This window comes from Actinokineospora alba, assembly GCF_004362515.1.
Classification (GTDB): Bacteria; Actinomycetota; Actinomycetes; order Mycobacteriales; family Pseudonocardiaceae; genus Actinokineospora; species Actinokineospora alba.
In genome coordinates, this window is record NZ_SNXU01000001.1 from 3,713,255 (window position 1) to 3,770,925 (window position 57,671).

At 69.7% G+C, this 57,671-nt stretch carries 50 protein-coding genes and 3 tRNA genes (2 of these 53 running past the window's edge); 30 read left to right on the forward strand and 23 right to left on the reverse strand.

Translation table 11 applies throughout. The annotated features are described in order from the left end of the window. On the forward strand, positions 1-526 hold the final stretch of the coding sequence (locus tag C8E96_RS17000; RefSeq protein ID WP_166658030.1) for a response regulator transcription factor. Its footprint begins 593 nt before the window's first position; the window shows 526 of its 1,119 coding nt (coding positions 594-1,119); its start codon lies off the left edge, out of view; its stop codon occupies positions 524-526. Positions 527-540: 14 nt separating this feature from the next. Here the strand turns inward: C8E96_RS17000 and C8E96_RS17005 are convergent, their stop codons facing one another. Next, positions 541-1,278 (reverse strand): phosphotransferase, encoded by a 738-nt coding sequence (locus C8E96_RS17005; RefSeq protein ID WP_091373009.1) that lies wholly within the window; start codon positions 1,276-1,278, stop codon positions 541-543. Between the two features lie 222 nt (positions 1,279-1,500). Between C8E96_RS17005 and C8E96_RS34100 the strand changes: the two genes are divergently transcribed. Continuing rightward, complete coding sequence (locus C8E96_RS34100) at positions 1,501-1,893, forward strand: hypothetical protein (protein ID WP_228769773.1); 393 nt, start codon at positions 1,501-1,503, stop codon at positions 1,891-1,893. 355 nt (positions 1,894-2,248) lie between these two features. On the opposite strand, the gene C8E96_RS17015 is transcribed toward C8E96_RS34100, so the two are convergent. Both C8E96_RS17015 and C8E96_RS17020 read right to left on the reverse strand, forming a co-directional pair. Continuing rightward, positions 2,249-2,321 (reverse strand) — tRNA-Arg (locus C8E96_RS17015). Positions 2,322-2,434: 113 nt separating this feature from the next. Next, complete coding sequence (locus C8E96_RS17020; RefSeq protein WP_091372759.1) at positions 2,435-3,490, reverse strand: LacI family DNA-binding transcriptional regulator; 1,056 nt, start codon at positions 3,488-3,490, stop codon at positions 2,435-2,437. A 96-nt stretch (positions 3,491-3,586) separates the two neighbouring features. On the opposite strand from C8E96_RS17020, the gene C8E96_RS17025 reads away from it, so the two are divergent. The 10 genes from C8E96_RS17025 to C8E96_RS17070 all read left to right on the forward strand — a co-directional run bounded on the left by C8E96_RS17025 (position 3,587) and on the right by C8E96_RS17070 (position 22,149). Beyond that, complete coding sequence (locus C8E96_RS17025) at positions 3,587-4,777, forward strand: MFS transporter (RefSeq protein WP_091373006.1); 1,191 nt, start codon at positions 3,587-3,589, stop codon at positions 4,775-4,777. Positions 4,778-4,851: 74 nt separating this feature from the next. Continuing rightward, a complete protein-coding gene (locus C8E96_RS17030; protein WP_091372757.1) occupies positions 4,852-6,861 on the forward strand; it encodes a cytochrome c oxidase assembly protein in 2,010 nt (669 codons plus the stop codon). Positions 6,862-7,071: 210 nt separating this feature from the next. Further along, the gene (locus C8E96_RS17035) at positions 7,072-7,329 is read left to right on the forward strand and encodes a DUF7218 family protein (RefSeq protein WP_091372754.1); all 258 of its coding nucleotides are present in this window, start codon (positions 7,072-7,074) and stop codon (positions 7,327-7,329) included. Positions 7,330-7,423: 94 nt separating this feature from the next. Then, entirely contained in the window at positions 7,424-9,100 is a 1,677-nt protein-coding gene (gene ettA / locus C8E96_RS17040) for an energy-dependent translational throttle protein EttA (protein WP_091372752.1), read from the forward strand. Positions 9,101-9,140: 40 nt separating this feature from the next. Continuing rightward, positions 9,141-14,366, forward strand: coding sequence for a hypothetical protein (locus C8E96_RS17045; protein ID WP_091372750.1), 5,226 nt, complete (start codon positions 9,141-9,143; stop codon positions 14,364-14,366). Between the two features lie 574 nt (positions 14,367-14,940). Continuing rightward, the gene (locus C8E96_RS17050; protein WP_091372747.1) at positions 14,941-19,884 is read left to right on the forward strand and encodes an NAD-glutamate dehydrogenase; all 4,944 of its coding nucleotides are present in this window, start codon (positions 14,941-14,943) and stop codon (positions 19,882-19,884) included. Positions 19,885-19,984: 100 nt separating this feature from the next. Then, complete coding sequence (locus C8E96_RS17055) at positions 19,985-20,419, forward strand: acyl-CoA thioesterase (RefSeq protein ID WP_324187455.1); 435 nt, start codon at positions 19,985-19,987, stop codon at positions 20,417-20,419. Beyond that, a complete protein-coding gene (locus C8E96_RS17060) occupies positions 20,412-21,044 on the forward strand; it encodes a hypothetical protein (RefSeq protein ID WP_091372744.1) in 633 nt (210 codons plus the stop codon). The genes C8E96_RS17055 and C8E96_RS17060 overlap by 8 nt, the downstream gene beginning before the upstream one ends. Positions 21,045-21,120: 76 nt before the next feature. After that, the gene (locus C8E96_RS17065) at positions 21,121-21,966 is read left to right on the forward strand and encodes a helix-turn-helix domain-containing protein (protein WP_091372742.1); all 846 of its coding nucleotides are present in this window, start codon (positions 21,121-21,123) and stop codon (positions 21,964-21,966) included. 6 nt (positions 21,967-21,972) lie between these two features. Beyond that, positions 21,973-22,149 (forward strand): DUF397 domain-containing protein, encoded by a 177-nt coding sequence (locus C8E96_RS17070; protein ID WP_091372739.1) that lies wholly within the window; start codon positions 21,973-21,975, stop codon positions 22,147-22,149. Here the strand turns inward: C8E96_RS17070 and C8E96_RS17075 are convergent. The 4 genes from C8E96_RS17075 to C8E96_RS17090 all read right to left on the reverse strand — a co-directional run bounded on the left by C8E96_RS17075 (position 22,130) and on the right by C8E96_RS17090 (position 25,820). Further along, on the reverse strand, positions 22,130-22,699 hold the full coding sequence (locus C8E96_RS17075; protein ID WP_091372737.1) for a DUF3558 family protein: 570 nt from the start codon (positions 22,697-22,699) through the stop codon (positions 22,130-22,132). The two genes, C8E96_RS17070 and C8E96_RS17075, sit on opposite strands and share 20 nt — an antisense overlap. A 73-nt stretch (positions 22,700-22,772) precedes the next feature. Continuing rightward, entirely contained in the window at positions 22,773-24,371 is a 1,599-nt protein-coding gene (locus tag C8E96_RS17080) for a glycoside hydrolase family 13 protein (protein ID WP_091372735.1), read from the reverse strand. A gap of 78 nt (positions 24,372-24,449) precedes the next feature. Further along, complete coding sequence (locus tag C8E96_RS17085; protein ID WP_091372732.1) at positions 24,450-24,833, reverse strand: globin; 384 nt, start codon at positions 24,831-24,833, stop codon at positions 24,450-24,452. Positions 24,834-24,857: 24 nt separating this feature from the next. Beyond that, positions 24,858-25,820, reverse strand: coding sequence for a mechanosensitive ion channel family protein (locus tag C8E96_RS17090; protein WP_091372730.1), 963 nt, complete (start codon positions 25,818-25,820; stop codon positions 24,858-24,860). 158 nt (positions 25,821-25,978) lie between these two features. On the opposite strand from C8E96_RS17090, the gene C8E96_RS17095 reads away from it, so the two are divergent. Further along, complete coding sequence (locus C8E96_RS17095; RefSeq protein ID WP_376771705.1) at positions 25,979-26,617, forward strand: HNH endonuclease; 639 nt, start codon at positions 25,979-25,981, stop codon at positions 26,615-26,617. 29 nt (positions 26,618-26,646) lie between these two features. Here the strand turns inward: C8E96_RS17095 and C8E96_RS33740 are convergent, their stop codons facing one another. Next, the gene (locus C8E96_RS33740) at positions 26,647-27,183 is read right to left on the reverse strand and encodes a hypothetical protein (protein ID WP_228772080.1); all 537 of its coding nucleotides are present in this window, start codon (positions 27,181-27,183) and stop codon (positions 26,647-26,649) included. Positions 27,184-27,636: 453 nt separating this feature from the next. On the opposite strand from C8E96_RS33740, the gene ctaJ reads away from it, so the two are divergent. Continuing rightward, a complete protein-coding gene (ctaJ, locus tag C8E96_RS17105) occupies positions 27,637-27,894 on the forward strand; it encodes an aa3-type cytochrome oxidase subunit CtaJ (RefSeq protein ID WP_091372994.1) in 258 nt (85 codons plus the stop codon). Further along, the gene (locus tag C8E96_RS17110; protein WP_228769772.1) at positions 27,881-28,408 is read left to right on the forward strand and encodes a DUF5130 family protein; all 528 of its coding nucleotides are present in this window, start codon (positions 27,881-27,883) and stop codon (positions 28,406-28,408) included. The genes ctaJ and C8E96_RS17110 overlap by 14 nt, the downstream gene beginning before the upstream one ends. A gap of 47 nt (positions 28,409-28,455) precedes the next feature. Here C8E96_RS17110 and C8E96_RS17115 read toward each other — a convergent pair whose 3' ends face one another. The 3 genes from C8E96_RS17115 to pepN are packed head-to-tail and all read right to left on the reverse strand — an operon-like array spanning position 28,456 to position 32,818. Further along, positions 28,456-29,379, reverse strand: a complete 924-nt coding sequence (locus C8E96_RS17115) for a hypothetical protein (RefSeq protein ID WP_091372724.1) — start codon at positions 29,377-29,379, stop codon at positions 28,456-28,458. Positions 29,380-29,432: 53 nt separating this feature from the next. Next, the gene (locus tag C8E96_RS17120) at positions 29,433-30,209 is read right to left on the reverse strand and encodes a TSUP family transporter (protein ID WP_228769771.1); all 777 of its coding nucleotides are present in this window, start codon (positions 30,207-30,209) and stop codon (positions 29,433-29,435) included. Positions 30,210-30,265: 56 nt separating this feature from the next. After that, positions 30,266-32,818, reverse strand: a complete 2,553-nt coding sequence (gene pepN, locus C8E96_RS17125; RefSeq protein WP_091372721.1) for an aminopeptidase N — start codon at positions 32,816-32,818, stop codon at positions 30,266-30,268. A gap of 187 nt (positions 32,819-33,005) precedes the next feature. Between pepN and C8E96_RS17130 the strand changes: the two genes are divergently transcribed. The 3 genes from C8E96_RS17130 (at position 33,006) to C8E96_RS17140 (ending at position 36,126) form a co-directional block, all read left to right on the forward strand. After that, positions 33,006-33,611, forward strand: a complete 606-nt coding sequence (locus C8E96_RS17130) for a mycothiol-dependent nitroreductase Rv2466c family protein (protein ID WP_228769770.1) — start codon at positions 33,006-33,008, stop codon at positions 33,609-33,611. Between the two features lie 67 nt (positions 33,612-33,678). After that, positions 33,679-34,683, forward strand: a complete 1,005-nt coding sequence (locus tag C8E96_RS17135) for an ADP-ribosylglycohydrolase family protein (protein WP_228769769.1) — start codon at positions 33,679-33,681, stop codon at positions 34,681-34,683. A gap of 21 nt (positions 34,684-34,704) precedes the next feature. Further along, entirely contained in the window at positions 34,705-36,126 is a 1,422-nt protein-coding gene (locus C8E96_RS17140; protein ID WP_091372709.1) for an aldehyde dehydrogenase family protein, read from the forward strand. Here the strand turns inward: C8E96_RS17140 and C8E96_RS17145 are convergent. Both C8E96_RS17145 and C8E96_RS17150 read right to left on the reverse strand, forming a co-directional pair. Next, the gene (locus C8E96_RS17145) at positions 36,098-36,796 is read right to left on the reverse strand and encodes an MBL fold metallo-hydrolase (RefSeq protein WP_091372705.1); all 699 of its coding nucleotides are present in this window, start codon (positions 36,794-36,796) and stop codon (positions 36,098-36,100) included. The genes C8E96_RS17140 and C8E96_RS17145 overlap by 29 nt on opposite strands. Then, on the reverse strand, positions 36,793-37,503 hold the full coding sequence (locus tag C8E96_RS17150) for a 2-phosphosulfolactate phosphatase (protein ID WP_228769768.1): 711 nt from the start codon (positions 37,501-37,503) through the stop codon (positions 36,793-36,795). Before C8E96_RS17150 ends, C8E96_RS17145 begins: the two co-directional genes overlap by 4 nt. 64 nt (positions 37,504-37,567) lie before the next feature. Between C8E96_RS17150 and C8E96_RS17155 the strand changes: the two genes are divergently transcribed. Continuing rightward, on the forward strand, positions 37,568-38,035 hold the full coding sequence (locus tag C8E96_RS17155; protein WP_091372702.1) for a ribose-5-phosphate isomerase: 468 nt from the start codon (positions 37,568-37,570) through the stop codon (positions 38,033-38,035). After that, positions 38,035-38,844 carry an Fpg/Nei family DNA glycosylase gene (locus C8E96_RS17160; RefSeq protein ID WP_091372699.1) on the forward strand — a complete coding sequence of 270 codons (810 nt, stop codon included), beginning with the start codon at positions 38,035-38,037 and terminating at the stop codon, positions 38,842-38,844. Before C8E96_RS17155 ends, C8E96_RS17160 begins: the two co-directional genes overlap by 1 nt. Before the next feature lie 128 nt (positions 38,845-38,972). Here C8E96_RS17160 and C8E96_RS17165 read toward each other — a convergent pair whose 3' ends face one another. The 4 genes from C8E96_RS17165 to C8E96_RS17180 all read right to left on the reverse strand — a co-directional run bounded on the left by C8E96_RS17165 (position 38,973) and on the right by C8E96_RS17180 (position 41,795). Continuing rightward, positions 38,973-39,758 carry a hypothetical protein gene (locus tag C8E96_RS17165; protein ID WP_091372695.1) on the reverse strand — a complete coding sequence of 262 codons (786 nt, stop codon included), beginning with the start codon at positions 39,756-39,758 and terminating at the stop codon, positions 38,973-38,975. Positions 39,759-39,837: 79 nt separating this feature from the next. After that, complete coding sequence (locus C8E96_RS17170) at positions 39,838-41,061, reverse strand: GNAT family N-acetyltransferase (protein ID WP_091372691.1); 1,224 nt, start codon at positions 41,059-41,061, stop codon at positions 39,838-39,840. Between the two features lie 46 nt (positions 41,062-41,107). Beyond that, positions 41,108-41,542 carry an NUDIX hydrolase gene (locus C8E96_RS17175; RefSeq protein WP_091372688.1) on the reverse strand — a complete coding sequence of 145 codons (435 nt, stop codon included), beginning with the start codon at positions 41,540-41,542 and terminating at the stop codon, positions 41,108-41,110. A gap of 182 nt (positions 41,543-41,724) precedes the next feature. Further along, positions 41,725-41,795 (reverse strand) — tRNA-Gly (locus tag C8E96_RS17180). Between the two features lie 66 nt (positions 41,796-41,861). On the opposite strand from C8E96_RS17180, the gene C8E96_RS17185 reads away from it, so the two are divergent. Then, a tRNA-Pro gene (locus C8E96_RS17185) sits at positions 41,862-41,935 on the forward strand. A 115-nt stretch (positions 41,936-42,050) separates the two neighbouring features. On the opposite strand, the gene C8E96_RS17190 is transcribed toward C8E96_RS17185, so the two are convergent. Continuing rightward, positions 42,051-42,443 carry an SCO5389 family protein gene (locus C8E96_RS17190; RefSeq protein WP_091372685.1) on the reverse strand — a complete coding sequence of 131 codons (393 nt, stop codon included), beginning with the start codon at positions 42,441-42,443 and terminating at the stop codon, positions 42,051-42,053. 148 nt (positions 42,444-42,591) lie between these two features. On the opposite strand from C8E96_RS17190, the gene C8E96_RS17195 reads away from it, so the two are divergent. The 6 genes from C8E96_RS17195 (at position 42,592) to C8E96_RS17220 (ending at position 48,649) form a co-directional block, all read left to right on the forward strand. Then, complete coding sequence (locus C8E96_RS17195) at positions 42,592-43,614, forward strand: LLM class flavin-dependent oxidoreductase (protein WP_091372680.1); 1,023 nt, start codon at positions 42,592-42,594, stop codon at positions 43,612-43,614. 73 nt (positions 43,615-43,687) lie between these two features. Next, positions 43,688-45,046, forward strand: coding sequence for a trigger factor (tig, locus tag C8E96_RS17200; RefSeq protein ID WP_091372675.1), 1,359 nt, complete (start codon positions 43,688-43,690; stop codon positions 45,044-45,046). A gap of 125 nt (positions 45,047-45,171) precedes the next feature. Then, positions 45,172-45,780 carry an ATP-dependent Clp protease proteolytic subunit gene (locus C8E96_RS17205; RefSeq protein WP_091372671.1) on the forward strand — a complete coding sequence of 203 codons (609 nt, stop codon included), beginning with the start codon at positions 45,172-45,174 and terminating at the stop codon, positions 45,778-45,780. Positions 45,781-45,837: 57 nt separating this feature from the next. After that, positions 45,838-46,458 (forward strand): ATP-dependent Clp protease proteolytic subunit, encoded by a 621-nt coding sequence (locus tag C8E96_RS17210; RefSeq protein ID WP_091372667.1) that lies wholly within the window; start codon positions 45,838-45,840, stop codon positions 46,456-46,458. Between the two features lie 279 nt (positions 46,459-46,737). Beyond that, positions 46,738-48,039, forward strand: coding sequence for an ATP-dependent Clp protease ATP-binding subunit ClpX (gene clpX, locus C8E96_RS17215; RefSeq protein WP_091372663.1), 1,302 nt, complete (start codon positions 46,738-46,740; stop codon positions 48,037-48,039). A 1-nt stretch (position 48,040) separates the two neighbouring features. Then, entirely contained in the window at positions 48,041-48,649 is a 609-nt protein-coding gene (locus C8E96_RS17220) for an RBBP9/YdeN family alpha/beta hydrolase (RefSeq protein ID WP_091372659.1), read from the forward strand. 372 nt (positions 48,650-49,021) lie between these two features. Here C8E96_RS17220 and C8E96_RS17225 read toward each other — a convergent pair whose 3' ends face one another. The 4 genes from C8E96_RS17225 to C8E96_RS17240 all read right to left on the reverse strand — a co-directional run bounded on the left by C8E96_RS17225 (position 49,022) and on the right by C8E96_RS17240 (position 53,459). Next, on the reverse strand, positions 49,022-49,900 hold the full coding sequence (locus tag C8E96_RS17225; RefSeq protein WP_091372655.1) for an alpha/beta hydrolase: 879 nt from the start codon (positions 49,898-49,900) through the stop codon (positions 49,022-49,024). Positions 49,901-50,077: 177 nt separating this feature from the next. After that, positions 50,078-51,259 carry a CaiB/BaiF CoA transferase family protein gene (locus C8E96_RS17230; protein ID WP_228769767.1) on the reverse strand — a complete coding sequence of 394 codons (1,182 nt, stop codon included), beginning with the start codon at positions 51,257-51,259 and terminating at the stop codon, positions 50,078-50,080. Beyond that, positions 51,256-52,077 (reverse strand): formate dehydrogenase accessory sulfurtransferase FdhD, encoded by an 822-nt coding sequence (gene fdhD / locus C8E96_RS17235; RefSeq protein ID WP_091372650.1) that lies wholly within the window; start codon positions 52,075-52,077, stop codon positions 51,256-51,258. Before fdhD ends, C8E96_RS17230 begins: the two co-directional genes overlap by 4 nt. 74 nt (positions 52,078-52,151) lie before the next feature. Next, positions 52,152-53,459, reverse strand: coding sequence for an alpha-lytic protease prodomain-containing protein (locus tag C8E96_RS17240; protein ID WP_091372646.1), 1,308 nt, complete (start codon positions 53,457-53,459; stop codon positions 52,152-52,154). Between the two features lie 99 nt (positions 53,460-53,558). Between C8E96_RS17240 and C8E96_RS17245 the strand changes: the two genes are divergently transcribed. The 3 genes from C8E96_RS17245 (at position 53,559) to C8E96_RS17255 (ending at position 56,124) form a co-directional block, all read left to right on the forward strand. After that, on the forward strand, positions 53,559-55,082 hold the full coding sequence (locus tag C8E96_RS17245; RefSeq protein WP_091372642.1) for a phytoene desaturase family protein: 1,524 nt from the start codon (positions 53,559-53,561) through the stop codon (positions 55,080-55,082). Between the two features lie 397 nt (positions 55,083-55,479). Beyond that, entirely contained in the window at positions 55,480-55,746 is a 267-nt protein-coding gene (locus C8E96_RS17250; RefSeq protein WP_133794542.1) for an SCO4225 family membrane protein, read from the forward strand. A gap of 129 nt (positions 55,747-55,875) precedes the next feature. Further along, complete coding sequence (locus tag C8E96_RS17255) at positions 55,876-56,124, forward strand: mycoredoxin (protein ID WP_091372633.1); 249 nt, start codon at positions 55,876-55,878, stop codon at positions 56,122-56,124. Here C8E96_RS17255 and C8E96_RS17260 read toward each other — a convergent pair. Next, positions 56,102-57,671, reverse strand: the 3' portion of a protein-coding gene (locus C8E96_RS17260; RefSeq protein ID WP_091372629.1) for an FdhF/YdeP family oxidoreductase. 737 nt of this gene lie beyond the right edge of the window; only the last 1,570 of its 2,307 coding nucleotides appear in the window; its start codon lies off the right edge, out of view — the gene reads right to left on this strand; its stop codon occupies positions 56,102-56,104. The two genes, C8E96_RS17255 and C8E96_RS17260, sit on opposite strands and share 23 nt — an antisense overlap.

Sequence of the window (57,671 nt, forward strand, 5' to 3'; positions counted from 1 at the left end):
ACGCGGCGAAACCGTCGACCGAGTCCTCGGCTTCGACAACGGCGCGCACGACTACCTCGTCAAGCCCTACCACCTCGATGAACTCGTCGCCCGGATACGCAACATCATCCGACAGCGAGCCAAGCCCTCAGCGCAGATATACGACGACGGCGTCTTGCGGTTGGCGTTCGCCGCCCGGGACGTACTCGTGGCGGGCAACGTCGTGGACCTGTCCGAACGCGAGTTCCAGTTGCTGGCGGTACTTGTCCGCTCGGCGGGCGCTCCGGTGACGGTCGCGACGATCGCGGCGCAGGTATGGGGCGAGATCGGGCCGGAAGCCGCTCGGAAGCGAACCATCACCGTCTTCATCGCCACGCTGCGCGGCAAGCTCGCCGCGCACGGCATAGGCCCCGACGCGATCGTGACGGCTCGCGGGATCGGCTACTACTACCAGCCACCCCGGCCGGCCACCGCGGGCCCGCGGATCGGCTACAGCCACGCTGACCGGCTCCTCAACTCCGCGGACCCGCACCGCGGTTCGCCGTGACCGGCGCGGTGGCCTTACAGCTGTGATCTCAACACGTCGACCTCGCCGCCTGGTGCGGACGGGTCGAAGCCGTGGTCGATGAGCCAGCGGATACCCAGCAGGCTGCGCAGCGACCACCACGCACGGATCACGTCGAGGTCGACGTCCTTGCCGTAGCCCGCGACGACGTCGCCGAGGTGTTCCTGGTGTCCGAGGGTCAAGGTGGCGAGGTCGCGCAGGGCGTCGCCTTGGGCCGCCTCCGTCCAGTCGATCACGCCGGTGATCTCGTCGCCGTCGGCGAACACGTGGCTGACCTGAAGGTCGCCGTGCGTGAACACCGGTGTCCACGGCCGGAGCGCGGCCTCGGCGACCTGGCGGTTGCGCGTGACCAGGTCGGCGGGAAGGACGTCATTGGCGATGATCCACTCGCACTCACCGTCGAGATGCGCCGTGATCTCGTCGAGCCCGCGCCCAGGCCATGGCGGCAACGGCGCGTCGTGCAGCATCCGCACCGCGGCACCCGCCGCAACCCACGCCGCCGACGAGGCGGTCGACGGCTCACCGAGGCGACCGAGCGCGGCGCCTGGAAGCGCGGCGAGCGCGAGCACGGGCGGCTTCCGCCACAAGATTTCCGGCGTCGGGACCGGCGCCAAGGCCATCGCCTCGACCTCGACGTCGGTACGTGTCTGATGGGCGTCGATCTTCAGGAACACATCACCCACCCGCAGAGTCGCACACTCATGATGGGCGACGACGACCTTGACCTCCTCCATGTCGGCCATTGTCGCGGTGATCACCCGCCGATGTCGCCGGGATTATCACGGCACTTGTTCTGTGGTCGAGGTGTGTCCGGCAAGCTCCCCGCGCGGGCGCCGAGTTCGATCACCGATTAGCGGACATGCGTCGGGGGCAAAGCCAACAGCCCGAGGGGACGGCCGGCCCTTAGAATCCAGGGTCAGAGACGTCCGACATCAAGATCAGACTGGGTGAGACTGATGGCGGAGGCGGATTCGATCGTGATAGATCGCAACGGCTACCTGGATGTTCGCTCCCGTAGCGCATCCGCCTTCGACCTTGGCGCCAGGTTGCCCGACCAGGTCTTCAAGGAGGATGCCGGGGACTCGCTGTTCTGTGGGTTCGATGTGGTCCTCACCCCGGAGTTCTGGCCGGCACTCCGCGCGATGGCCCGGTTGCATGGCGACCCCTGCGTCGAATTGCTGGTTCTTGAGCCGGATTGCGATGCGTTCTATCTCCCGGAGTATCGGATGTACCCGGCGATGTCGTTGTCCGTCGAGGCTGACGTGGACGACTATTGGCCGCGATCGGTTACGAGCCGGACGGCGACATCATGGGGTCGATCGCGATCTCGGCGAACGTCATCGCTGTGACCGGATCTTCCGGAAGATGGGGGTGCTGGGGTGAAAGGGATCCCGAAGTTGCCATTTTCCGGGGTTTCCCGAATGCAGCCGCACGGAAGGAATGGCGCGCGCGGTTCGGGCCCTTCCTGGAGGTGTCAGGCGCGTTGGAGTCCTATCTTCCGCTGACCTTCGCGAGCCGGACGGTGCCGGACGAGTACGCCGCAACCCTGACCGCCAACTATGGACCTGGACCCAGACCGGCTGCGAAATGTGGCTGACCTGTGGGGACGCTTGATCAGTCAAGCGTTTCCGGCAGGATTCGAACCTGCGGCCCAGTGTTTCAGTGAAGGCTCCAGCTGCGTGGAGCCTGGTCCCGTCGTTGTAGTGCCCCCGGCAGGACTCGAACCTGCGGCCAAGAGCTTAGAAGGCTCCTGCTCTATCCGCTGAGCTACAGGGGCGTAGACGGTGACCCTGCCGGAGCAGGGTAACCGTCTCGATTGATCTGATCGTTCGGAACGGCTCGACCGTTTCCGGTTCTCACCAGTCGAGTGACGAAGAAGACGCTGACGGGTCACATGGCGGCTGTCGACGCCCGTTCGACCAGGGTCACCGGCAGGGTCGTCGGCGGTCCGGGTCTCGTGCCGTCGAGCAGGCTAAGTGCCAGCTCAGCGGCCATGCGGCCCTTCTCGGCGAGGTCCTGTCGGACTGTCGTCAGCGGCGGATCCGCCCACTGCGCGGCCGGGGTGTCGTCGAAGCCGACGATCGAAACATCTTCCGGTACCCGGAGACCGAGATCCTGTGCCGCCCGGATCGCGCCGAGTGCCAGTTCGTCGGACAGGCAGAGCAGCGCGGTCGGTCTCGGGTCGAGCCCGAGCAGCCATCGGGCGCCTTCGCGGCCGTGGTCGCGTCTGCAGCCGGGGGCCTCCCAGATGGGCACGTCCGTCTCCTCGAGACCGGCCAGCGCGCCCCTCACCCGGTCGCGGGTCACCCGGAAGCGCGCGTCGCGTAGTCGTTCGGGTGACGCGGGTCCCTGTGAGCCGTCGGCGCCCAGCGCGAAGCTCAGGATCGCGACTCGGCGGTGCCCCAGGGCCCGCACGTGTTGGGCGGCCATGGTCGCGCCTGCCTCGTCCGCGGTGTCGACCCGGGCTGATCCCGCCACCACTGGCTGGTCGATCACCACCAGCGGCAGCCCGCGCGCGGCGACCTGGGCCAGCGCGGGGGAGTCGTCGGGCAGGGAGTAGGCCACGGCGATGTCGGCGTGCGCCCGAGCGACGCTGTCCGGGGTCGGTCCCGCGCCGGTGCCGGGCATCAGCAGCAGGCTGCGCTCGCTGTCCAGGGTGGACGCCATGCTGTCGAGCACGATCGACAGCGCCGGGTCCGAGAACGCCGCCGACAGCCCGCCGCCGAGCAGCACCGCCACGGCGCCGCCGCGCCGGGTCGCGAGGCTGCGCGCGACGGGGTCCGGGCCGGAGTAGCCGAGCTGGTTCGCGGTCACGATGATCCGCTCGCGCAGGGCGGCGGAAAGCTGGTCAGGACGGTTGTAGGCGTTCGACACCGTCGCCCGGGACACGCCGACCTCCTGGGCCACGGTGTCCAGGGTCGGTCGCCTGACCCGGTCCTGTTTCACACGCCCAGAGTAATCCGCGTCTCCCCGGACCCAAATTCGATGGCGATCACTGAAGCGCTTCAGTTAGCGTGGTGGGTATCCGGGAGGGGAGTGGGCATGCTGGTGGGAGACCGGGCGGACATCAACGCCGTGCTTGTCGTATTCGCGCTTAACGGCGTGATTTTCGGGTCATGGGCCTCCCGGGTGCCGGCCCTGGCGACCCAGGTCGGCGCGGCCGAGGGCACGCTCGGCCTGGCCCTGGTCGGGGCCAGTATCGGCATGATCTTCGCCGCGTCCCTGACCGGTCGGCTCGCCGCCCGCTACGGCGCAAGGGTGTTGGTGGCAGGCTCCGGCGTGGCGGCCTGCGTGGTCCTGCCCCTGCTGGGCCTGAGCCCGACCATCGCGCTGCTCGGCCTGACCCTGGTCCTGCTCGGCGCCAGCGTCGGCACGCTCGATGTGGCCATGAACATCGCCGCCGTCACCGTCGTCCGGCGAACCGACCGTCCCCTGATGCCGATCTTCCACGCCGCGTTCAGCTTCGGCGGCCTCCTCGGCGCGGCGGGCGCCGCCCTCGCCGCCTTCGCGGCCTGGCCACCCCTGCCGCACCTGGCGGTAGTCGCCGTCATCGTCACCGTGACCCTGCTCGCCGTGGCGCGCGCGGTTCCCGTAGAGCTCATCCCCGACGTCGCCCCGGCGGCCGCCGCGCGAACCCCGATCCGCCGTCCGGTCCTCTGGCTGCTCGCCGCGGTCGCCCTGTGCTCCGCGGTCGCCGAGGGCGCCAGCGCCGACTGGTCAGCCCTGTTCGCCGTGGAATACCGAGGGATGCACGAAGCGTCCGCGGCATTCGTCTACGGCACCTTCTCGGTCGCCATGGCCATCACCCGCCTCCTCGGCGAGCGCGCCGAACGACGCTTCGGCCCCGAGCGCCTCCTCGTCGGCGGCGCGCTGATCGCGGGCGGCGGCCTGCTGCTGGCCACGACGGTCCACACGACGTTCGCGATCTTCGCCGGTTTCGCCCTCGCCGGAGTCGGCCTCGCCTACGCCTTCCCCATCGCCCTGAGCCTGGCGGGCGACGCGGGCCGCCGTGCCGACGGGACAGGCGGGGAGCGGGAGATCGGCTTCGTCACCACGATCGCCTACAGCGGCTTCCTCGCCGGACCGCCGCTGATCGGCGGGATCGCGCACGTCACGGACCTGGCGGTCGCGCTGTCGTTGGCGGGCGTGGTGGCCGCCCTGATCGCCCCAGCGGCCCTCGCGGCGGCAGCGGCGGGCAGGCGGGAACGGCGGTTGGTGTCCGTGCGGGACTGATCACCCCGCCTGCTGGGATCACTGGTAATTCCGCCGCAACCAGACCCGCCCGACCGCCTACTAGGCTGTTCCACGTGTCCCAGGCCAGCCCCCCGGAAACCAACGCCCCCCGTCGCGCGGCGGGCATCGCGCCCCTCCTCATCGTCGGCGGCCTGTTGGCCGCTGTCGTCGCGGCCGCGCTCGTCGTCCTGGCCGGGGGCAACCGGTACGTCATCCTCGGCCTGCCCTCGCCGGACGCGTTCACCCAGCACGGCCTGACCGTCGTGCGCGTCCTGTCCGAGATCGGCGCCGTCGTCACCGTCGGCTCGCTGCTCTTCGCCGCTTTCCTGGTCCCGCCCCGCGACACCGGCGCCCTCGACGTCGGCGGGTACGCCGCGCTGCGGATGGCCGGGTGGGGTTCCGCAGCGTGGTTCGTCGGCGCGCTCCTGTCCGCCCCCTTCACCGCCGCCGACGCGGTCGGCAGGCCCATCGGAGACGTCCTTCCCGCCGACATCCTGATCACCCTCATCGGGACGCTCTCCCAGGCGAAGGCGTGGCTGCTGACCGCCGCCATCGCGCTGCTCGTCCTCGTCGGCACCCGCATCGTCCTGACCTGGGGCTGGACCACGGTCCTGTTCGGCCTCGCGCTCGCGGGCATCGTCCCCGTCGCGGTCACCGGCCACTCGTCGAGCGGCGGCCAGCACGACCTGGCCACCAACAGCCTGCTGCTGCACCTGCTCGCCGCGGCTCTCTGGGTCGGCGGCCTGGTCGCGCTGCTCGCGCACGGCCGCCGCGGCCACGACCACCTGGGACTCGCCGCATCCCGGTTCTCCCGGATCGCGCTGGTGTGCTGGATCGTCATGGCCGGGTCCGGTGTGGTCAACGCCCTGGTCAGGCTGCCCCTGAGCGACCTGTTCAGCACGTCCTACGGCCTGCTTGTCGTGGCCAAGATCGTCGCCCTGCTCGTCCTGGGCGTCTTCGGCTACCTGCAGCGCGAACGCGGCGTGAAGGGGATAGTCGAGCGTGGCACCGGCGCGGCACTGCTTCGGCTGGCCGCCACCGAAGTGCTGATCATGCTGGTCACCTTCGGCATCGCCGCGGGCTTGGCCCGCACACCGCCACCACGGACCGCGTACGTCGAGCCCGGTCGGGTCGAACTGCAACTCGGCTACCCGATCGACGCCGCCCCCACGGCGATGCGCCTGATCTTCGACGTCCGCTTCGACCTGATCTTCGGCACCCTCGCGATCGTCATGGCCGCGCTCTACCTGCGGGGCGTGTTCCGCCTGCGCCGCCAGGACATCGCGTGGCCGGTCGGCCGAACGATCGCCTGGCTCGCGGGCTGCTTCGTCATCCTCTTCGCGACCTCGTCCGGCTTCGGCAAGTACTCGCCCGCCATGTTCAGCATCCACATGCAGACCCACATGATGCTGAGCATGTTGGCGCCGGTCCTGTTGGTTCTCGGCGGCCCGATGACGCTGGCTCTTCGCGCGATCAAACCCGCGGGCAAAGGCGCGCCTCCCGGTATGCGCGAATGGGTCCTGGCGTTCGTGCACTCGCCGGTCTCGCGCGCGCTGACGAATCCCGTGGTCGCGCTCGTCCTGTTCGTCGGGTCGTTCTACGGCCTCTACCTGTCCGGCCTGTTCGACTCCGCCGTGCCCGAGCACTGGGCGCATCTGCTGATGAACGCCCACTTCCTGCTGGTCGGCTACATCTTCTACTGGCCGGTCCTCGGGGTCGACCCGTCGCCGCGCAAGCTGCCGTATCTGGCCCGGCTCGGCCTGGTGTTCGCCTCGATGCCCTTCCACGCCTTCTTCGGCGTGATCCTGATGAGCATGCAAACCGTGGTGGGCCAACAGTTCTACCGGTCCCTCGCGCTGCCGTGGAACACCGACCTGCTCGCCGACCAGCGCCTCGGCGGCGGCATCGCCTGGGCGTCCGGGGAAATCCCGCTGCTGCTCGTGCTGATCGCCCTGCTCGTGCAGTGGGCCCGCGCCGACGACCGGGAGGCCCGGCGCACCGACCGCCGCGTCGACAGCGGTGACAGCGACGACCTCGACGCGTACAACGCGATGCTCAAGCAGATGGCGGACCCGAAGCCCTAGCACCGAGGTCCGACATTTCCTCTCGATCAAGCACCCGCCATCCACAGACCCACGAAGCCGTCCACAACTCCCGCACCGCCTCTGGCCTGCGCCACCCGAATCCGGAAACGTTGATCGGGACAGCCCGCGGCGAAGGGAGCGGATCGTGGTCGTGTTTGCCCAAACCGGGCTCCGGGCACTCCTTGGACTGCTCATGGAAGGAGTACGGACATGCCGAACCCGAGCATCAAGAACGAGAAGCTCTACCGCGAGCTGCGCGACGACGGCGAGTCCAAGGAGAAGGCCGCCCGCATCGCCAACGCCTCCGCCAAGGAAGGCAAGTCCAAGGTCGCGTCCCGCGGCGGGAAGTCGAAGTCTTACGAGGATTGGTCTGTCGACGACCTGCGCAAGCGCGCGAGCGAGGTCGGAATCGATGGGCGCTCGTCGATGTCGAAGGATGAGCTGGTCAAGGCCCTGCGGAACCACTGATAGGCGTTCGCGGGCCGCTGTCGAAAGTCCCGTCCGGTGGGTAACGGGGCGACCGCGCTCAGGCGCCGGAGGCGACCGCTCTACGATCGCGAGCATGGCCGAGTTCATCTACACCATGAAGAAGGTGCGCAAGGCGCACGGGGACAAGGTCATCCTTGATGACGTCACCCTCAACTTCCTGCCCGGCGCCAAGATTGGCGTTGTCGGTCCGAACGGTGCTGGTAAGTCCACCGTTTTGAAGATCATGGCGGGCCTCGATCAGCCGAACAACGGCGAGGCTTTCCTCTCGCCCGGCTACTCGGTGGGCGTCCTGCAGCAGGAGCCGCCGCTCAACGAGGAGAAGACTGTCCTGGGCAACGTCCAGGAGGCCGTGGGCGAGATCAAGGGCAAGCTCGACCGGTTCAACGAGATCGCCGAACTCATGGCGACCGAGTACTCCGACGAGCTGATGGAGGAGATGGGCAAGCTCCAGGAGGAGCTCGACCACGCCGACGCGTGGGACCTCGACTCCCAGCTCGAGCAGGCCATGGACGCGCTGCGCTGCCCGCCGCCGGACGCCGACGTCACGGTGCTCTCCGGTGGTGAGCGCCGCCGGGTCGCCCTGTGCAAGCTGCTGCTGTCCAAGCCCGACCTCCTGCTGCTCGACGAACCCACCAACCACCTCGACGCCGAGAGCGTGCTGTGGCTCGAACAGCACCTCGCGCAGTACCCGGGCGCCGTCCTGGCCGTCACACACGACCGGTACTTCCTCGACAACCTCGCCGAGTGGATCCTCGAGATCGACCGCGGCCGCACCTACCCGTACGAAGGCAACTACTCCACCTACCTGGAGAAGAAGGCCGAGCGGCTCGCGGTGCAGGGCAAGAAGGACCAGAAGCTGCAGAAGCGGCTCAAGGACGAGCTGGCCTGGGTCCGGTCCAACGCCAAGGCCCGCCAGACGAAGTCCCGTTCCCGCCTCGACCGCTACGAGGAGATGGCGGCCGAAGCGGAGAAGACGCGCAAGCTCGACTTCGAGGAGATCCAGATCCCGCCGGGCCCGCGCCTGGGCAACATCGTCGTCGAGGTGAACAAGCTCAAGAAGGGCTTCGACGACCGGGTCCTGATCGACGGCCTGTCCTTCGACCTGCCGCGCAACGGCATCATCGGCGTGATCGGGCCCAACGGCGTCGGCAAGACCACGCTGTTCAAGACCATCGTCGGCCTGGAGAAGCCGGACGCGGGCGAGGTCAAGGTCGGCGAGACGGTGCTGCTGTCCTACGTCGACCAGAACCGGTCGAACATCGACCCGAAGAAGACGGTTTTCGAGACCGTCTCCGGTGGGCTCGACTACCTCAAGGTCGGCCAGGTCGAGATGCCGTCGCGCGCGTACGTCAGCGCGTTCGGCTTCAAGGGCCCCGACCAGCAGAAGCCCGCGGGTGTGCTGTCCGGTGGTGAGCGCAACCGGCTCAACCTGGCGCTGACCCTCAAGCAGGGTGGAAACCTGATCCTGCTCGACGAACCGACAAACGACCTTGACGTCGAAACCCTTGGTTCGCTGGAAAACGCGCTCGAACAATTCCCGGGCTGCGCTGTGGTCATCTCCCACGACCGGTGGTTCCTTGACCGGACGTGCACGCACATCCTGGCCTGGGAGGGAACCGACGAAGATCCCTCCAAGTGGTTCTGGTTCGAGGGCAACTTCGAGGGCTACGAGAAGAACAAGATCGAACGGATGGGTGCCGACGCCGCTCGACCGCACCGGGTGACTTACCGCAAACTGACCCGGGACTAGACGGAGGACCGGCAACGTGGCGGCTTGGAACGAGTTACCCGTGGACGGCGGCTCAGTCGAGTGCGACGCACTCGTCGAGGTGGCCGACCGGCTGCGGTGGAGCGTGCCAGAGCTGACTGTCCAGTTCGCGATGCGGGCCCTCAAGGCCGACGCGGACCAGGCGGTCAGGACGCGCGCGCACTCGTTGCTCGCCCCGTCACTCGTCACCCTCGGACGGCACGCCGAGGCCGTGGAACCGGCCTTGGCGGCACTGCGCGCCGCGACGGCGGGCGGCCAGATCGAACGGTCCGCCCGCCTTCGGGTCGCCATCGCGGCGTGCGCGCGCGCCCTTGGCGAGCCGCTGACCGGCTGCGAGGTTCTGCGGCCGGTGCTGCAGACCAAGTCGGCCAAGCCCGCCACGCGCGCGGTCGCCTTGGGCCAGTTCGTCACCTGCGCCGCGCACGTCGGCGGCAGGGACGACCTGGAGGACGCGCTCGCCGAGGCGGAGCGGCTGCTCGCGTCCGACGACGGGCTCTCCCAGGACGCCCGCCGGGTCGAGGGCGCCCTGCTCGGGGTGCGCTCGGCGTCCTACCACCGCCGCCACGGCGACACGGAGGCCGCCGCGGACACCGCCCGCGCCGGTCTGGCCATGCTCGCCAAGCTGCACGACCCGACCGCCGAGGGCGGCCGGGTGCGGGCCAGGCTCACCCTCGAGCTGGTGTGCGCGCTGCTCGACGAAGGTCATCTGGATGAGGCCGTCCAAGCGGCCGAGCCAGTCCTGTCCGAACCGGTACGCGCCGCTGCCGCACCCGCCATCGGGCGTCTGCGGCTGGCGCTGGCCACCCGGGTCCACATCCCAGCGGGCCGCACCGACGTCGGCCGGACCTTGCTCTGCGATGTCGTCTACACCGCGGACCGCCACGGTCTCGACTCCCTGCTGGCCGACGCGTGGACGTTCCTCGCGCACGCCGACGAACAGGCCGACCACCCCACCGAGGCCCTGCACGCCTTGCGCTCCGCGCGCGCCGCCGAATACCGGCACATGCGCGCGGTCGACCTGGCCCGCCACCGGCTCAGCACGGAGTTCGGTCTCGAACAGCGCCCCGAGCGCGTCGTGTCGCAGCTGCGCACCATCGTCCGGTCCGGCGCGCCCACCCGGCCGCAGCCGGTGAACCTCCCCGAACAGGCCGCCCGCCGCCAGCCCGCCGAGGACAAGCCGTCGCGGACCACCAGGGGCGGCACGTTCGCGTTGACGCTGGTCAGCGTGGCCCCCGTCGGGACGGCCCCCGCCATCGAGCCCGCCGAACCGCCGGTGCCCGTCGGCGGCGACGTCGCCCTCAACGCGCTGGCGTCCCACGTCCGCGACCTGGCGCCGGACAAGGCCGAACTGCTCCGCACCGACCTGGGGGAGTTCGCCGTCCTGCTGCCCCAGACCACCCACGCCGAAGCCGAGCACCTCGCCGCGACCATCCGCGACAGGGCCATCGAATCCGCCTGGCTCGTCGACGACCAAGGGCGCGACCTCGCCATCCGAACCGGTGTGGCCACACAGCCCGCGGCGGGCGACAGCCCCCGAGACGGGGTGGACGCGCTCCTCGACGCGGCCAGGGACGCGCTCTCGCGCCCCTTCGCCCCACGCACGGAGCCGTCGAACCCGGACGTCGCGGAGACCAGCCACCCGATATCCAGCGGAGCCGACTCCGAGCACCCCGACTTCGAACGCCCGGGATCGCCCCGACTCGCTTCCGCGCGCGCGGACCTCGACCATCCGGACCCGCCGCCCAGCAAGCCCGAGACCGAGTTCCCGGACTTCGGCCTCCCCGATCTCGGGTTCCCCGATTTCGCCTTGGTCGACTTCGCGTTCGGTGAGTTCGGCGGCCGATCGTTCGCGGACACTCCCGCGGCAGGCCCGGACCCGGCTCCTGATCAGGCCACGCCCACTGCCACCCCCTCGGCGGCCGAATCACCGGCAGCCGAGCCGAAGGCGCCCCCTGTGTCCGAACCTGCCGCGACCCCGGTCCCCGAGGTGGCGGATGAGCCGCAGGGTGTGAGCGCTCTCCTGGAGGCCGCCCGTTCGGGTATGCGAGAGCAGCTCAGCGAGCCCACCGCCGCGGACGCGCCGCTGCCTCGGCGCAGGCGCCGCGCCGCGGACCCGGAGGACACCGCCGCAGCCACCGACCAGAGCCGTGTCGAGGAAGCCACCGCCGGCCCGTCGGCAGGCTCCGCTTCGGCTGACCTGGTGGCCGACGCGGAAGCCAAGCCCGCCGCGACGGACAGCCCCAGCCGCCGAGACCGCGGCGTGGTGGAGGCCGAGGAAGTGGCGACCGCTCCGGTTTCCGACGCCCAGGCGCTGCTGAGCCGGTTCGGCATCGAGCCGCGCGGCGGTGGCGGCCGCCGTCGCGCCCCGGACGAAGACCCGTACGCGTCGATGTCCTACGACGACTCGGCGACGACCCCGCCGGTGCCCGAGCCGGACAACGTGCCGGAGCCGCCCGAGGGCCCGAACATCCCGACTCCGCCCGAGCGCCCGCCCCTGCCTGTCGAGCCCACCCCCGCTCCGTCCCCGACGCCCGACGAGGTGCCTGCGCCGGAGCCCGCCCCCGACGTCGAGCCCCCGCCGTCGACCGCCGACATGCTCGCCCGCCTCAGCGCACTGGCGGCGCCCGCCGTGGACGCCGAGGCGGCTCAGTCGGGCGCGCTGCCGCACAGACGCGCGGCACCTGCCGAGCCGACTTCCACTGACAGTTCCGTTGTCGAGGACCGTCCTGGCAGGCGGAGCCGCGAACGTGTCGCCGACCCGACCAGCCACGATGGCTCGGCAACGCAGGGGACGCCCGGTGGGTCCCGGCGTTCGAGACAGCAGGCTCCCGAGACCGAGCAGTCCGCAGCCGCCGTGGTTCCCGGTCTCGACCGGGCGGGGGAGACCACGCGGGCCGAACCACCACGCTTCCCTGAAGCGGACACGGGTCTCGCGGACGTGGAATCGGATGAGGAACGCGCCACCGCGGTCTCCAGCGAATGGCTCGGTTTCTCCGCGCTTCGCGGTGTCGGCCTGGCGGGCGGAACCCCGCTGACGCAGCCGGAGTCGGTGGTCGCCCCCTTTCCGCCCGCCGACGCCACCGCGTCGGTTATCGAGACCCGAGGCGGTGACCGTGGCGCCGACGCAGATCCGCACGGTTCCGCCACCGGACCGCGCACCGCGCCCCAGACCCAGCGCGCGGCTGCGGATCACCCAACCGGCCCGGCCGTGGCCGACGCCCCGCAGACCGCGCCGGTTACCCGAGACCCTGTTACGTCTCCCGCAGCCCTTCCCGACACCGCCCCTCCCGCCGCTGCGCCCCCTGCGCCTGCCGGAGTAGCGACGCCCGCCGCCGCGCCCGTGACACCGACCGGGTCGCCTGGCCGGCCCGGTTCCACAGTCGACGGCGGCTCCGAGGACGCCGCCCGATACACCGAGGCATCCCGTTCGAGCGGTGTCTTCGACGTCCCCGACTCCGGAGCCGCCCAGTCCACCGCCCCACCCGGCAGGTCGGAAAGCGCCGCGTCGGCAGTCGTCGCCTCGTCCCGCGCGGCCCGCCGGGCAGCGGCCGACAGCACCCCGGCCGGAGACGCGTACTCCGCGATCGCGCGAGCCGCCGCCGCACCGGGGGACCCCTTGAAGCCGTCCCGCGCGTCCCGCCGGGCGTCGGCTGAGTCGGACTCCCACTCTTCCGCCGCCCACGAGGATTCAGCCGCGCCCACCGGCAGGCGGGTGGAACCTTCCGTCCGGTTGACGCGCAGGGCGTCAGCGGAGCCGCTGGACGCCACGTCGGACGTGTCCAGTCGCCAGGAGTCACGCGGCTCCACCGAGGCGACGGAGCCCCCCACCCACGCCGGCTCGCCAGAGCCAGCCGGACGGAGATCGCGCGAAGAGCCCCTCGGGGGATCAGCCCGACAGGCCTCGTCGGACACCACCGGCACTCCGGCGGAGCCAGCTCGCACAACGGCAGCCGCGGCCGGACAGTTGCAGTCCCGCGCATCCCGCCGAGCCGCAGAGCAGGCCGATGCATCGTCGGTATCCGCTACCGAACTCCCAGCGGAGACCTTGGCCGCGAAGGCATCCACCGTGGCGGCGCAGCCATCAGATGCCGCCCAAGGCTCAGGCCCCGTTGTCGTCCGGGAACCGGCCGCCAAGGCGGAACCGCCCGCAACCGCCACCGAGGAACGCGCCCGCGAGCACCACACCTTCGGCCAGGAGCCGGCTGCTGTCGCCCGCGAGCGTGATTCCGGCGAACGCGCGGCCGTCGTCCGCGAGCGTGCAACCTTCGGCGAGGAATCCGCGGTCGCCCGTGATCGCGACTCCGCTGCCCGGGAAGCGGCGGCCGTCGCCCGCGAACGCGAAACCTTCGGCCAGGAATCCGTCGCCCGCGGCCACGACTCCGCTACCGGGGAACGCGCGGCCGTCGTCCGCGAGCGTGCAACCTTCGGCGAGGAATCCGCGGTCGCCCGTGATCACGGCTCCGCTGCCCGGGAAGCGGCGGCTGGCGCCCGCGAACGTGAAACCTTCGGCCAGGAATCCGTCGCCCGCGGCCACGACTCCGCTACCGGGGAACGCCCGGCCGTCGTCCGCGAGCGTGCAACCTTCGGCGAGGAATCCGCGGTCGCCCGTGATCACGACTCCGCTGCCCGGAAACCCGCCGCGGTTGCCCACGAAGGGGCAACCTCCGCCCGCGAGCGCGCCGCCCAGGAACGCGACAGCACCACCCGGGAACCCGCCGCCGTCGACCAGGAACGCGACGGCGCCGTCCGCGAACGCGACACCGCCACCCGGGAACCTGCCGCCGTCGCCCAAGAACCCGCCGTCGCCCGTGAACCCGCACCTCCCGTCGACGTGATCCCGGGCGCGGCTCGCTCCGCGGCCGCCGCCGCCTGGGCCAGGCGCACCGCGGGCAAGCCCGACGAGGAACGCGCCCGCCGCCTCTCCGCCATCGACGGCGGCAGCCAGGCCGCCGCGGTCCGCCGCACGGCCCGCCGCGAGCGGTCGTCCAGTGGCCTGGCCGAACTCCTGGCCGAGGCGATGGTCGCCTACCAGGAGACCACCCAGCCCCCGCCGACCCCGTCAGGAACCTGGGCCGCCGACGCCCGCGCCGTCGACGACATCCCCGCCCCACCCGAGGAGCAACCCTCGGGCGGCCGCCGCCGCGCCCCAGAAGACGCCGCCCCACCCGCGACGGGCAACACCCGCTCCAACTTCCGCGGCAGGCACCGCTCATCCGAGTGGGCCCCAGCCGACATCGACAGCGGCTGACAGACAGGTCCACCCGAACGCACCCGGACAACCGACGCGGACGCCCTCCAGCCAACGCACGGACCGGCCCATCAACCTGCGGTGATTGCGTTCCGGTTGGGTCGACTGTCCGCACCGGGGGACGCCCTCCAACGGTCGGCCCACGAACCCTGCGGTCATCGCGTTCGGGTTGGGTCGTCCACCCCGCCGGACAGGTTCCAACCAATGCGCCACTCGGCCCACAAACCACGCCGTCACCGCGCTCGGCGCACGACCGTCCACCCACCCGGATGTGACCCCCGCGACTCAACGGGCACGCCATCGTCGAGCACCACACCAACCCGCGCTCTTCACAAGTCGACAGCCGTCGACCAAGCCGTCACGCTGTACTCACCGGTAAGCCCCCCGGGCCTGCGACCGAACGGCCCACCCGTCCACACCGGACACCCCGACCCCGTGAAACCCACTATCGGCAACAACTTCCGACAGCATCCAACGACCGCCCCCGGTGCTGCCCGAAGCCCCCCACGGCGGCACTAGTGTGTGGGTTGCATGTGGCACACCGGCGTGCCACCTAGCGTGGAGTCGCCTGAAAATGACCTCGACTGGAATTTCGTCCCGCACCGACGGAGCCGTCAGCGTCGACGGTTCGGCGTCCGACGGACGGCCGGTCAGCCCCGAACAAATCCGAGACGAACTCATCGAGCGGGCCGCGGAGCAAGCGCCCGACATCGCTGACCTGATTCGCCTCTACTACCGGTACATCCCGCCGGAAGAGGTGCTGGACGACGACCCCGTGGACCTTGTCGGCGCCGTGCGGTCGCACGCGCAGCTGGCGGAGAACCGGGTCAAGGGCCGCCCTGCCGTCCGCATGGTGAACCCCAACTCCGGCCAGGACGGCTGGAGCACCCCAGGCTCCGTCGTCCAGCTCGTCACCGACGACATGCCCTACCTCGTGGAGTCCGTCTCCGCTGAGCTCGTGCGCAGCGGCGTGCAGGTTCAGCGGGTGGTGCACCCCATCGTCGTGGTCCGCCGCGATGTCGCCGGGGGGCTGCGGGAAGTCCTGCCCACCTGCGACCCGGACGACCCGCCCGAGGGCACGTTCGCCGAGTCGTGGATGTACATCGAGGTCGACCTCGTCTCCGACGCCGACCGCGCCCGCGAGATCGAGAACAGCCTGCTGTCGGTGCTCAACGACGTCCGCGAGGTCGTCGAGGACACCGACCGCATGATCAGCACCGCTCTCGCGCTCGCTGACCAGCTGGAGGCCGACCCGCCGTCGCTGGAGGCCGAGCAGATCGCCGACGGCGCCGCGCTGCTGCGCTGGCTCGCCCAGGGCCACTTCACCTTCCTCGGCTACCGGCACTACGAGCTGGTCGAGGCCGAGGGCGACCCCGCCCTGCGCGCCGTGCTGGCCACCGGGCTGGGTGTCCTGCGCCAGGACAGCCTCGCCTCCCGCAGCCTCACCGCCGGTCCCGACCGCGCGGAGCGGGCGCTCGCGCCGAGCCTGCTCGTCCTGACCGAGGCCAGCGCCCCGTCCACGGTCCACCGCTCCACGTACCCGTATTTCGTGGGCGTCAAGACCTTCGACGCGGACGGCAACGCCACCGGCGAGCACCGCTTCCTCGGCGTGTTCACCACGAACGCCCTGCACGAGGACGTCCTCGACATCCCCGTCGTCGAGCGCCGCGTCCGCGAGGTCATCCACCGCGCCGGGTTCCCGATGGAGTCGTACTCCGGCCAGCGGATGCTGGAGCTCATCCAGAACTGGCCCCGCGCGGAGCTGTTCTCCACCACGGCGGACTCCCTGTACTCGACCGCGACCGGTGTCATCGCGCTGGCCGACAGACGCAGGCTGCGCCTGTTCCTCCGCAAGGACCCGTACGGCCGCTTCTTCTCGTGCCTGGTCTTCCTCCCGCGCGACCGCTACACGACCACCACCCGGGTCGCGATGCAGGAAGTGCTCCTGGACGAGCTCAACGGCACCAACCTGGAGTTCAGCACCCGCGTCGGCGAGACCCCGCTCGCGCAGGTCTACTTCATCGTCCACACCGACCCGGGCAGCACCGTCGACCCGGACGTCGCGCGCATCCAGGACCGGCTCACCGAGGCGGTCCGCAGCTGGGACGACCGCATGGTCGAGGCCGTCTTCAGCGAGGGCCGCGACCACAGCGACAGCGAGTCGCCCACCGAGCTGGGCCAGCGCTTCGCGAGTGTGTTCCCCGAGGCGTACAAGGAAGACTTCGACGCCACCGACGCCCTGGCCGACCTGCGCAAACTGCAGGGCCTGCGGGACGATCACGACCTTGACATGTCGTTCTACGTCCCCGAGGACGCCGAGCCGGGGGAGCGCCGCTTCAAGCTCTACCTCGCGGGCGAGGGCGTGACCCTGTCGAAGGTGCTGCCGATGCTGCAGCAGATGGGCGTCGAGGTCATCGACGAGCGCCCGTACGAGCTGCACCGCGAGGACGGCGAGCGCTGGTGGATCTACGACTTCGGCCTGCGCATCGAGCCGAGTGTGCTGGAGAGCCGCACCACCGAGCAGATCGACGCGCTCAAGGTCGACTTCCAGGAGGCGTTCGCCGCCACCTGGCGCGGTGACGCGGAGTCCGACAACTTCAACGCCCTCGTCCTGCGCGGCGGTCTGACCTGGCGGCAGGCGTCGGTCCTGCGCGCCTACTCGCGCTACCTGCGCCAGGCGGGCACGCCCTACAGCCAGGAGTACATCGAGGACGCCGTCCTGGCCCACACCCAGGTCGCGACCGCGCTGGTCGGCCTGTTCGAGGCCAGCTTCGACCCGGCCTCCCCGGAAGCCGAGCGGCGCAGCCAGATCGAGCACCGGATCGCCGAGATCACCACGCTGATCGACAGCGTGACCAGCCTCGACGAGGACCGGATCCTGCGCAGCCTGCTCACCCTGATCCGGGCGACGCTGCGCACGAACTACTTCGTCCGCGACGCCCAGGGCAGGCTGCGGTCCTACCTGGCGATCAAGCTGGAGCCCCGCGCGGTCCCCGAGTTGCCCGAGCCGCGTCCGCGGTTCGAGATCTTCGTCTGCTCCCCGCGGGTGGAGGGTGTCCACCTGCGCTTCGGTTCGGTCGCGCGCGGCGGTCTGCGCTGGTCCGACCGTCGGGAGGACTTCCGCACCGAGGTGCTGGGTCTGGTCAAGGCGCAGGCGGTCAAGAACGCGGTGATCGTGCCGGTCGGCGCGAAGGGCGGCTTCTTCGTGAAGAAGCCCGCCGCCCCCACCGGCGACCCGGTCGCCGACCGTGAGGCCTTCATGGCCGAGGGCATCGCCTGCTACCGCATGTTCATCTCCGGCCTGCTCGACCTGACCGACAACCTGGAGACCGGCAAGGTCGTCCCGGCCAAGGACGTCGTCCGCTACGACGCCGACGACACCTACCTGGTCGTCGCCGCCGACAAGGGCACCGCGACGTTCTCCGACATCGCCAACGAGGTCGCCAAGAGCTACGGCTTCTGGCTGGGCGACGCGTTCGCGAGCGGCGGCTCGGTCGGCTACGACCACAAGGCCATGGGCATCACCGCCCGCGGCGCGTGGGAGAGCGTGAAGCGGCACTTCCGGGAGCTGGGCCTCGACACCCAGACCCAGCCGTTCACCGTGGTCGGCGTCGGCGACATGTCCGGTGACGTCTTCGGCAACGGCATGCTGCTCTCGGAGCACATCCGCCTGGTCGCCGCGTTCGACCACCGGCACATCTTCATCGACCCGGAGCCCACCACGGCGGCCGCGTTCGCCGAGCGCAAGCGACTCTTCGAGCTGCCGCGCTCGTCGTGGGACGACTACGACCGCACGCTGATCAGCGAGGGCGGCGGCGTGTGGCCGCGCAGCCTCAAGTCGATCCCGATCAGCCCGCAGGCGGCGCGGGCGCTGAGCCTGCCGGAGGGAGTCGAGAAGCTCTCGCCGCAGGAGCTGATGAACGCGATCCTGCTCGCCGAGGTCGACCTGCTGTGGAACGGCGGCATCGGCACCTACGTCAAGGCCTCAACGGAGTCGCACGCCGATGTGGGCGACAAGGCCAACGACGCCATCCGGGTCGACGGCTCCGCGCTGCGGGTCAAGGTCGTCGGCGAGGGCGGCAACCTGGGCCTGACCCAGCGCGGCCGCATCGAGTTCGCCCGCTCCGGCGGCAAGGTCAACACCGACGCCCTGGACAACTCGGCCGGTGTCGACTGCTCCGACCATGAGGTCAACATCAAGATCCTGCTCGACGAGCTGTGCCGCGACAGCGAACTCGACGGCGAGCAGCGCAACGCCATCCTGGCCGAGATGACCGACGAGGTCGCCGACCTGGTGCTGGCCGACAACTACCGGCAGAACGCGGTGCTCGGCGTCAGCCGCGCCCACGCCGCGCCGATGCTGTCGGTGCACGCGCGCCTGGTCGAGTCGCTGGAGCGCGACAGCGGCCTCGACCGGCGCCTCGAGGCGCTGCCCACGCGGGAGCAGTTCAAGGCGATGGACAAGGCGGGCGACTCGCTGAGCTCGCCCGAGTTGGCCACGCTGCTCGCCCACGTGAAGCTGTCGCTCAAGGAGAAGGTGCTCGCTTCCGAGCTGCCCGACCAGGACGTGTTCGCCCGCAGGCTCCCGGAGTACTTCCCGACCCAGCTGCGCGACCGGTTCGGCAAGGCGATCGGCAGCCACCCGCTGAGCAGGCAGATCACCACGACCCTGCTGGTCAACGAGGTCGTCGACGGCGCGGGCATCTCGTATGCCTACCGGCTCGCCGAGGAGATCAGCGCGAGCCCGACCGACGCGGTCCGGGCGTTCGCTGTCGCCACGCGGGTCTATGACCTGCCCGCGGTGTGGGAGGAGATCGCGGCGCTCGACAACGTGGTCGCGACCGATATCGCCGACCAGATGGTCCTCGCCACCCGCCGCCTGCTCGACCGCGCGTCGCGCTGGCTGCTGACCAACCGGCCGCAGCCGCTGGCCGTGGGCGCGGAGATCACCCGCTTCCACGACGCTGTCGGCAATTTGAGTCAGCACGTCAGTGGTTTGCTTCGCGGGAGCGCGCGCGAAGAGGCGGAGGCCGACGCCGCGCAGATGATCGCCGGGGGAGCGCCGGAGGACCTCGCCAAGCGGATCTCGGCGATGCTCGACTGGTACTGCCTGCTCGACATCATCGAGGTCGCCGAACTGGCGGAGCGCGACGAGGGCTACGACGAGCGAAGCGCGCTGGAGACAGCGGATCTGTACTTCGCCCTCTCGGATCACCTCAACATCGACGCGATGCTGACCGCCGTCAGCGCGTTGGAGCGTGGCAACCGCTGGCACGCCCTGGCCCGCCTGGCGTTGCGAGACGACTTCTACGGCTCGCTGCGCGCGATCACGTTGGACGTCCTGCGCCAGAGCGACCCGGGCGACTCGGCCGACGAGAAGATCGCCGCGTGGGAACACGGGAACGCCTCGCGCCTGTCGCGGGCCCGTGCGTCCCTCGCGGAGATCTACAACTCGGGCACGTTCGACCTGGCCACGCTGTCGGTGGCCGCCCGACAGATCCGCAGCATGGTGCGTTGACACGCTGAGAGTGGCCCCTTCCGAGAATTCTTTCGGAAGGGGCCACTCGCGCGTTGGGTAGGGTTTTGTGGGTTGGCTGCTGAAGGGTGACGCTGTGGGTGTGTTCGTCTCGGAGATACGGCCGCGCTGGTCGGACATGGATGCCTTCGGGCACATCAACCACGCGAGCACCGTGACCCTGCTCGAAGAGGCCCGCGTGGATCTCCTCTTCCACGAGGCGAGCCTGCACGGCGCCAACGACATGGCCGCGGGCGTGGTCATCGCGAAGCTGTCGGTGAACTACCACGAGCCCCTGTTCGCTACGGGCGGTTCGGTGCGGATCGAGCTGTCGGTCCGGGAGATCCGCGGCGCGTCTTTCATCCTTGATTACGTGGTTCGCAGCGGTCCGAAGGAAACTGATTCCGTGGCGGTCACCGCTTCCACGACACTCGCCCCCTTTGATTTGGTGAACGGCAAGCCCCGCCGAATCACCGACGCGGAACGCGATTTCCTCGCCGCGTGGCACAACGGCGGCAATGGAGTCCCCAATGTCTGAACTTTCGTTCGCAGACCCGTCCGAGCGCGCCGACCTCGGCGCTTTCGTGGCCCGCGCGGTGCGGTTGGACCCGCAGGCCGTGGTCCGGTTGAAAGGCCGCGAAGGCGGCTTGATCGACGCCTGGGTCGCCACCCCATTCGACGTCTTGGCGACTCGCACCGCACGCGGCTCCATCGAGCCCAAGGACATGACGGTGTTCGGCAACGAACTCCTGGCGGGCCTGGCGGTCGTTCAGGGCGACCAGATCGACCCGGGCCCGTCCCGCGACATGCAGTGGCGTTCCGCGCTGCCGCCCACGCAGCACTGGCAGATCGTGGACAAGCTGCCGGCGCGGTTGGTGTCGGACCTCGCGGACAAGGGCTTGGCGGTCGCGCGGGAGAACGTGGGCCCGCAGGGCACCCCACCGGCGTCGCTGCTGGACCAGCCGGTGCTGACCGTGAAGGGCGACGGCCTTGAGGTCAAGGTGCCGCTGCGGTGTCTTTTCGCGCTGTCGGGGATGGGTTTCCTGGCGGAGGGCGATGAGGACAGCATCCGGGTGACCGCGACGGACTCGTGGATGCGTCTGGATGCTCGGTATGGGGCTGTGGTGCGCCGGAGGCACGCGTTGTTGCCGCTGTTGGTCTGACGGGCGTTTCAGGGGCCGGAACGGTACCGCTGATCACGCGGTGGCCGGTGACGGTGTCCGCTGGTGAGATCGCGGCATGACCAAGCACGGCACAGCCCGTAATCGGGGGCTAGCGGCGGAACTCAAGGCCCTACGCGCCAGGGCGGAACTGACCACCCGCCAAGTAGCAAAACGCGTCGGCATGTCCATCGCGACTTTGAACCGGATGGAGAACGCACTCCGGGAGATCACCGCCGAGGATGTGGCCGCGCTGCTCGCGGTATACGGCGTGACCGGCGCGGACCGGGCCAGAATCCTTGTCCTGGCGAGGAACGCGAACCTGTCAGGCTGGCGCGAGACCGACGGTGACGGCCTGCCTCTGCATGTGCGCGCGCTGACCAGTTTCGAGTCGGATGCCGCCCGCATCGTCAACTCCGCGATGCTGCGAATCCCCGGATTCCTGCAGACCGCCGCCTATATGCGCACCGCGCTCATCTCGGTGGGATTCCCCGCCGACAAACGGAAAGAGATGGTCGCGGCCCGGTTGGAGCGGCAGCAGGTCCTGTTCAAGCGGAACCCGCCGGACTACGTGGCGATCATCGATGAAGCCGCCCTGCGGCGCACCACCGGCAGCCGTGAACTGATGGCTGAGCAGTGCCAACACATCATTCACATGGCCGACCGCCCCAACGTGGATATTCGGATCATCCCGTTCGACCACGGTTCGCACCCAGGCCTCGATGGCAGCTTCATCCAACTCGACTTCACCAAGGGCGAGTCCATCGTCTACCTCGAGCTGATCCAGTCATCGATGTTTCTCGATGCCGTGCACGAGGTCCGCCCGTATTGTGAAACGACCGATAGCCTGATGAAGGTCGCGCTCAGTTCAGCCGAATCGGTGAAGTTCCTCCGGCGCTTGGTTTCGGCATATGGCAGGGAGTGAAACAAGATGGATCTTGGTCACGCAGAGTGGCGAAAGTCCAGCCGCAGCGGCGGCGGCGACTGCGTGGAGATCACGCGAGTGCCGGGTCTGGTGGCTGTGCGGGATTCCAAGCACCCGGGTGGCGTCCTGATCTTCCCTGAAACCGCATGGGAACGGGTCGCCGCTACGGCGTCAAAGTCCTGATCACCATCGCCGCGGTTCGGTCTGCCCGCGAGCAGTCAGGAGCCGACGCACTGCCCGTCCGCACGTCGTTGATCAGGATCACGGCTTGCTCGGAGATCCCGAGGAACTCCTTGCACGCCCCGTACTTCGCCTCCAGCTCCCCATTGGCCCTGATCACCGGATAGCCCTCCACCGAGTCGACCACCCACCCGACGCACCGGGCGGCCTCGGACGTGCCGCACTGGGCGGTCACTCCCTTGAGTCCCCGAGTGGTCATGATCTGCACCCGCAGGTACTCCAGCGGCTTCTGCCCGGCAGCCTCCGCATGCAGGTCGCAGGCGGCCCGGCCAAGCTCGTCGTTCTTCTCGGCGGTGGGCAGCCCGAGTTGCGTGCGATCTTCCGCGGTCAGCATGGCGCATGGGTCGTCGGTGAAGCTCTTGGTGTCCAAGGGTTTGGCCACCGAGGGAACGTCCAACTTGGTGGGCGACGCGGGCGTTGGCGCGGGCGGGCTCGAACAGCCCGTGAGGGCGATGGCCGTGAAGAAGAGCATCCCTTGCCGAATCCCGGCCATACCTCGTCCTGATCGTCCGGCGCCGCTTGATCAACCAGGCTGAAGTTATCCCAGCCGCTGCTCCCGCGCGCGATCAGACCAGCCAGACCGACGTCTCCGGCGGCAGCTGGTTCCCGTCCATCGGCCCGCTCGACAGCAAGATCTCCCCAGGCGGCAGCGGCACCGAGGCCGCCGACGTGTTCAGCGCGCAGATCAACCCGCCACCCTTGCGGCGGAACGCGAAGCACCCAGGCGGGGCGCCGTACCACTCCAGCTCGTCCCCGCCGAAGCCCTGGGCCGTCTTCCGGATCTCCAACGCGTGCCGGTACAGCGACAGCATGGACTCCGGGTCCTCAAGCTGCTTCTCCACCGTCAACGTTCCCCACTGCGGCGGCATCGGCAGCCACGCCGCCCCCGCGCGCGAGAACCCGTACGACGGGATCTCGCCCTCCCACGGCAGCGGCACCCGGCACCCGTCCCGGCCGCGCTGGGTGTGGCCCGAGCGCTCCCAGGTGGGGTCCTGCAGCGCCCAGTCCGGCAGATCCACGTTGGGCAGGCCCAACTCTTCGCCGTTGTAGATATACGTCGTTCCCGGCAGCGCCAGCTCCACCAGAGCCATCGCGCGCGCCCGGCGCGTCCCCAGTTCCCCGCCGCCGTAGCGGGTCACATGACGCACCACGTCGTGGTTGGACAGCGTCCAGGTCGCAGGGGAGCCAGTGGACTCCACGGCGGCCAGGGAACGGTCGATCGCGCGACGCACCGAGTCGGCGTCGAACTCGGCTTCCACCAGTTTGAAGTTGAAGCCCAGGTGCAGCTCGTCCGGCCGCACGTACGCCGCGAACCGGTCTTCCTGGTCGACCCAGATCTCGCCGACGGCCATGGTCCCCGGGTAGCCGTCGAGGACCTTGCGGATCAGCCGGTGGATGTCGTGCACCTCGTCGTTGTCGAAGCGCATGTCGATGAAGTCCGGCGGCTGCGAGCCCGCCATGACCGCGACCGCGGCCGGGTCCATGTCCGGCAGACCCGCGGGCTTCGCCATGCCGTGCGCGACGTCGATGCGGAACCCGTCCACCCCGCGGTCCAGCCAGAACCGCAGCGTTTGCACGAGGTCGGCGCGCACATCGGAGTGTTCCCAGTTCAGGTCCGGCTGCTGCGGTGCGAACAGGTGCAGGTACCACTGGCCGTCGCGCACCCGCGTCCACGCGGGACCGCCGAAGACGCTGGTCCAGTTGTTCGGCGGTGTCGAACCGTCCGGGCCGAGGCCGTCGCGGAAGTGGTAGCGCTCGCGCTCCCGGCTGCCCGGCCCCGCGCGCAGCGCGTCCTGGAACCACGGGTGCTGATCGCTGGTGTGGTTGGGCACCAGGTCGATCGTGATCTTCATCCCGTGGTTGTGGGTGTCGGCGACCAGGCGGTCGAACGCCGCCAGGTCACCGAAGAGCGGGTCGACATCGCGCGGGTCGGCGACGTCGTAGCCGTGGTCGGCCATCGGGGAGCGGAAGAACGGGGTCAGCCAGAGAGCGTCCACGCCGAGCAGTTCGAGGTAGCCGAGCCTGGATCTGATGCCCTCCAGGTCGCCCACGCCGTCACCGTCGGAATCAGCGAAGGAACGGACGTAGACCTGGTAGAACACCGCGTCCTGCCACCACGGGGACACCGGGGGACCAGCTTCGGGGGAGTCCGCGGTACGTCGCACGATCGTTCATCCTGCCATTCGCCAGTGTCGGACTCCGCCGGAATCGATCAGACCGAGCCGTTGTCTTTCCGGGACCGGTCAGACCCAGCTGTTGAGCATGCTGTTCGCGGCCATCTCCAGGTACTGCCAGAGCTGGTCGCGATGCTCGGGACGCAGCCCCGCCTCGTCCACGGCTACCCGCATGCACCGCAGCCAAGCGTCCCGTTCGATCGGGCCGATGGTGAACGGCTGGTGGCGCATCCGCAGCCGCGGGTGTCCGCGCTGTTCGGAGTACGTGTGCGGGCCGCCCCAGTACTGCATGAGGAACAGCACCAGCCGCTCCTCCGCGGGGCCGAGATCCTTCTCCGGGTACAGCGGGAGCAGAACCTCGTCCTTGGCGACCTCGGCGTAGAACCGCCCGACGATTTTGCGGAAGGTCGCCTCGCCACCGACGGCGTCGAAGAAGTTCTCGGGTGTGGCCACGGCTCCATCCTCGCTTACGGTCGGCTAGGCGGGGGACTGGGGGAACAGTCTGCCCAGCGGCGGCTGGATCCCGGCCTCCTCCACGGCGGCCATCGCGCGCGCGCGAAGCGCCCGCTGTACCGCGTACTGCCTGCCCGGGCGCACCTTCACGGTCATCCGGATGGTGATGCTCTCCGGGGTGACCTTCTCCACACCGAGGACTTCCGGTGGCTCGATGACGTCCTTGGAGAACGTCTCGTCGGCGGCCACCTCGGCCGCGACGCGGCTCAGGATGGTCGTGACCTGATCCACATCGGCGCTGTAGCCGACCGGCAGGTCGAGCACCGCGACCGCGAAGCCCTGGCTGGAGTTCCCGACCCGCAGGATCTCGCCGTTGCGCACGTACCAGACAGTGCCGTTGACGTCGCGCAGCGTGGTGACCCGCAGGCCGACCGCCTCGATCGTGCCGATGGCCTCACCGAGGTTGACGTTGTCGCCGACGCCGTACTGGTCCTCCAACATCATGAAGATGCCGGACAGGAAGTCCTTGACCAGGTGCTGGGCGCCGAAGCCGAGCGCGACACCGACGATGCCCGCCGAGGCGATGATCGGCGCCAGGTTCACGCCGAGCTCGCCGAGGATCAGGATGAACGCCAGGCCGTAGATCGCGAACGACAGGATCGAGTTCAGCACCGACCCGATCGTCTTGGCGCGTTGCGACCGGCGCTCGCTGAGCATCGTCAGCGCCTGGGGCGCGCGCTCGCGCAGCGGCCGCAGCAGCCTGGGCATCTTGCCGTTGCCCGAGGTCAGACGCTCGATGAGGCGCCTGGCGATCAGCCGGATGACGAACGCGATGAGCAGGATCATCACGATCTTGATGGGCTTGGCGACCAGCCAGTTCGCGGAGGCCGCGAGCCACTGGTTGTGGGTCAGGTCGAAGACCTGCTTGCACCAGGCGTCGGTGTCGACGCACTTGGGCGGTTCTAGGGCGAAAGGGAGCGGATTCATCGGCGCCGACGATAGCCACGATCGTGTGAGCCGTCGAAGGCGGTCCGGTCGATCGTTCATCGACTTTTCGGGTCGTGATGAGCGACACGTCACATAACACACGTGCGTTTCGGGGTCGTTCTGTGGTCGACTTAGGGGGCACCGGTGGAGGTGGTCGAGTGCACGACCGACAACCGACTCCTATCGGCGCGTCACTGCACGCGCCGCGGACAACGCTGTGCCCGTCCAATACGGGCCCCGCGCTGGCTCCCGCGCGCGCCCCCACAGCGTCGTTACCGTCGTGGGGCAGGCGCCGAGTCCTCCTGCTCAACACCACTTTCGAGCCGCTCACCGCGCTCCCGCTGCGGCGTGCGGTGGTCCTCGTGGTGTGTGGCAAGGCGGAGGTCGTGCACGGTGACCCGGCGGGTCTCGTGGTGCACTCGGCGACGTCGAGCGTGATGGTTCCGTCGGTGATTCGGCTGAGCAACTACGTGCGCGTGCCCTACCGGGGGCGGGTGCCGCTCACCCGGGCCGGGCTGATGCACCGCGACCGCTACCGCTGCGCGTACTGCGGGGGTCGGGCGGAGACGATCGACCACGTGATCCCGCGGAGTCGGGGTGGCCCCCACACCTGGCAGAACTGCGTGGCCTCCTGCGCGAAGTGCAACCACAAGAAGGCGGACCGGCTCCTCAGCGAGCTTGGCTGGCGCCTGCGGGTGGTGCCCAACGCGCCGCGAGGGACGCACTGGCGGCTGTTGGCCGGGGTCACCGACGCCGACCCGCTGTGGCTGCCCTACCTGGGCGAGCCCGCCGCGTAAGACTGCCGCGTAAGACTTGGGAAGACCGATCAGGCGCAGGTGACGCGGGTGCCACCGGTGACGCGAGTCCCGGAGGTGACCCGGGTCCCGCGCGTGACGCGGGTGCCGCGCTCCTGAAGCGTCACGCGGGTGCCCCTGGTGACGCGGGTTCCGCGGTGCTCGGCGGTGACGCGCGTTCCGCGGGTGACTCGCGTGCCGCGCTCCTGGCTGGTGACGCGGGTTCCGCGCGTGACGCGGGTGCCGCGGTGCTCAGCGGTGACGCGGGTTCCTCGGGTGACGCGGGTGCCGCGGTCCTCGGCGGTGACGCGAGTTCCTCGGGTCACACGGGTGCCGCGCTCCTGAGCCGTCACACGGGTTCCGCGGGTGACTCGCGTTCCGCGGTCCTCGGCCGTGACACGGGTTCCACGGGTCACGCGGGTGCCTCGGTCCTCGGCGGTGACGCGCGTTCCCCGGGTGACTCGGGTGCCCCTGGTGACTCGGGTACCGCAGGTGACCCTGGTGCCCTGCTGCTCGGCCGTGACCCGGGTGCCGCGGGTGACCCGCGTGCCCCGTTCCTCGCTCGTCACCCGAGTGCCTCGCGTGACCCTCGTGCCCCTGGTCACCCGCGTTCCGGAGATCATCTCGTGCACAGGCTCATCCATTAGGGTGACCATGGTTGCGTGGACGAACGAAGAATTTGTGTACATGGAGTGTCCTCCCGGAGGCGGTCGCACTACAGAACGATGGTCAATCGACTGCGCAAGAGCCGTATAGGTGAAAGCTATGACCCTGCTGCGTAACCGACAAGACGTCAACCCGCTGGAAGCCGTCACATATCCCCAGTTGGGGCTGTTCGCTCGACTTCAATAGGCTCAACGAGCTAAGTGTTAGGACGTCACTCGGGGGATTGGCGTTACCAGGAGAGCACCAACCGCTCACACGGAGCAACATTCGCTATAGCGGACGCTCGATTGTGGGACACCTGACCGGGTATGGGAGTGGGCGGCGAGGTCACCCAGTCGTCGGATACCGTATCGCCCGTGACGCTTGTCGAGACACTTCTCGTCTTCGCGGGGATTCCGCTGGTCATCTACGGCGTGATCGCCCTGATGACGCTGCGCGAAAACTTCGCCAAGACGCCTCGTTACCGCCCCGGCCAGGAGTGGGAGCACCCCCCGGTCTGGTGGACGGCCAACCCGGCGGGCCTGGACGCGGGCCACGCTTCCGCGGCCCCCGCCCACGATGACGACACCGCGCTCCGGCGCACGGCCAAGGGAGGTGCCCGTGGCAGCTGGTGAGCTCGTCCGCCAGGACAACACTCAGCAAGACGGCACTCAGCTCGTCGAGGACGGCACTCACCTCGTCGAGGACGTCGAGCACGGCTACGGCGTCGTGGTCACCGGCAGCGGCCGGTTGTCCGTCGCCCGGGCCAAGGAGCCCGTCGCCCCCGGCCTGCCCTTCACCCCGGTCCAGCTGACCCGCCTCGACGAGGCGCTGACGCTGTCGGCGCGCGCCACGGGCCTCGGCTTCAGCGTCTACCTAGGTGACCTGGGTGACGACCCCCGCGCCCGCGCGGAGGAGCTGCACACCCGAATCGGCCACGCGTCGACCGAGTCGGTCCTGATCGCCGCGTCGCCCGGTCAGCGCAAGGTCGAGATCGTCACCGGTGAGGAAGCCTCCCGGCGCGTCTCCGACCGCGGCTGCAACCTCGCGGTGATGAGCATGGTCGCGTCGTTCAAGGAGGGCGACCTCATCGGCGGCCTCATCAGCGCCCTGCGCATGCTGAGCGACCAGGCGGGCCGCAAGCACTGAGCCAACAGCGAAGAAGGCCCGGACCACGGTGGTGGTCCGGGCCTTTCTCATCTCGACGGCAGCTTCGGCCACAGCAGCCCGGCGACGGCCTTCGCCGACGCGCACGCGTCTCCGGGCGCAACGACCTCGACTCGCGCCTGCTCATGACCGTTGGGGAGCACCGCTCGGCCCAGCGACACGTGCTCGGTAAGGACGAAACACTTGCCGTCACGGGACTGGGTCAGCGAGATCCGGCCTGCGATAGTCGACCGGATCGGGTTGTCCGGCCGCACGACAACGGATTTGTCCGCGGTGAACGAGACCGTGAGCCGCGGCCCGTCGGTCCCGCCGACCCGGCAGTCGTGGCGGGCAGTTCCGGAACGCGGTGCGCCCGTCACGGGCACCGCGGCGATCATGTCCGGAGTGATCAACGTGCACGGATCGATCGCGCGCAGCGAGCCGTGCTCCTGGTGCGCCCGCCCGACCGGCTTCCCTTGGCTGATCCGCGCGGCGATCATTCGGGCTGTCGCGGTCGCCACCACGCAGGCCTTGCCCTCGCGCGCCTTCGTGAACGACACGGCGACCTGAATGGCTTCGCCGCCGACGAACCTCAGCACGACGCCGCATTTGTCGTCGCCCGCGAGATAAGTCGCCAGGTCGAGTCGCTTGGGCAACTGAATGGGCTTCCACTCGGTGAGCTGCTCCGGGGTGACCATGGTCAGGTGGCCGATCTCGATCAGACCATCCTCGTCTAGCGTGAATGTGCAGTTATCCAAGGCGTTCGGCGTGGTCTTGACCGGCGTCCCCAACGGCAGCAGGTCTGGCGCCGACACCAGATCGCAGGCGTCGAAGGTCGCGAGGTCCCCGAGCGCCTGGGTCGCGGTGATGGGCTCGGACATCGCTGGGTCCGGCACGGGCGAGCCCGCCTCGTGGACTGTGCAGCCCGTCAGGACCAAGGCGGCGGCCAGCGCTCGGACAGCGTTGGTGAGCATGCATCCCCCAGGATGTGGCGGCCGGGGCCGCGTGATGCCGGTCAGTCTCGCATTCACCGCTCGGCGGTGACCGACCTGTGCCGGGCGAGCTTCACCGCCGAGACCGACAAGATCACCGCGAGGGTGGGGATCAGCACCGCGTCCGGCACCACCCCGACCAGCAGCCCGCCGAGTGCCGCGCCGGTGATCGAGCCGATGACCATCACCACGACGAAGCGGAGGTTCTCGCGCAGCACCACGAAGCTTTGGTCGCGGCTGTAGCGGGCGAAGGCGACCAGCATCGTCGGTAGCGACACCAGCAGGGACAGGCTGCCCGCGACCTTGATGTCGACGCCGTACAGCAGCACGATTGTCGGGATCAGCAGTTCGCCGCCCGCCACGCCCATGATCGCGGCCACGACGCCGATGCCGAATCCGGCCGCCACGCCCGCGACCGTGCGGACCCCCGTCGGCAGGGTGAGTGCCGCGAGGTCTCCGTGGGTCGCCAGGAGTGCCGCGGCCATCAACACCAGAAGCACGGCGAGGACCCGGTAAAGGGCACCTGTCCGCATCCGCACCGCCCACGCCGCGCCCGCCCACGCGCCGAGGAGGCTGCCCGCCAACAGGTTCACCGCGACCTGCCAGTGCCCGGCCAACTCGGCAGCAGGCACGGCGGCCAGCCGGGCGGGCAGCGCGGTGAGGACGACCACCAGGCTCATGGCCTTGTTGAGGATCACCGCGGACAATGCGGCGAAGCCGAACAGCCCGATCAGCAGCGGCAGCCGGAACTCCGCGCCGCCCAGCCCGATCATGCCGCCCAGCACTCCTACGGCGGCTCCGCTGAGGAACACCAAGGACGCGGACGGCCACCGAGAAAGCTCTCGGTGGCCGCCGCTCAAACCCGTCACTATGAGCCGTCGAACTCCCGGGCCGCCAGTGCGCGGACGATGCCCGCGCGGCCCTCCGAGACCAGCCTGCGCAGCGCGGGCGGGTGCTCGTCGGCCAGCCACGCGTCCGAGGCGTCCACTGTGGACTGGGTGACCGCCCACGCCGGGTACAGCCCCAGCGCGACCGACTGGGCCCGCTCGCTCGACCGCCGCGCCCACACGTCCGCCACATCCGCGAAGTACCGCGTCGCGTACGGCGCCAGCAGCTCACGCTGGGCCGGGTGGGAGAAGCCGCCGATGATGGCCTCGTTCACCGCGTTGGGCAGTTCGTCGTCGTGGACCGCGCGGCGCCAGGCCTCGTCCTTGGCCTCCGTGGTGGGCCGCAGCGCCATGGCCCGCTCGGCCTGCCGGTGACCGGTCGCGGTGGAGTCGGTCTTGAGCTCCGCCTCGATCTCCGAGTCGTCCGCCGCGCCGTGGGCGACGAGCGCGTGCAGCAGCCGCCAGCGCAGGTCGGTGTCGACGAGCAGGCCCTCCAGCGGCGCCGACCCGTCGAACCAGCCGCGCAGGATCGCGACCTTGGCGTCGTCGAGGACCGACCCGGCCAGGGAGTTCACGAACGCCAGCTGGTGGTCCGACCCCGCCTCGGCGGACGTGGCCAGCTCCAGGATGCGGTCGGTGAACAGGGTCCAGCCCTGCGGCACCCAAGCCGTGTCGGCGTAGGAGGCGATCGCGGTCTGCGCCTGCAGCAGCAGCCGCTGCACCACGCCGACCTCGCTCTCCGCGGCCAGGCCATGGCACACCAGGCTGACGAAGTCGCGGGCCTTCAGCTCGGCCTCGCGGGTCATCTCCCAGGCCGCCGACCAACACAGGGTCCGCGGCAGCGGCTCGGTGATGTCGCCGATCCGGTCGATCAGCGTGGTCAGCGAACCGGTGTCGAGCCGCATCGTGCAGTAGGTCAGGTCGTCGTCGTTGACCAGGACGAGCTTGCCCCGCGGCACCCCGACCAGCTCGGGCACGACCGTGCGGTCACCCTCGACGTCGATCTCCACCCGGTGCGTGCGCACGAGCTTGCCGTCGACGTCGTCGTAGACGCCGATGGCGACCCGGTGGGTGCGCAGCTCGCCCTTGCCGGGCTTCGCACCACCCTGCATGACCGCGAACTCGGTGAACTTGCCGTCCGCGTCGACCTCGAAGCGCGGCCGCAGCGAGTTGAGGCCGGTGGTCTCCAGCCACTGCGCGCTCCACCACGACAGGTCGCGCCCCGACGCCTGCTCCAGCGCGCCCAGCAGGTCGGACAGCGTCGCGTTGCCCCACGCGTGCTTGTCGAAGTACACGCGAAGCCCGGACAGGAAATTATCCAGCCCCACGTAGGCCACGAGCTGCTTCAGGACGCTCGCGCCCTTCGCGTAGGTGATGCCGTCGAAGTTGACCTCGACCGCCTGCACGTCCGGGATGTCCGCGGCGACCGGGTGCGTCGACGGGAGCTGGTCCTGCCGGTATGCCCACGACTTCTCGATGTTGGCGAAGCTGGTCCACGCGTACTTGTACTCGGTGGCCTCGGCCTGCGCGAGCACCGACGCCCAGGTGGCGAACGACTCGTTGAGCCACAGGTCGTCCCACCAGCGCATGGTGACCAGGTCGCCGAACCACATGTGCGCCATCTCGTGCAGCACCGTCTCGCAGCGACGCTCGTAGGCGTAGCGGGTGACGCGGCTGCGGAAGACGTAGTCCTCCAGGAACGTCACGCAGCCGGCGTTCTCCATGGCCCCGGCGTTGAACTCCGGCACGAAGCACTGGTCGTACTTGCCGAACGGGTAGGCCACACCGAAGTTGCGGTGGAAGAACTCGAAACCCTGCTTGGTCTCGACGAACAGCCGGTCGGCGTCCATGTGCTCGGCGAGCGAGGCGCGGCAGTAGATGCCGAGCGGGATGGTGCCGGACTCGTCGGTGAACTCGTCGCGCCACTCCGCGTACGGGCCCGCGACCAGCGCGACCAGGTACGTCGACATCCGCTCGGTGGTGGTGAACACGTGCCGGACGGCGCCCGCGGCCTCCTCGGCCGACGCGCTCGCCGCGTTGGAGATGACCTTCCAGCCACTCGGCGCGGTCACGGTCATCGTGTAGACGGCCTTGAGGTCGGGCTGGTCGAAGCAGGCGAACATGCGCTTCGCGTCGGCCGTCTCGAACTGGGTGTACAGGTAGACGCCCTTGTCGACCGGGTCGACGAAGCGGTGCAGACCCTCACCGGTGTTGGTGTAGTCGCACTTGGCGACGACGGTCAGCTCGTTGGACTCGGCGAGGTCGGTGAGCGCGAGGCCCTGCTCCTCGTCGTAGCCGGACACATCCAGCGCGACACCGTTCAGCTCGGCTGACTCGACGGCGCCGACGAGGTCGATGAACGTCGAAGCGCCCGCCTCCCGGCTCGCGAAGCGGACCGTCGAGCGCGAGGCGAAGGTCGTCTCGCCAGGCTGGCCGGTGCCGTCGGTGAGGTCCAGCTCGATGGAGTACGACTCCACCTCCAGCAGCGCGGCGCGCTGTTGGGCTTGGTCTCGGGTCAGGTTGGGCGCGGCCACTAAACACCTCGGTCGACTCGTTGGCGGGAACTGCGGAACTCGGCACTGACAATCGCATCCAATCACGCGGGACCGCGTCAAGGTGGCGAGGAGTGCACGGGAAGCTTTCCGGGTAGTGCTGGGTTGGAGCCGACGGGGGCACCGTCCTCCGCCGAACAGGCGCTGACATCCGATGGGGAGATCCCACATGAGTTCGACGAAGGTCGACTTCTACTTCGATCCCGCCTGCCCGTTCGCCTGGATCACCTCGCGGTGGATCCTTGAGGTCGAGCGGCAGCGGCACCTAGAGCTGGACTTCCGAGTGATGAGTCTCTCGGTCCTCAACGAGGGCCGCGAGCTCGAGGACTGGTATCAGGAGCTGATGGACAAGGCGTGGGGGCCTGTGCGCGTGCTCATCGCCGCCGCGCGGGCCCACGGGGACGGCGTCCTGCGCGATCTCTACACCGCGATGGGCACCCGCATCCACAACGAGGGCGAGTCGGACTATGACCTCGTCGTCGAGGAGGCGCTCGCCGAGGTCGGTCTGCCCGCCGAACTCGCCGCCGCGGCCACGAGCACCGACTACGACGAGGCGCTGCGGGCCAGCCACCACCAGGGCATGGACCCGGTCGGCGATGAGGTCGGCACCCCGACGATCCACATCGATGGCGTCGCGTTCTTCGGCCCGGTCCTCACCTCGATCCCGCGCGGACAGGACGCCCTCGACGTGTTCGACGGCGCCCGGCTGCTCGCCGGCTACCCGGACTTCTTCGAGCTCAAGCGCACCCGCACGGGCAAGCTGAACTTCGATTAAGTCGCTGCCGTCGACCGGCTCCGGCCACTAGCTTCACGGTGATGCGAAAGGATCAACCGTGAAGCGAGTGGCCGGATCTTTGTTCGGGTTGGCGTACGGGGACGCGCTCGGCAAGCCGACGGAGTTCATGACCGTCGAGGAGATAGACCGCGTATACGGCCCCAACGGTCCACGCGACCTGGTGGGCGACCCGGCGCTCGTCACCGACGACACCCAGATGGCGCTCGCCGTCGCCTGGGCGCTGCACGGTGTGGACCACCTCGCGGCCGAGGTGCTTGAGCCGCGGATTCGGGAGCGGTTCATCGCGTGGTCGATCAGCCCGGAGAACAACCGCGCGCCGGGGATGACCTGCCTGCGTGCGGTCGCCGGGCTCGCCGAGGACCGGCCGTGGACCGAGGCGACGATGACGGGGTCCAAGGGTTGCGGCGCGAACATGCGCGTCACTCCGGTCGGCCTGCTGCCCGGCCTCGACCTGGACACCCTGGCCGCGGTCTCGCAGCTGCAGGCGGCGATGACCCACGGCCACCCGACCGCGCTCGCCGCGTCGGAACTCACCGCTTACGCGACCCGGCTCCTTGTCGACGGTGAGTCGCCCGCCGAACTTGTGGCGCTGCTGCGCGAGCGCTGCGTCAGCCGGCGCTCGGTCTACCGCGCTGACTGGCTCGGCACGCTCTGGCAGCAGCCGGGCGCGACCGACGAGCGCGACTACATCGCCCGCGGCTGGGACGAGTGCGCCGCCGTCCTCGACCGGCTGGCCGCCGCGCTGGCGGTACCCGACGACGGCGGCGACGCGTGCCTGGCCACCGGCGCGGGCTGGATCGCGGAGGAAGCGCTGGTCACCGCCCTGTACTGCTTCCTGCGGCACGTGGACGACCCGGTCGAGGCCATCGTCCGGGGTGCCCGCACCTCCGGTGACTCCGACTCCATCGCCGCGCTGGCGGGCGCCTTCGCGGGCGCGGCGCACGGCATGGACGCGTGGCCCGCGCACTGGGCCGACCGGATCGAGTACGGAGATCAGCTGTCCGAGTTGTCACAGCACTGGGCGGATGCGGATATGGAACAGTTGCGTTAATCGCCACCGCTTGGAGGACACATGTCTGCACCCGTCACGACCCGCACCGGCCACGTCATCGGCGGCAGGCTCGTCGACGGCGCGGGCGAGCGGATCGACGTGGTCAACCCGGCCACCGAGGAGGTCATCGCCTCGGTGCCCGCCGGCACCGCCGCCGATGTCGACGCCGCGGTCGAGGCCGCGACCGCCGCGTTCGCCGCCTGGTCGGCGACCAGCCCGGCCGACCGCGCCGCCGCCATCCGCCGGGTCTCCGAGGGCATCGCCGCCCGCCGCGACGAACTGGCCGCGACGATCACCGCCGAGATGGGCTCGCCGCTGTCGTTCTCGACCAAAGTCCAGGCGAGCCTGCCCGCGGCCACGTCGGCGGGCATCGCGAGCCTGATCGAGAACGGCTACTCCTTCGCCGAGGAGATCGGCAACTCGCTGGTCCTGCGCGAGCCGGTCGGGGTCGTCGGCGCGATCACGCCGTGGAACTACCCGCTCCATCAGATCGTCGCGAAGGTCGCCCCCGCGCTGGCCGCGGGCAACACGGTGGTGCTCAAGCCCAGCGAAGTCGCCCCGCTCAACGCCAACCTGTTCCTGGAGATCCTCGCCGAGGCAGGCATCCCGGCGGGCGTGGTCAACCTCGTGCACGGCACGGGCCCGGTCGTCGGTGAGGCGATCTCCCGGCACCCCGGCATCGACATGGTCTCGTTCACCGGGTCCACGAACGCGGGCAAGCTGGTCACCCAGGCCGCGTCCGAGACGGTCAAGCGGGTCGCGCTGGAGTTGGGCGGCAAGTCCGCCAACGTCGTGCTCGACGACGCCGACCTGGCGCGCGCGGTCAAGATCGGCGTGGCCAACACCTACATCAACGGCGGCCAGACCTGCACCGCGTGGACCCGGATGCTGGTGCCCGCGGCGCTGCACGACCAGGCCGTCGAACTGGCCGCGGCCGCCGCCGCGAAGTACACCGTCGGCGACCCGCTCGACGCGGCCACCCGAGTCGGCCCGATGTCGTCGGCCGCCCAGCGCGACCGGGTCCTCGAGTACATCAAGGTGGGCCAGGACGAGGGCGCGACCGTCGCGTACTCGGCCGCTGACCTGCCCGAACGCGGCGCGTACGCCCCGCCGACGGTGTTCGCCGGGGTCCGCCAGGACATGCGGATCGCGCAGGAGGAGATCTTCGGCCCGGTGCTGTCGATCCTCCCGTACGCCGACGAGGACGAGGCCGTGTCCATCGCCAACTCCACCATCTACGGGCTCGCAGGCGCGGTGTTCTCCGGCGACCAGGACCGGGCCATCGCGGTGGCGAAGCGGCTGCGCACCGGCCAGGTCGACGTCAACGGCGGTGCGTTCAACGCGCTGGCGCCCTTCGGCGGCTACAAGCAGTCCGGCAACGGCCGCGAGCTGGGCAAGTACGGCCTGGAGGAGTTCACCGAGGTGAAGTCGATCCAGCGATAGCGGCGCGCTGGGCCACGACGAACCCGGCGTCGACCGGTTCGCCGTGGCCCGGCACGACCACGCGCGGGTTCAGCGCGAGCAGGACGTCGAGCGCGGCGGGCCAGTGCTCGGGGTGGCTGTCCTCGCCGACCGACGGCGGCGCGCCTTCCTCGACCAGGTCGCCCGCGAAGACGACGGCGGCGTCGGGGATGTGGACGATCACGTCGTTGTCCGTGTGGCCCGGGCCCGGGTGGATCAGCTCCACGGGTCGACCGCCGAGGTCGAGCGTGGTCCGGTCGCCGGTGTCGTGGTCGGGCAGGACCAGCCGCGCGCTTTCCAGCCGCTCGGCGAGTTCCGGCTTGCCCTCGGCGCGGTACTTGGCCGCCCAGGACTCGACCTGCGCGCCCGTCGAGACGGCCATCTCGGCGCGGCAGCGGGCGTGCGCCCAGACCGGCGCGGGCAGGAGCGGGCTGGTGCCGAGGAAGTGGTCCCAGTGCGCGTGGGTGATCACGATCGTCCACGGCAGCGCGGTGATCTCCCGGATCGCGGTGGACCATTCGAGGCCGTGGGTCTCGTCCGGGCCGGTGTCGATCACCAGGCAGCGCTCCTGGCCCACGACCAGGCCGAGGGTCTGATCGAGCTCGGGGTAGCGCCGGGCGAAGACCCCGTCCGCTATCTCGAGCCACCTCATGACTCGAATACTCCGTCGACGAGCCGCGGGACGGTGGTGCTCACACCGTGCCGCGCGGCGAGGTCCACGTCGCCCGGGTGCCCGCCCGCGATCAGCTCACGGCCCGACGAGCACTCCCGCAGGATCGCGGGAAGGTCGTCGGCGAAGGCGAGGAACGCCGCTTCGGCCAGCCGGGCCTCCGGCGAGAGCCGCCCGCCAAGCGCGTGCGCGATCGCTCCGGCGCCCAGTTGGTCCTCCACGCACGGCCGCAGGGCTCCGACATGGCCCCATCGTTCGGCGGCGGCGATGATCCCGACCGGGCCGGTCTCTATGGCTTTCGCGATAGCGGGAGCGTTGCGCAGGCAGCCGGCGAGCACGGTCACGCCGGTCTCGGCGGCCGCCGCGCTCAGCGTCGCGCCGTTGGGGGAGGGGAGCGCGAGGAACGTCCCCTCGGGCAGGTCGACCAGCGACGAGGGCCGCAGGGTCCACGGGCCGTCGCCGGGCAGCGCGGCGCCCGCCGCCCGCGCCTCGGCCTCGCCGCGTTCGTCCCGCCATCGGACGGGCAGGACACGGCCACCGCGCGAGACGGCGATGTCCACGGAGGTGGAGAAGGACAGGACGTCGACGATCACCAGGACCGCGCACGTGCGGGCCAGCACGGCGACGCCGTCGAGCCCCCACTCCACGCGCACGTCGAAGCCGGCCTGGTCGAATGAGGGATCGGTCACCCCGCCAGCTTTCCAGGTGGCCTCGACAGGGCCGAACGGGTGACGGGATGGCACACTTCGGCGCGTGCGTGTCTACCTGGGTTCAGACCATGCGGGCTTCGAGCTGAAGGCCCACCTCATCGACCACCTCACCGCCGCCGGGCACGACGTCACCGACGTCGGCCCGCACACCTACGACGCGCAGGACGACTATCCGCCGTTCTGCATCGAGACCGCCCGGCGCGTTGTCGCCGACGAGGGCAGCCTCGGCGTGGTGATCGGCGGGTCCGGCAACGGCGAGCAGATCGCGGCGAACAAGGTCAAGGGCTGCCGTGCCGCCCTGGCCTGGAGCGTCGACATCGCCAAGCTGTGCCGCGAGCACAACAACGCCCAGGTCATCGGCCTCGGCGCGCGCCAGCACACGACCGAGGAGGCCACGGCGATCGTCGAGGCGTTCCTCGAGACGCCGTTCTCCACCGACGAGCGCCACGGCCGCCGCATCGCCCTGCTCGCCGACTACGAGCGGACCGGCGAGCCGCCCGTCCTGCCGTAGTGCCCGAGGGCCACACGCTGCACCGCCTCGCCCGGACGCACCAGAAGCAGTTCGCCGGTGCGCCGGTCGAGGTGTCGAGTCCACAGGGACGCTTCGCCGCTGGAGCGTCCCTTGTGGACGGACACGTGCTCGTCCGCGCGGAGGCGCACGGCAAGCACCTGTTCCACGTCTTCGGCCCGGAGACGATCGTCCACGTCCATCTAGGGCTCTACGGCACGTTCGACGGCGCCGTGATCCCGGCGCCGCCCCCGGTGGGCCAGGTGCGCCTACGCCTCGTCGGCAACACCCACTGGGCGGACCTGCGCGGCCCCAACACCTGCGAGATCTTGACCCGCGCCGAGGTGAAGGCCCTACGCGACCGCTTGGGCCCCGACCCGCTGCGCCGCGACGCCGACCCGGACAAGGCGTGGGACCGGATCTTCCGCTCACGCACACCGATCGCGGTGGCGCTGATGGACCAGTCGGTGATCGCCGGCATCGGCAACGTCTACCGAGCGGAACTCCTGTTCCGCCACGGCCTCCACCCGATGGTTCCCGGCCGCTCCCTGGACCGTGCACTGTGGACAGACATGTGGTCGGACCTGGTAACCCTGATGCGCCAAGGCGTCCGCCGCAACCGCATCGACACGGTCCGCGATGAGGACCTCCCCAAGGCAACCGGCCGCGCCCCGCGCAAGGACCGCCACGGCGGCGAGGTCTACGTCTACCGCCGCGCAGGCCAACCCTGCCTGGTGTGCGGAACCGAGGTAGCGGGCAAGGTCCTAGCCGCCCGCAACCTCTTCTGGTGCCCCACCTGCCAACCCACCTAACCGCGAGTCGCCCCTCCCGGCAAGTGAGTCGCCCCGTCCGGCAAGTGACTTCGACATTCGCGATTCGCCAATGTCGAACTCGCTTGCCTCAAGGGTGAACTCACTTGCCGGGAGGGGCGACTCGCGGGTTAGAAGTCGAAGCCGCCGCCCATGTCGCCGAAGCCGCCGCCCATGTCGCCGCCGAAGTCCCCACCCATGTCACCACCGGCGTCACCACCGCCGTCACCGCCCATGTCGCCCTCGCCGCCGCCCATGGCGTCCTCCTGGCCGGCGTCATGCCCGGATTCCCAGGCCTGGGCCCCGGCGATCCCCGCCATGCCGGAGAACATCGCGCTGAACAACAGCACCGAGCCCATGCCCCAGGCGCCCGCCACGAGCGCGGGCTTCCACCATGGCTCGCTGTACCAGCCCTGCGGTACCGGCCGACCGGCCACACGCCCGCCCGGGTAGTAGTGCGGTGTGTTGCGCCCCGGCGCCGGGGACGCCTCGTAGTCGTGTCCTTCCACGCTCACCCGGCGGTCCTCGGTGACCTGGCCCGCGCGCCGCGCCTCCGGGTCGACCGGCAGTTCCGGCCCAGGGTCGAGCCCCATGGCCCCACGAGCGGCGCGGACGTAGTACAAGCCCTCCAACGCAGTCTTCGTGACCAGCCTGCACTGCTCGACCGTCTTCGCCTGCTCCATCTGCGACCCGGCCGCGGTGTACCGCTCGGAAGCGTCAGCCATCGCCTGCTTGGACGGCTCGTTCGTGCCGGTCAGGTTCATCACCTGGCCACCCAGCCGCTCCACCCAGCGCCGGGCGTCGGCCTGGGCGTCTTCCAGCTGGGTGCGCCGCGCGCCCGCGCGGCCACGCATGGAGAAGAACGCGACCGCGATGACCACGACGATGAGTACCAGCAGCACGGTCGATTCGGTCATCGCGACCCTCCAGGTGGCCTTGAACGCGTCTCACAAGGCTCAACGCCGGACCGTACCGGCATGGTTCCCGCGTCGCCGCTCAGAACACCTCGACGCAGGCGGGCTCGCGTTCGGCCAAGAACGCCGCTGACAGCGCGGCAACGGCACCGGGCGTGTGCTCCCGGACCCGACCGGCCGCCGCCAACGTCGCGATCCGTGTGCCGCCGAGGAACGCAGCCGCGAGGTCGGTCGTGCTGGTGGAGACATCTGGCTCGTCGGTGCTGCGCGTGACCTCCGCGGCGCCGTCGGCGTCCACAGTGAACCGCCAGCGGCCCGCGTTCCACGGGCAGAACTCGTCGGCCACCTCCAGCACGACATCCACCGCGCTCGCGTACCCGCGGGCGCACAACGCGCGGTCTATGTCCACGAGTCGCACGAACATCCCGTCGTACCGCGAGCACTTCGCGGCCCTGGGCGTCTGCAGCAGCCACGGGAGCGGATCGTCGACACCGGCGTTGACGTCGACCCACTGCACGAGGTCGATGTCGAGCAGATGCCGGGCAAGCGCCGCATAGGCCTGCGGCGTGTTCGCCACCAGCTCGCGGACCAGGACCCGGCCATCCGGCCCGCGGTCGGTCCAGCCGTTCTTGACCCGGTAGGCGACGTAACCGTCCGGGTGCACCGCGAACCGCAGCCGCGACCCGCCGCCGCGACGGTTCTCCAAGTCGAGGAAGTGGTACTCCCAATGGCCGGCGCCCCGACCCAACGCGCCGACCCGGTTCTCCGCGTACCGGTCATAAAGCGGCCGAATGACAGGCAGCGCCTCTTCGCGTGGCAACTCCCGAACCCGATCGACACCGAGGTCGATCCCCGGGCGGAACGGCGTCTTCGCGGTGATCTCGTAGTTCACGAAATCGGTCGCCAAGCCGTAGCCGAACCGCCCGTAGATCGCCGCCTCGCTCGCCCACAGTGCCGCTATCGGCTCCGCGCCCGACTCGTGCAACCCGTGCAGCTGCGCACGCATCAGCCGGGTCAGCACCCCGCGCCGCCGGTGGTCGGTCGCGACCCCGACCGACGTGACCGCGGCGACCGGTGTCTGTCCCCGCCCCGGAACGCAGACCGAGCGGGTCAAGATCTGGCCGACGCCCGCGAACCGCCCATCGGCGACCAGTGCGAGCGACCGCTCCGGCTCGAAGACGGTCCGCTCGGACTCCACGACGCTGTCGACGTGGTCATCGTTGAGGAACGCCTTGGCGAGCACCCCGGCGAACTCGGGGAGATCGTCATCGGTCAGCGGACGGATCGAGTAATCGTCGTTGGCCACACTTGGTGTCTACGCGCCCCGAGCGTCCGCCGCCACGGGATTTCCGTCAGGCGAAGAACGGCTCACTCACGTCGAGCCCGTGCTCGACCCGCCGCCGCACGGACACGGCGACATCCAGCTCGTCGAGCCGCTCCGGCTCGACCCACACTGCGTCCACGCCGAGCTTGCCGCCTACCGGCCGACCGCGGAAACAAAGCGCGAGCTGCTCGGCCGACGACGGATCGTCGTAGATCCCGACCAACCCGGTGATCTCGATATCGACCCCGGTCGCCTCCGCGACGACCCGGCTCGCGGCGACCGCGACCGACTCGCCCGTGAACGCCGGGCCCTGAGGAAGGTGATGACTGAGGGAGCCGGAGGAATCCCGGCGACGAAGCATCAGCAGCAGCCCCGCGTCGTCGAACACCACGGTGCTCGTCGCGACGACGGTGCGCTGAGCCGATCGCACGTCCTGAATGAAGTGGTAGCCGGATTGCGACATAGCTACTGGATACCGAGTCGATCATGGGAACACCATGGAGTCGCACCGAAAGGGGTCTTATATCACCCGACTGGCTGTGGTGCATGACACTCGCGAAAAATATTGCCACGAAGTACCGGGAAACGGCGCCTCATAAGGAAGTGGCGGCAAGATCCAGAAGGACCTCACCGCCACCGAAACCGAGCGGGCGACGGGAATCGAACCCGCGTAGCTAGTTTGGAAGACTAGGGCTCTACCATTGAGCTACGCCCGCGTGCGCCGGGCGACCCGGCAACGGAGGCCAGCTTAGCGGTACGGCTAAGCTGATCGCGCACGACCCCGGGGTGTGGCGCAGCTTGGTAGCGCATTCGCTTTGGGAGCGAAGGGTCGCAGGTTCAAATCCTGTCACCCCGACGAAGGCCCCGTCTCCACTGGTGACGGGGCCTTTTGTTGTGGAAGCGGTGGTCATCCCCGATCCACCGCTTCCCCGGCTCCCTCGCCCCGGCGGACGAGGGAGCGTCGGCGAGGTCTAGCAGTCCCGGAGTTCGGGGGACTGGTTCAGCAGCTGCCCCCGCGGCGAGATGAAGGCGCGGTAGCGCTCGCTGTCCACCGCGGACGGGGCGAAGCCGCCGACGCGGTGGCAGTTCTGGAAGGCCAGCTTCATCCCGAAGTGGCGCTCCAGCCCACCCCGGATCGAGTCCGACGCGAGAGCGCGCAGCAACTGCCCGCGCTCGGCCTCACTGGGCGGCGGCACCTCGTGGTCGGCGAACCCGTCCACGCTCTTCGACAAGCCATCCGCGACCGAGGAGATCACCTCCCAGGCGTACGGAAGTGAGGTGCGCACACACTCCACGAACTCGGCGTCGGCGACAGGGCCGCGTTCGGCGGCGGCCAGCAGGTCGGCGGGCACATCGAGAGACATCGAACCTCCAAGTAGTGCGGTCCCTCCCTCCCTACCGGCCTCTTGAACGCTGGACAAGAGAACCTGATCAACGTCACCGGTACGGGTCAAATCGGGTCACCCGGACGCCGGTATCCACCGGCACACGCAGCCGGTAGAGCCATGGGGAGTGATCTTCGGACTGTTCGTTCTCGCCCCCCGTTTCCCCCACCAGAGCGACCACGAATCACTCGACCGCGCCCATCGCGCGATCCTGGCCGCTGAAAGCGCCGGGTTCGACAGCGCGTGGATCGCCGAGCACCACTTCATGCCCTACGGCGTCTGCCCGGACGCGCTGACCTTCGCCGCGCACGCCCTGGGCGCCACGACCCGGATCGCCGTGGGTACCGCGGTCAGCGTGCTCAGCACCGCCCACCCCGTCGCGCTGGGGGAGCGGGCCCTGCTGCTCGACGCCCTCTCCGCCGGACGCTTCCGCCTCGGCGTCGGCCGGGGCAGCCCCCTGGTCGACCTTGAGGTCTTCCAAAGAGGCCTGCCCAGCTACGAAGAGGGCTTCGCCGACGGCCTCGATCTGCTGCTTCGGACAATGACCGGCCCCACGGTCTCCGGTGACCGCTGGTTCCCGTTCCGCGAAGTCCCGGTCGTCCCGGCCCCGACCACCAAGCCGCACCCGCCGCTCACCGTCGCCGCCACCTCACCGGCGACCGTCGACCTCGCCGCCGCCCGCGGCCTGCCGATGCTCCTCGGAATGCACATCGGCGACGACGACAAGCGCGCCATGGTCGACAGATACCGCCAGTCCGGTGGCCCCGAAGACGCCCCGCACGTGTCCGCAGTCGTCGCCCACATCGCCGAGAGCCGCGAACAGGCGGTGGCCGAGGTCATGGCCACCATGCCCGGCTGGCTCCGCACCGGCCTCGCCGCGCACGTGCCCGTCGACGGACGACCCCGCCCGAGCCGCGATCCCGAGGCCTATGCACGGTTGCTTTGTGACCTGCATCCCGTGGGAGATCCGGACTACTGCGCCGAGGTTTTAGACCGGAGCGCGCGCCGAACCGGGATCGGGCACGTCATCGCGATGGTCGAGGCGACCGGTGATCCAGACCGCACCCTGAAGACCGTCGAACGCCTCGGCGCCCAGGTGCTGCCCACACTGCGCACCCCGGCCGTCTCCGACCTGGGCAAGCTCGCCTAGACTCGGGGATCGACCCCGGCCGCCGTTTCGTGCCCGGGACGCATCAGCTGTCACAGTCGTCAAGGAGATCACGTTGAAGAGCACCGTCGAGCACCTGAGCCCGACGCGGGTACGGATCAACGTCGAGGTGCCGTTCGACGAGCTCAAGCCGAACTTCGACCGCGCATACCGCAAGCTCGCCAGCCAGGTCCGCATCCCGGGCTTCCGTCCGGGCAAGGCTCCCGCCAGGGTTATCGAGTCGCGCATCGGGCGCGCGCCGATCCTCGACGAGGTCGTCAACGAGGCCATCCCGGCCAAGTACATGGAGGCCCTCACCGCCGGTGAGGTGAAGGCGCTCGGTCAGCCGGACATCGAGGTCACCAAGCTCGAGGACGGCGACCACCTCGCCTTCACCGCCGAGGTCGACGTCCGCCCCGACCTCACCATCCCCGCCTTCGGCGAGTTCGCGGTCACCGTGGACGACCTGGAGCTCGAGGACAGCGAGGTCGACGAGCAGCTCGACGAGCTGCGCGCCCGCTTCGGCACCCTGACCGGCGCCGACCGCCCCGTCGAGACCGGCGACTTCGTCTCCATCGACCTCTCGGCCACCGTCGACGGCCAGGACGTCGAGGAGGCCAAGACGAGCGGCCTGTCCTACGAGGTCGGCTCCGGCGAGCTGATCGAGGGCATCGACGAGGCCCTGCTCGGTGCCGCCGTCGGCGAGACCAAGCACTTCACCACCACCCTGGTCGCGGGCGAGTACGCGGGCAAGGAAGCCGACGTCGCGGTCACCGTGCAGTCGGTCAAGGTGCGCGAGCTGCCCGAGGCCGACGACGACTTCGCCCAGCTGGCCAGCGAGTTCGACACCATCGACGAGCTGCGCGCCGACCTGCGCGAGCGCCTCACCCGGGTCAAGAAGATGCAGCAGGGCGTGCAGGCCCGCGACAAGGTCCTCGAGGCCCTGTTGGAGCAGGTCGACGTGCCGCTGCCGGAGAAGGTCGTCGAGGCCGAGGTCGACTCCCGCCAGCACGACGCCGTGCACTCGTTCGACCACGACCAGGACAAGCTCAACGAGTTCCTGGCCACCCAGGACCAGACCCGCGAGGACTTCGACACCGAGGTCCGCGCCGACGCCGAGAAGGCGGTCCGGACCCAGCTGATCCTGGACTCGATCGCCGAGTCCGAGCAGGTCCAGGTCAACGACGGCGAGCTGACCGAGCGGATCATCTACCAGGCGCAGCGCTTCGGTGTGAGCCCGGACGAGTACGTCCAGCGCGCGCAGCAGTCCGGCCAGCTCGGCGCCATCTTCGCCGACGTCCGCCGCGGCAAGGCGCTGGCCTCGGTCGTGCGCCAGGCCACGGTGACCGACGCCTCGGGCAACAAGGTCGATCTGGAAGAGCTTTTCGGCAAGGTCGAGGATGCGCCCGCCCCCGAGGTGGCCGCGGCCGAGTAGCCGAGGAAATAGCTTTGACGCTCTGAGCGAAAGTGGGCGGTGTCGGGAAGTCGGCGCCGCCCGCCTTCGTTAGTGTCGGTTACGAGATCACTGGTTCGTATGAATTTGGGAGAAGGCAGGCAGACGTGACGCAGCACCTCTCGCCCCACATGCGGTCCGCCACCGCGGGGCTCAACCTGAACGACTCGGTGTACGAGCGGCTGCTCCGTGAGCGCATCGTCTTCCTCGGCTCCGAGGTCGATGACGACATCGCCAACCGGATCACCGCGCAGCTGCTCCTGCTCGCGGCCGAGGACCCCGAGAAGGACATCACCTTCTACATCAACTCGCCGGGTGGATCGGTCACCGCGGGCATGGCGATCTACGACACGATGGAACTCATCGAGCCCGACGTGGCGACCTGGGGTATGGGCCTGGCGGCGTCCATGGGCCAGTTCCTGCTCGCCTCGGGCACCCCTGGCAAGCGCTACGCCCTGAAGCACGCGCGGATCATGATGCACCAGCCGTCCGCGGGTGTCGGCGGAACGGCGTCCGACATCGCCATCCGCGCGCAGGTCTACGCCAAGTGGAAGCACGAGATGGCGCTCATCACCGCCGAGCAGACCGGTCAGACCGTCGAGAAGATCACCGCCGACGCGGACCGCGACCGCTGGTTCACCGCCGAGGAGGCCAAGGAGTACGGCTTCATCGACCACGTGGTCGCCCGTGCGACGCAGGCCCCCAACACCAACTGACGGCCTCGCCGCGTTGCCACGGCTGATGAGCCAAGACAGGAGCTACTTGTGAGTGGAATGCAGCTTCCCCAGTCCCGCTACGTGCTGCCGTCGTTCGTCGAGCGCACGAGCTACGGGGTCAAGGAATCCAACCCGTACAACAAGCTGTTCGAAGAGCGGGTCATCTTCCTCGGCGTGCAGATCGACGACGCGTCGGCCAACGACGTCATGGCGCAGCTGATCTACCTGGAGTCGGCCGACCCCGACCGGGACATCACGATGTACATCAACTCCCCGGGTGGCTCGTTCACCTCGCTGATGGCCATCTACGACACGATGCAGTACGTGCGTCCCGACATCCAGACGTTCTGCCTGGGCCAGGCGGCCTCGGCGGCGGCGGTGCTGCTGGCGGCGGGCACCCCGGGCAAGCGGTTCGCCCTGCCCAACGCGCGGGTGATGATCCACCAGCCCTCCACCGAGGGTGTCTACGGTCAGGTCTCCGACCTGGAGATCCAGGCCGCCGAGATCCAGCGCGTGCGCCAGCTGCTGGAGATCACCCTGGCCCGCCACACCGGCAAGGACGAGGCCCAGGTCCGCTCCGACATCGAGCGCGACAAGATCCTCACCGCGGCCGAGGCGAAGGACTACGGCATCATCGATGAGGTCCTGCCGTACCGCAAGCTGTCGGCCAAGGGCTAGACCTTTCGACCCGGCGCGGACGAATTCAGCAAGAAAGTGACCGACACGCGGGGCCTTCTGGGCTTACCGTAGGTAGCTAGGGCTTTCGACCGGAATCGGCCGCGCCGGGTGCGGGATCTCCCGCTCCGCGGGGTTTGGCAGGTACCGTCGAGGGCAACGGACGGGCATGGGCCCGCACATCGGGTGAACGAACCCGAGGCGCGGGGGGTTCCCAGGCGCGGACGCCACACAGCAGGCGCACTCACCTGAGTGGGCCGGAGGGGACAAAGGTCAGCGGTCATGGCACGTATCGGTGACGGCGGAGACCTGCTCAAGTGCTCTTTCTGCGGAAAGAGCCAGAAGCAGGTGAAGAAGCTCATCGCCGGCCCCGGCGTCTACATCTGTGACGAGTGCATAGACCTGTGCAACGAGATCATCGAGGAGGAGCTGGCCGAGGCCGGCGACGTCAAACTCGATGAGCTCCCCAAGCCTGCCGAGATCCATGACTTCCTCGACAGCTATGTCATTGGCCAGGACGATGCCAAGCGTTCGCTCGCCGTGGCGGTATACAACCACTACAAGCGCATCCAGGCGGGCGACCGCGCCCGTCCCGAGGGCCGTGAGGGCCGGGAATCGCGCGAGGACACCGTCGAGCTGGCGAAGTCCAACATCCTCATGCTCGGCCCCACCGGCTGCGGCAAGACCTACCTCGCGCAGACGCTGGCGAAGCTGCTGAACGTTCCGTTCGCCATCGCCGACGCCACCGCGCTGACCGAGGCGGGCTACGTGGGCGAGGACGTCGAGAACATCCTGCTGAAGCTGATCCAGGCCGCCGACTACGACGTCAAGCGCGCCGAGACCGGCATCATCTACATCGACGAGGTCGACAAGATCGCCCGAAAGAGCGAAAATCCGTCGATCACCCGCGACGTGTCCGGTGAGGGCGTGCAGCAGGCGCTGCTGAAGATCCTCGAGGGCACCACTGCGAGCGTCCCGCCGCAGGGCGGCCGCAAGCACCCGCACCAGGAGTTCATCCAGATCGACACGACGAACGTGCTGTTCATCGTGGCGGGCGCCTTCGCCGGTCTGGAGCGCATCATCCAGGACCGCGTGGGCAAGCGCGGCCTGGGCTTCGGCGCGGAGATCCGCTCGAAGGCCGACATCGACAACGCGGACTTCTTCTCCGACACGATGCCGGAAGACCTGATCAAGTTCGGCCTGATCCCCGAGTTCATCGGGCGTCTGCCGGTCCTGGCCAGCGTCACCAACCTCGACAAGGAGTCCCTGGTCCAGATCTTGACCGCGCCGAAGAACGCGCTGGTCAAGCAGTACCAGAAGCTCTTCGAGATGGACGGCGTCGAGCTGGAGTTCACCCCCACCGCGCTCGAAGCGGTCGCCGACCAGGCGATCCTGCGCGGCACGGGTGCCCGAGGCCTGCGCGCGATCATGGAGGAAGTCCTGCAGTCGGTGATGTACGACATCCCGAGCCGCACGGACGTCGCCAAGGTCGTCATCACCGAGCAGACGGTCCGCGAGAACGTCAACCCGACCATCGTCTCCCGCCAACCTTCCCGACGGGAGCGCCGCGAGAAGTCCGCCTGACATGGGCGGCGACTGGCCTTATGTCTTGCTGCTGCACGGCCTCACCGGCTCGGGCCGCGGCCACTGGCAGGGCTGGCTCGCACACGAACTGGCCGACGCGGGCGCGTCGGTCGAGGTCCCGGTGTTCAGCGAACCCGACCACCCGTGTCTCGACACGTGGCTGGGCGAACTGAAACACCACCTCGAAGCCGCGCCCGCGAAGACCAAACGAGTCGTCATAGCCCAGGGCGTCGGCGCGGCACTGTGGCTCCACCACGCCGCCCGGACCCCACTGGACGACCACTCGCTGAGGGTGGACAACGTCCTCCTGGTAGCCCCACCCGGCGACTCCTGGCATGCCCCGGACGTCCGCGGCTTCACCCCAGTCCCCCTCGACGCAGCAGGCATCCGCCGTGCGGCCGGTTGGACCCAGTTGGCCACCGGCGAGGACGACGAGTGCCTGCCGGTGGACGAGGCGGTGAAGATGGCGGCGGAGCTGAAGATCGACCTGGACGTGATCCCAGCAGGCGGTGCCTTGGACACGAGGACCGGCTATGGCCCGTGGCCATCGGTCCTGGAGTGGATCCGCAACCGCCACACCCGCCTGACCGCAGTGGAACCCGCCTCCTGACGCAGAATCCCGCTTCCTGCCGCAGAGCAGGGCGGCCATAGCAGGCAAACGGCCAAATAGAGCAGCCTGTGTCTGGCGATCAACGCGCGATCTGGACAGCAGCCCCATCCCGTGAACGCAAGTGGCCATCCTGATGGCCTGTTTCTGGTGGTCAACGCGCTTCAAAAGCGGTCCCACCCCCTGAACGCAACGGGCCAGCACCAACGGCCTGTTTGGGTGGTTCGCCTTGATTTGGGGTGAAATGGGCCTAAACTTCCTGCGCGGGTGGGTTTCACCTCCCCACCCTCTTTGCCCGCGCAGGCCCATTTCTAGGGGTCCCCAAATCAAGGCGAACCACCCAAACAGGCACCACAACGCGAGCGAACAAGCAGGTCAGGCCTTGCGGCTCACAGCAGGAGCATGCCGCCCCAAGAACCCCAAAACATCCGGCACAATCCGCCGATAAAACCCATCCCCATGCCCCCCAGGCCCCATGTACCCAACCTCAGGAGAAGCCAGCCGAATAAACTTCCGAGTCCCTTCAATAAAATGATCCTCAGTCCCACACCAAACACCCACAGGAACACGCCCAAGCTTCTCCACATTGCGCAGAGGATCGAGCGACGCCCATTCCTGAGTGCTCTTGAACGCCCGCCGAGTACTCATCTCACGCCACGACATCAGCAGCCCAGGCGAGATCGCCGCGACGGCGGACAGTGGGACGCGCATCTCTTCACGCCGGCGGGCATAAAGCAAAGCCCCAAACCCGCCCATAGACACCCCGGCGCACGCGAACGGCGTCCCAGTGGCATCCCCAAGTCCCCGAGCCCGCAACCACCGCGGAACCTCCTCGAGCAACATCGCCATCGCGTTGTCGCCGACCCGGTTCTCGTGCCAGTAGTTGTTGCCGCCGTCCACGGCGATGAACCCGAACGGCGGTAGCGTCCCCGCCGCCACGCCACGGGCAAGGGCGGCGGGCAGTCCGGTGGGGGCGGCGTGGCGGGCGCGGCCGTGCAGGCCGTGCAGGAGCACGCACATCGGCAGGTTCTTGGTCGGCAGCTGGGCGGGCAGGATGGTCACGACGTCGACGTCTTGGCCGCGGGCAGCGGAGAACACCCGGTCGGTGCGCACCAGCGGCTCCGGCGCGGCCCCGGTGGTCACGAGGTCCAGCCACGGCAGCGACCCAGAGACCACCCCGGTCGCCGCCAAGCCGGCGGCGCCCGCGATCAGCAGTGACCGGCGGCTGAGCCCTGGTCTTCCCCCGTCCCCCATGCGTCCCCCTCCGACGGACTGCCTTCTCCCCTTAGACGTACCAAGTCAGGCATTCGGTGGCCTGTCAGACGCCTTCGATCACCCCATCGTGAGGGTGAACTCGAACGTTTCTCGGTTCACTGCTCCGAGAGTGCACCAAGATCGCTACGGAGCGCACCCGAACCGGCAACAAGATCGTTAACTGATCACTGACCGCGACCGCAGTGCGTCGACCTTCGAGGCCGGGTAGCCGAGCCAGTCGAGGACCGCGTCGGTGTGTTGTCCCAGCGTCGGGACGGGTGCGGGGTCCCAGGTCCAGGTGTCGGCGTCGACTGGCGGGCGAAGCATGGGCACCGAGCCGCCCGGTACCGGGACGGTCGACCAGCGGTCGCGGGCGACCAGCTGCGGGTGCGATGTCAGTTCGGTCACACCCCGTGTCCGGGCGGCCGGGACGTCGGCGGCGTCGAGCGCGGCGAGCAGGGTGTCGGCGTCGACGGCGTCGAACGACGGCTGCAGTTCGGCGTGCAGATCGGCCCGGTGCGCGACCCGGTCGGACACCGTCCGGTACCGGGGGTGGTCGGCCAGCTCGGGCCGCCCGATGACCGACGCGCACAGCCGCCGCCACTGCCCGTCGTTCTGCACGGCCAGGTGGACCGCGCCGCCGTCCCCGCAGGCGAACGGCCCGTACGGGGCGATGGTCGGGTGGTGCGCGCCGTGCCTGCCGGGCGACGAGCCGGTGCCGTGCGCGTACAGCGCGGGCTGGTGCATCCACTCGGCGAGCGCCTCCATCAGCGTCAGCCGCAGCGTCGCCCCCTCACCGGTCCGCCCCCGTCGCACCAGCGCGGCCAGCACTGCGGCGTGCAGCTGGACGCCCGCGGCGATGTCGGCCACGGAGATCCCGGCCCGCGCCATCGACGGCCCGTCGCCGGTCGTCGCGACCAGCCCGGTCTCGGACTGGATGAGCGCGTCGAACGCCTTGCGCTCGCCGTACGGCCCGCCCTCGCCGTAGGACGACAGCTCGGCGGCGATCAACCCGGGATGGCGCGCGCGAACGGTATCCACGTCGAGCCCGAGGCGGCGGGCGGCGCCGGGGGAGAGGTTGCACATCACCACGTCGGCGCGCGAGAGCAGCTCCTCGACGATCGCCAGCCCATCGGCCTGTTTGAGGTCGACCGCCACCGACTCCTTGCCGACGTTGGTCCACGCGAAGTAGCTCGACACGTCGCCGCACGAGCTGTCGTAGTCGCGGGCGAAGTCGCCGGACCCCGGCCGCTCGATCTTGATCACCCGGGCGCCCAGGTCGGCCAGCAGCCGGGTCGCGTAGGGCACGGCCACCGCCTGCTCCAGGCTGATCACGACCATCCCGTCGAGCGGCTTCACCCGATCCGCCCGACGCCCGCGTACACGTTCATGGCCGAGTCGCGCAGGAACCCGATCAGCGTCATCCCCTGCTCCTCGGCCAGGTCGGCCGCCAGCGACGACGGCGCCGACACGGCCGCGAGCACCGGCACCCCGGCCATCGCCGCCTTCTGTACCAGCTCGAACGACGTCCGCCCGGACACCATCAGCACCATCCCGCGCAGCGGCACCCGGTCGGCCAGCAGGGCCCACCCGAGCACCTTGTCGACGGCGTTGTGCCTGCCCACGTCCTCGCGGACCACCAGCGCCTCCCCGGACGCGGTGAACAGCCCCGCCGCGTGCAGCCCGCCGGTGCTCTCGAAGACCTTCTGCTGCTCCCGAAGCTGTCCCGGCAGCGTGTGCAGGACATCGGCGGCGACCGTCACGTCGTCCTCGGCCGGCGAGAACCGCGTCCGCAGCCGCACCGCGTCGAGCGCGGCCTTGCCGCAGACCCCGCAGGACGAAGTCGTGTAGAAGTTCCGCTCCACCCCGACCTCGGGCGCGGGCACCCCGTCGGCCAAGGCGACGTCGAGGACGTTGTAGGTGTTGCGCCCGTCCGCGTCGGCCCCGTCGCAGTACCGCGCGACGGAGACGTCCTCGCGGCCGCCGATCACGCCCTCGGTGAGCAGGAAGCCGTGCGCCAGCTCCACATCGTGTCCCGGCGTGCGCATCGTGACCGCCAGCGCCCGCCCGCCGACCCGAAGCTCCAGCGGCTCCTCCGCGGCCAGCGCGTCCGGCCGCGTGCGCCGCCCGTCGGCGCTCAGCCGCACCACAGACCTGCGCACCGTGACTCGTCCCATGCCACCAGCCTAAGGAAGGCCATCCTCGACGCCTGCGCCCGTCGGGGATGGCCTTCCGGTGCGGACCGCTCAGGTCACAGCCGCTGCCAGAGCGCCGGGACGTTGGGCGGTTCCCACCCAGGCTGGGACGTGTGTCCCTGCCAGCACTTGTAGCTCGCCCCGCCGTAGGTGACCTGGGCGCCCGCCGCGTACGCGACGTGGGGCGCCCACGTGCCGCCCGGTGGGACGGTGGTGGTGGTCGGCGAGGTCGTGCCGGTCGGCGGGGTGGTGGTGCTGGTCGGCGGGGTGCCGGTCACGGTCAGCCGCAGGCCGTAGACGCTGAGGATCTCGTTGACCGGCTGGAAGTAGATCGTCCCGCCGGAGGTGCAGTTGCCCGAACCGCCGGACGTGACGCCCTGGGCCTGGTCGCCGGTGAGCCAGGAGCCACCGGAGTCGCCCGGTTCGGCGCAGGCGTTGGTCCTGGTCAGGCCGGTGATCGTGCCTTCGGGGTAGGTGACGGAGGCGTTCTTCTGCTGGATGGTGCCGCAGCGCCAGCCGGTGGTGGAGCCCGAGCGGCACACCGACGCGCCGACCGGGGCCTCGGTGGAGCCCGCGACCGGGACCGTGCCCGGGTAGCGGTTGACCAGCGGCCGCGGGGTGTTGCCCGCCGCCGCCCGCACCCAGGCGTAGTCGTTGCCGGGGAAGCTCGACCCGACGACCGTCCCGCTGGGGTTGGAGGTGGCGGTGCCCGCGCGCCCGCAGTGGCCCGCGGTGACGAAGCCGCCTTCGACGGCGAAGCCGATCGAGCAGCGGCCGCTGCCGAAGGTGTAGGCGTTGCCGCCGATGATGTCGATCATCGGCTTGGGCGACTCCGTGGACGCCTCGACCCGGACCGCATCGACACCGTTCGCACCCGCCCACGCTTTCGCCGCGTCCTGGCTGCCTTGCTTGGCCAGGACGACGACGGAGTTGGTGGTGACGTCGACGTACCAGCCCGGCACGCCCGCGGGCGCGGACTTCGCCGCTGTGTCGAGCCGGTCCTTGAGGGCGCCGAGCTGGGCTTCGCTGCGTGCGACGGTCTGCGGGATCGCGCCGAGGGCACGGACCTGGTCGGCCTTGGTCTGGTCGGTCACCGCGACGATGAAGCGGGTCGCGTCGCCGTTGAGCCAGGCGCCGCCGAAGGACGCGCCGAGCCGGGCCCGCAGGGCGGCCTCGGTCTGGGCGGCGACCTTCTCCCGGCCGAGGCGCTGCCGGGCTTGCTCCGGGGTGATGTGCAGGTCTCGGGCGAGTGCGGCCTCCATGGACGTGTCCGCCGCGGCGGACGGTGTGCTGAGCGCGACGGCGGTGGTGAAGCCGGCCACGCTGAGTGCCGCCAACGCGGCGGCGGTGATCTTTCGGTTCATCCGCTCTCCAAGGCAGGGTGAGGTGGGACGCTCCGAGCTAAGCCCTCCACCGCCATAATTGGTACATACCAATCTGGTCATACCGTTAAAGTCCGAAGGGTGAACAGGGACAGCTACGACGTCGTCGTTGTCGGCGGTGGGCACAACGCGCTGGTCGCGGCGGCCTACCTGGCCAAAGCCGGGCGCTCGGTGGTGGTGCTGGAACGCCTGGGCCACACCGGTGGCGCCGCGGTGAGCGCGAGCCCGTTCCCCGGGGTGTGGCTCTCGCGCTACTCGTACCTGGTGAGCCTGCTGCCGGACCGGATCGTGGCGGACTTGGGTCTGCGGCTGGATCTGCGCTCCCGTGCGGTGTCCTCGTACACCCCGACCGTCCGCGACGGCCGCGCCACCGGCCTGCTGGTCGAGCGCGATCCCGGACGGGTGACCGCGGCGTCGTTCCGCGCGCTGACCGGCTCGGACGCCGAATTCGGGCGCTGGCAGGAGTTCTACGGCGACCTCGCCCGGGTGGCCCGCGCGCTTGCGCCGACAATGCTCGACCCGCTCCCATCCGCGGCGGCGGCCCGCGACCTGGTAGTCGGGGCGGCAGGGGAGAAGGTCTGGCGGCAGATTTTCGAACGCCCGCTGGGGGAGGCGATCGAGGAGACCTTCACCGACGACCTGGTGCGCGGCGTCGTCGCCACCGACGCCCTCATCGGCACGCACACGTCGCTCGGGTCACCGGACCTGTTGGCCAACCGGTGTTTCCTCTACCACCTGATCGGCAACGCGACGGGGGAGTGGCGGGTTCCGGTCGGCGGCATGGGTGCGGTCACCGGAGAACTCCTGCGCGTGGCGCGGGAAGCGGGCGCCGAGATCGTGACCGGCGCTGAGGTGACGAGGGTGGACGCGGACGGCAAGTCAGCCGAAGTCACCGTTGGAGGCCGTGTGATCGGCGCGGGGTTTGTCCTGTCGGGGGTGGCGCCCGCCGTACTCGACCGGCTGCGGGGACGCCCGGCGGTATCGCCTGTCGGCGCCCAGTTGAAGATCAACCTGCTGTTGGACCGGCTGCCGCGGCTGCGTTCCGGCGTCGACCCGCGGCAGGCGTTCGCGGGGACGTTCCACCTTGATGAGTCCTATGTGGAGCTGGAGAGCGCCTACCAACTCAGCCTTTCCGGGAAGGTGCCGGAATTTCCGCCGGGCGAGATGTACTGCCACACGCTCACCGACCCGTCCATCCTGGCACCGGAACTCGCCGCGAGCGGGGCCCACACGCTGACGTTGTTCGGGCTGCAGTTGCCGCCCGCCCTGTTCGCCGACGACACCATGTGCGGCGAACTGGTCGATCGCTTCGCGGCGGGGTTGGACCGGCACCTACTCGACCCGATCGCCGACTGCGTGGCCCGTGACGCTGACGGAAATCCCTGCGTCGAGGCGCGAACACCGCTCGACCTCGAGGAGGAACTGCGGATGCCGGGCGGAAACATCTTCCACGGGGATTTGTCGTGGCCGTTCGCCGACGAAGGGGGCTGGGGCGTGGAGACCGATGTGCCGAACCTGTTCGTGTGCGGCAGCGGTGCTCGGCGTGGTGGCGGGGTGAGCGGGATTGGCGGTCACAACGCGGCGATGGCGGTGCTCGGGGGTTGAACTGGTTCGCGGGTTTTCGTTAGTGGGTGCCGCGCTCGGATGGTTCGCGGGTTTCGTTGGTGGGTGCCTGTTTGGGTGGTTCGCCTTGATTCGGGGACCCCTCGAAATGGGGCTGTGCGGGTCAAAAGGCGGGGCAAAGGAACCCCACCCGCACCACGAGTTTAGCCCCATTTCCCCCGAATCAAGGCGAACCACCCAAACAGGCCGTTCCGTTAGCCCCCTTGCGTTCGGGGTCCTAGGGCCCTTGGGGCCCTGGGCCCTGGGGGATCAATCGAGAGGCTGTCGGAAAAGGCTTGTTGGGATCGACCGTTGCGCAATTCGGTGGTATTCCGGGCGGTGTGTCGGCGGCCGGTCCGCGCGTTGGCGGTCGTGGCGCGGTGATGGCAGTGTTTGTCCGATGAGTAAAGCGACGGTCGTGGCGCTGGCCTACCTGGCCCTGGTCGCCCTGGTGTGTGTGGTCACGGTCGTGGTCGCCGCGGCAGGCGACTCCGAGTCGATGGTCGGCGTGTGGTGCGTCTTCGTCACGATGCCGGTGTCCCTGCTGGTGGTCCAGGCCGCGGGCGCGATCGGCTACTGGCCGGTGGTGGTCATCTCCGCGTTCGTGCAGGCGGCCGTGATCTGGTTCGTCGTGCGGGCGCTCACAAAGAGGTCCGTCGCGTCCTGATCTCGATCACTCTTCACCGGGGTCTCCTGGGTTGCGGTGTGATCTGCGGCGCACTGGAAGCGGGCATTTTCGGGGCTGTGCCGTGGTTGACTCCAACGTCCCAAGACCACGGGGAGAGGAACCCTAACGATGTCGGCACCCAGCACGCTCACCATGTACTCGACGACCTGGTGCGGGTACTGCCGCAGGCTCAAGACGCTGCTCTCCGCCGACGGCATCGAGTACGTCGAGGTCGACATCGAGGAGACCCCCGGCGCAGCCGACTTCGTGATGCAGGTCAACGGGGGCAACCAGACCGTCCCCACCCTGCACTTCCCGAACGGTGCCGCGCTGACCAACCCGAGCCTCGCCGAGGTCAAGGCGCAGCTGGCGGCGTAGTTCCCTCCAGTCGGATGACGATGGACTTCGACGTCGGCGTGTTGGACGTGTCGGCGGTGGAGTCCAGTGGCACCAGCGAGTTCGCCTCCGGGAAGTACGCCGCGGCGCATCCGCGGGCCGTGGGGTAGGACACCACCCGGAACCGCTCGGCCCGCCGTTCGCGGTCGGGCCACTCGCCGATCAGGTCGACCAGCTGACCGTCCTCGAATCCGAGGGCGGTCAGGTCGTCCGGGTTCACCAGGACCACGCGCCGGGCGTCCTTGATGCCGCGGTAGCGGTCGTCGAGGCCGTAGATCGTGGTGTTGTACTGGTCATGGCTGCGCAGCGTCTGCAGCAGCAGCCTGCCTTCGGGCACGAACGGCACGGTCAGCTCGTTCGCGGTGAACGCCGCCTTCCCGCTCCTCGTGCCGGTGAACTCGCGGGCGTCGCGCGGCGCGTGGGGCAGGACGAAGCCATCGGGCTCCCGCACCCGCTCGTTGTAGGACTCGCAACCGGGCACGACCCGGGAGATCCTTTCGCGGATCAGGTCGTAGTCGCGCGGGAAGTCCGTCCACGGCACCGGATGCCCAGGCCCGAGTAGTGCGTCGGCGATACCGCACACGATGTCCACTTCGGACCGGAGGTGCTCGCTCGCCGGGTCCAAGCGACCCTCGGACCGGTGCACGACCGACATCGAGTCCTCGACCGTGACGAACTGGTCGCCGGACTCCTGGGTGTCGCGTTCCGTGCGCCCCCGCGTCGGCAGGATCAGAGCGGTCCGCCCATGCACGACGTGCGAGCGGTTCAGCTTGGTCGACACCTGCACGGTCAGGTCACACGACCGCAGGGCGGCTTCGGTGACCTCGGTGTCCGGTGTGGCGGCGGCGAAGTTGCCGCCGACAGCCACGAAGACCTTCGCGTTCCCGTCGCGCATCGCGCGTATCGCGGAGACGGTGTCGTGGCCGTGCGTGCGCGGGACTTCGATGCCGAACTCGGTTTCCAGCGCCGACAGGAACTTCTCCGGCATCTTCTCCCAGATGCCCATCGTCCGGTCGCCCTGCACATTCGAATGCCCGCGCACCGGGCACAGTCCCGCACCCGGTTTGCCGATCATTCCCCGCAGCAGCACCACGTTCGCGATCTCGCGGATCGTCGGCACCGAGTGCTTGTGCTGGGTCAGGCCCATCGCCCAGCAGACGATCGTGCGCTTCGAGTCGGCCATCATCCGGGCGACCTTCTCGATCTGCTCCCGCGCCATCCCGGTCGCGGCGACGACGACGTCCCAGTCGAGCTCGCGGACGCTCTCGGCGTACTCGGCGAACCCGATCGTGCGGTTGTCGACGAAGTCCTGGTCCACGACCGTGCCCGGGTTCGCAGCCTCCCAGGCGAGCAGCAGGTTCCCGATGGCCTGGAACAGTGCCTGGTCTCCGCCGATGCGGATCTGGCAGAACTCGTCGGCCAGCTCGGTGCCCTTCCCCAGCACCCCGCGCACGTTCTGCGGGTTCTTGAACCGCATCAAACCGGCCTCGGGCAGCGGATTCACCGCGATGATCTGGGCGCCCGCCCGC

What these genes read in the sequence shown, in the direction of transcription:
- C8E96_RS17190 (WP_091372685.1), bottom strand. Translation starts at nt 42,443, where the DNA reads ATGTCTCTCGATGTGCCCGCCGACCTGCTGGCCGCCGCCGAACGCGGC.
- C8E96_RS17225 (WP_091372655.1), bottom strand. Translation starts at nt 49,900, where the DNA reads ATGGGGGACGGGGGAAGACCAGGGCTCAGCCGCCGGTCACTGCTGATC.
- C8E96_RS17145 (WP_091372705.1), bottom strand. Translation starts at nt 36,796, where the DNA reads ATGAGGTGGCTCGAGATAGCGGACGGGGTCTTCGCCCGGCGCTACCCC.
- clpX (WP_091372663.1), top strand. Translation starts at nt 46,738, where the DNA reads ATGGCACGTATCGGTGACGGCGGAGACCTGCTCAAGTGCTCTTTCTGC.
- C8E96_RS17210 (WP_091372667.1), top strand. Translation starts at nt 45,838, where the DNA reads ATGCAGCTTCCCCAGTCCCGCTACGTGCTGCCGTCGTTCGTCGAGCGC.
- C8E96_RS17140 (WP_091372709.1), top strand. Translation starts at nt 34,705, where the DNA reads ATGTCTGCACCCGTCACGACCCGCACCGGCCACGTCATCGGCGGCAGG.
- C8E96_RS17035 (WP_091372754.1), top strand. Translation starts at nt 7,072, where the DNA reads ATGCCGAACCCGAGCATCAAGAACGAGAAGCTCTACCGCGAGCTGCGC.
- C8E96_RS17005 (WP_091373009.1), bottom strand. Translation starts at nt 1,278, where the DNA reads ATGGAGGAGGTCAAGGTCGTCGTCGCCCATCATGAGTGTGCGACTCTG.
- C8E96_RS17050 (WP_091372747.1), top strand. Translation starts at nt 14,941, where the DNA reads ATGACCTCGACTGGAATTTCGTCCCGCACCGACGGAGCCGTCAGCGTC.
- C8E96_RS17220 (WP_091372659.1), top strand. Translation starts at nt 48,041, where the DNA reads ATGGGCGGCGACTGGCCTTATGTCTTGCTGCTGCACGGCCTCACCGGC.
- C8E96_RS17240 (WP_091372646.1), bottom strand. Translation starts at nt 53,459, where the DNA reads ATGAACCGAAAGATCACCGCCGCCGCGTTGGCGGCACTCAGCGTGGCC.
- fdhD (WP_091372650.1), bottom strand. Translation starts at nt 52,077, where the DNA reads ATGGGACGAGTCACGGTGCGCAGGTCTGTGGTGCGGCTGAGCGCCGAC.
- C8E96_RS17060 (WP_091372744.1), top strand. Translation starts at nt 20,412, where the DNA reads ATGTCTGAACTTTCGTTCGCAGACCCGTCCGAGCGCGCCGACCTCGGC.
- C8E96_RS17090 (WP_091372730.1), bottom strand. Translation starts at nt 25,820, where the DNA reads ATGAATCCGCTCCCTTTCGCCCTAGAACCGCCCAAGTGCGTCGACACC.
- ettA (WP_091372752.1), top strand. Translation starts at nt 7,424, where the DNA reads ATGGCCGAGTTCATCTACACCATGAAGAAGGTGCGCAAGGCGCACGGG.
- C8E96_RS34100 (WP_228769773.1), top strand. Translation starts at nt 1,501, where the DNA reads ATGGCGGAGGCGGATTCGATCGTGATAGATCGCAACGGCTACCTGGAT.
- C8E96_RS17165 (WP_091372695.1), bottom strand. Translation starts at nt 39,758, where the DNA reads ATGACCGAATCGACCGTGCTGCTGGTACTCATCGTCGTGGTCATCGCG.
- C8E96_RS17255 (WP_091372633.1), top strand. Translation starts at nt 55,876, where the DNA reads ATGTCGGCACCCAGCACGCTCACCATGTACTCGACGACCTGGTGCGGG.
- C8E96_RS17025 (WP_091373006.1), top strand. Translation starts at nt 3,587, where the DNA reads ATGCTGGTGGGAGACCGGGCGGACATCAACGCCGTGCTTGTCGTATTC.
- C8E96_RS17175 (WP_091372688.1), bottom strand. Translation starts at nt 41,542, where the DNA reads ATGTCGCAATCCGGCTACCACTTCATTCAGGACGTGCGATCGGCTCAG.
- C8E96_RS17250 (WP_133794542.1), top strand. Translation starts at nt 55,480, where the DNA reads ATGAGTAAAGCGACGGTCGTGGCGCTGGCCTACCTGGCCCTGGTCGCC.
- C8E96_RS17065 (WP_091372742.1), top strand. Translation starts at nt 21,121, where the DNA reads ATGACCAAGCACGGCACAGCCCGTAATCGGGGGCTAGCGGCGGAACTC.
- C8E96_RS17115 (WP_091372724.1), bottom strand. Translation starts at nt 29,379, where the DNA reads ATGCTCACCAACGCTGTCCGAGCGCTGGCCGCCGCCTTGGTCCTGACG.
- C8E96_RS17075 (WP_091372737.1), bottom strand. Translation starts at nt 22,699, where the DNA reads ATGGCCGGGATTCGGCAAGGGATGCTCTTCTTCACGGCCATCGCCCTC.
- C8E96_RS17070 (WP_091372739.1), top strand. Translation starts at nt 21,973, where the DNA reads ATGGATCTTGGTCACGCAGAGTGGCGAAAGTCCAGCCGCAGCGGCGGC.
- C8E96_RS17130 (WP_228769770.1), top strand. Translation starts at nt 33,006, where the DNA reads ATGAGTTCGACGAAGGTCGACTTCTACTTCGATCCCGCCTGCCCGTTC.